This window comes from Fervidicoccus sp., from assembly GCF_049967375.1.
GTDB classification, from domain to species: Archaea; Thermoproteota; Thermoprotei_A; order Sulfolobales; family Fervidicoccaceae; genus Fervidicoccus; species Fervidicoccus fontis.
In genome coordinates this window covers 1-48,129 of record NZ_JBMFSV010000005.1, presented here as the reverse complement: position 1 = coordinate 48,129, position 48,129 = coordinate 1, and the positions used below count along the sequence as shown (strand labels likewise).

Genomic DNA, 48,129 nt, shown 5'->3' with positions numbered 1-48,129 from the left:
AAGCCCCTCTATATAGCTTCCCACGATAATATAGAGGAGAAGTGGGCCCGCTGGGAGTCGAACCCAGGACCTCCGCCGCGTCAGGGCGGCGTCCTAACCAGCTAGACGACGGGCCCCTACAAGATTTAACTAAAAATTGACCTATAAAAACATTTTCTCAAACAAAAATAAATGTGAAATGCTTATTAACTTTTAGATATATCTAGATATATCGAAATGGTGATCGCCTTTGCCTAAAAGAAGGAAAAAGGAAGATTACATCTTTGAAGATAGCAAAAGGATAATGCAGAAGGGAGGCTTCAAGATGATCCTAATGTACTTTCTTGAAGAGAAAAGCATGAGCGGGTATGAGATAATGAAGACTATAGAGTCTTACTTTAATGGAGAATATTCGCCAAGTCCAGGGATTGTATACCCCACCCTTCAGATGCTCGAAGAGGTCGAGTTTGTCAAATCTCAGGCAATAGGCAACAAGAAAATATACATGCTGACTGAGAAAGGGAAGAAGTATCTAGAGGAAAACAGAGAAGAAGTTGAGGCGATCCTAAGAAAAATCAGAGAAGTATCATCTCTCAAAGATAACACAATATTCAACTCTTTAAAAAAGCTTATTGGGACGCTTCACTTGTACTCCTCTGAAATAAATGAGGAAAAGGCAAAGGCGGTCACCGAAATTCTAGATGATGCTAGGAAAAAGATCATAAAGATATTTGAAGGTGATCAAAATGGATGACATAGTAGTTGAAAATCTGTGGAAAATTTACCCAGGAAATATAGCGGCTGTTAAGGGGATATCCTTTAAAGTCGAGCATGGAGAGGTTTTCAGTCTCCTAGGACCCAATGGGGCAGGGAAGACTACTACGATAAGCATACTCACAACTTTGATAAATCCTACAAAAGGTGTCGCCAAAGTAGGGGGCTACGATGTTGTTACTCAGGCGAACAAGGTTAGGAGCATAATAGGGCTTGTGCCGCAAGACGTTGTCACAGACGATGATCTATCTGGATGGGACAACTTAATGATTCAGGCATCTCTCTACCATCTTCCAAGGAGCGTTGCAGTGAAGAGGGCGGAGGAGCTCCTGGAGTTCATGGAGCTTAAGGAATTCGCAAATAAAAAGACTGAAACCTATTCGGGAGGAATGAGGAGAAGGCTTGAGCTTGCAGCTGCTCTCCTCCACAGACCGAAGATACTCTTCTTAGATGAGCCCACCCTTGGGTTAGATGTTCAAGTGAGGACTGCTGTGTGGAACTACATAAACAGGCTAAGAAAGGAGGAAGATATGACGATTTTCCTCACGACTCATTACATGGACGAGGCAGACAAGCTCTCAGACAAAGTTGCGATTATAGACTATGGTGAGATAAAAATCATAGGAACACCAAAAGAGCTGAAGGACTCGCTTGGAGGAGATATAATAGAAATACAGCTTATAAGCGATCAAATAAAAAGAGAAGAAGTTCAAAAGATTCTCTCAAGCAACGGTAATGGGAGCGTTAAAGAAGTATCTATTGGGGATAGCGGTTTGCTAAGGATAAAGACTGCAAACGGGGAAGAGGTGCTCCCTGAAATAATCACTAAGCTATATGAAAAGGGTTACAAAATTAAGAGCGTCGATCTTAAAAAGCCCAGCTTGGATGAGGTGTTCCTCCAGTATACTGGAAAGAGGATAAGGGATTCTGAGGTTTCAAGTGAAGAAACTAGGAGAGAAAGAGCTATAATGAGGAGAAGGAGGTGAAGAGATTTGGAGTCCAACTTTAGAAATACGATCAGAGAGATAAATGCTCTAACGTATAGAGAGCTGAAAAAATGGATAAATAAGCCCCATGTAGTAATAATGATGCTGATCCAGCCAGTACTCTGGATGGGCCTCTTTGGAAAAGCTTTTAACTTAACGGGAATATTCAAAATACCGGAAAACATATTAAACTCGCTCCCACCATATGCAACTCAAGCAGTGCAGCAGATCTTCAACAGCATACTTACAAATCTCTTCGGTCAGGCGAACATAGATTACTTCTCTTATATGGCAATAGGAATGACCGCAGTTGTAGCATTGTTCGCTGGACTTCAGACGGGTATGAGCCTTTCGTGGGATAGAAGGCTTGGGTACCTGAACAAGCTACTTGCATCTCCCATAAGCAGGGGAAGCATAATAGTAGGAAAGGTTCTGGGAGGAACTGTTAAGGCATTAGTTCAAGTGCTCGTCATAATATTAATAGCAATCCCATTAGGACTTAAGCTTCAGATAGCAAGCGCTTCAGCAGTTGTAGCGGCAGCTCTTGGAATAACGCTCTTTGCAATGGGCATAGGAATGCTGATGATATCAATAACTCTAAGGGTAAAATCCTGGGAGACGCAGATGACGGTTATGAACCTTTTGAACCTTCCCCTTATGTTTACAAGCAATGTCCTCACGCCTTTGGCAATGATGCCAAGTTGGCTTCAAACATTTGCTAAGTTCAACCCGCTTACATATGCTGCAGATATAATGAGGCAAGCACTTATAATGGGAAGCTATGCAAGCTATGCAGAAATAATGAGGGATCTCGTAATCTTAGCAGGTGTCGCTATTGCATTGATAACTATCGGTGTAGTAGCTGCAAATAGGGCGCTGAGAAAAGAATAAGCTTTTCAAAGTATCAATTTTTAACCTTTGTATTTTAACTCGTCTTTATATTTCTTAATTTACAAATAATTAGTGTCTAATGTCTGCAAAATTTAATACAGTACCAGAAAGCTTTATGCGATATTGAGAGGTGGGTGCTTTGAAGCAGCTCGTGCTTGCATCAACGAGCAAAAGAAGGATAGAGATCCTGAGGGAAATAGGAGTTGATTTCCTAGTAATTGAGCCTAAATACAGAGAAATCATAATAGAGAAGGAGCCTTTAAGAACTGTTTTAAACAACGCGAAAAATAAGGGGATGAGCGTGCTTGATGCTTCTCCAAGCAATTCTCTCATCTTAAGCGCAGACACAGTTGTAGTTGCTGAAGAGGGGGAGATCCTCGGAAAGCCGGATTCTTTAAGCACAAGCATATCAATGCTTAAAAAGCTGAACGGAAGGTATCATTATGTCTTGACAGGTATATGCGTCATAGACAAGGATTCAGGCTCATTGGAGTGCTCTCATGAGACTACAAAGGTTAAGTTCAGAAAAGTGAGCGATGAGATGATCATACAATATGCCTCGACCCTAGAAGGAATGGACAAAGCTGGAAGCTATGCAGCTCAAGGTCTTGGAGCCCTGCTCATAGAATCGATAGAGGGAGACTTCTATAATGTTATAGGTCTTCCTATAGGTTTGGTGTATGCTCTTCTTGCTAAGTACGGCTACGATTTATTTTCCAATGGTATAAAGTCTAGGATTGCGGCAATAAAAAGAGGGTAATACCATATTCAACTTTAAAAATCTTACCGAAAAGACCAAAGCAAAATTTTCAATAAATTTGCAGAAAGTGTTAGAAAAAAGGTAATACCGATTTTTCCTTAAAAATTTTAAAAAACTAGCTTAATTCCAAAGCTAATTTTCAAAGATTTAGGAAAAATCCTTTTAACATCTATACATTTTAAAAGAGAAACGCCTCAAACAAACATGAATAGCTTTATATATGCTCAAGCATATATGATATTCACGAATAAAGCCCATACGGGCAGAAAAGGTGTAAATTATGGAGTTCGAAGCATTTGATGTAAAAGCGAGAAAGAAAGTCAAACTAATCAATCCAGAAGTAGTTACTCTAAAGAACGGTAGAGTTGCAGTAAGAGGAAAGAGTCCAGAAACTGGGATTACGATATATAGGATACTTAGCAAGGCAGAAGCAGAGAAGCTTCAACAGAAGAAATAAACTACTTCCTCTAAATTTTTTATTTTTTTAAATCTCTCCTTTTTAGAATCTAAAATTTCTCTTGAGAAGATTAAACTAGCGTGGTAAGAAACATTGCTATTATAATATATGCGAAAATTGCGGAAGCGAAGTAGCTTCTCTTCATGGCTATGCTTGTAAGCAACTTGAACCCTTTCTCTCCCAAGAATTTAGCCTTAACTCTCAGCTTCAGGTACTCAACTCTCTTCTTTTCCATATCACTTTCAGCCATGCTTATAGCTTGTAGAGCCTTTTTCTCTATTACTTCAAAAGGAACTCTCTCGCCCGCAACCCTATAACCAAACCCTCTTCCAACCCCAGTCTCCCTATGGTTGTCAGTGGATATTATCTCAACTGTGTCGTAACCCTTCTCCTTGAGCTTTTCAACGAGCCTCTCCCTTATTCCTACTTTTATGTTATTACTATCGAAAATTAACAAAGCCGTTTTCTTATTGGAACAGGAAATTACCAAGGAAGATATCCCAAGCTGGCCGAACTCGCTCCTTGTTTTGTCAGCATCCCCCATGCTTACATTCCCTATTCCAATATAGTAGTCCTCGCATTTTTCCTTTTTGATGTTATCGATGAGCGAAATTAGATCTTTAAGGTCTTCCTCACTCCATTGAACATCGCCATCAAACCTGTTCTGGGCATCCACTAAGATATCGTTTTCTTTAATCATCCTTGCAAATGAAGAGGGTATATCATCCATAGAGGACTTTACCTTTGAAACTATGTGAATATTTGGACCAGGATCGAGCGGTAGCGATGTTACCATGACGTCTCCCTTAATCCCTTGTCCTGGAATGCAAGGATTCGCGCTTCTCCAGAGGCTCCCGCCATCCTCCAGCTTACTCCCTATAATCTCAGCTATTTTCTTCACATCCTCTGAAGAAGCAGGATCATTTTCATGACTACCGACTCCATGCATGAAGAGAAGCTTGTAGCCCTTTTTTCCAACCTCAGAATTGATAAAGTCTATGAGTTTAGCACCGCTCACCCCCTTAAAAGGACCTGGATGAACGTTTGAAACAACAGCGACAGCTCTGCTCTTCTCACCATGTAGTTTGAACAGATGGATGTCTACCTCCTTCTCTTCCCCAATTTTTTTTAGCTCCTCCTCAAATTGTTCTCCTTCTCCGAATACTGAGAAAAGGAAGGCACTGAAAAGATTGAATGGATCTATTCCATAGGAGATCTTGGAAAATGCGAACCTGAGGATAGGGATACCGATAGCTAGTAAAAGACTCGTGATCATCGCCTCCATGCTAATCTTGTAGTAAATAAGAGAGGAAAGAATAAAGGGTATTATCCATGACTTTGATTTCGGATCGATAATTGCTAAAATGAGGGATGTGACTACCGGTATAGCGAGGAAAAAGGTGAAGGGCGGTCTGAGCAGTACTGTTTCGAAAGCCGCTACAAATCCAACTGTTATAGATGAAATGTATATTATCTTCTTCAAGCTCAAAAATGGAGTCCTGAAAAAGTAAAGTGTCCCAGTAGCAAAAGCCAGTTCCCCAAAATATACGAGTGATCCTCTTAAATATGAGATAACAACTGTAATTACCAGGGAAGCTATTGACAGCTTTTTTGCTGAAAAGCCGAAAAGTAACTTATAAGAGCTTTCAAACACTCTTGACATATCGATGCACGATATCCTATTTTTCAATCTTTCCTTTAGAATTTTATTATTAATAGTTAATATTGTTTAAAAATTTTAAGTTTTTATTAAGCATGATGTAACAAAAAACGTTTCTTTTTTGCATAAATTTATTTTTTAAAGTAAAAATCTGAATCAAAAAATATACAAAATTTATTTATCAAAAGGTCCGATTATTATTAACAAGGTGGAAATTTTGAGTCTTAAAAATAAAATTTCAATAGTAACTGGGGGAGGCAGTGGAATTGGAAGGGCTATAGCAGAAAAGCTGTCCTCTCTAGGCTCAACAGTTATAATATTCGATGTTTCTGAAGAAGGTGGGTTATCTACAGTAAGAGAAATAAACAGCAAGGGGGGAAGCTCCTACTTTTTCAAAGTTGACGTATCAAATGAGGAAAGCGTAAAGAGAGGGATAGAAAATGCGGTAGAAAAGACGGGAGGAATTGATGTGTTAGTAAATAATGCGGGAATTGAGCCCCCAAGCAAATCTTTGCTAGAATTGAGCGTTGAAGAATATGACAGAGTACTCAACATAAACCTCAAAGGAGTCTGGCTCATGACTAAGTATGCTACACCATATATAGCAAAGAGAGGTGGGGGATCTGTTATCAATATTGCCTCCGTTGCAGGCATAATGCCCCTAGCTGGAGCAATGCCATACAGCGTCTCAAAAGCAGGAGTTATAATGCTGACTAAGGTATCTGCGGTGGAGCTTGGAAAGCTCAAAATTAGAGTGAATGCGATTGCTCCTGGATGGGTTGACACCCCTATGATTGAAAGAGCTGCTAGGAATTTGAAGCTCACCCCAGAAGAGTTCAAAAAGATCAATTCTCAGAGGATAATACTAGGAAGGTTTGCAAGTCCTGAGGAGATAGCTAATGCGGTTGCATTCCTCGCTTCTGACGAGTCCTCTTATATAACTGGAAGTTTAGTGGTTGTTGATGGAGGAATTTCCATAACCTAACTTTTTTTAATTAACTAATTTTTCTTGTACGTTCAACAATTTTTAAAATATTTTAAAAAACTGATAACTTAGTTATGATGATTATTTTATCCCGGTGGTATCTTGAGCGCTTCAAAAAGTACATCGACCCTCAACAGAAATCATCTTGAAATATTTGCAATTGTGTCGATGAGTTTCTTCTTAGATGGGGTTCTTTTCTCTTTGATACCTACAACACTCTACCTCATACCAAGCATTTTACCATATGCATCTTTAATACTGATGCTGAATTCCGCCTCATTCATGCTCGGCTCTCTCACTTTTGGAGTGGTTTCTGATAGAATTGGAAGGAGGAGAGGGTTGATAACTTCTCTCAGCATCTACACAATTTCAACGATCGCATTTATCGCATTCTCATATGCAGAAAAAATAGGATTAATTGAAGCCGCAATTCTAACATCAATAATCAACTATGGAATTGGAGCTGAGACAGGTCCCTCATATGCTGCACTTTCAGAATTTATGCCTGATGACCACAGAGGAAAGATGCTCATGCTCGCATTGAACTTCTGGAACGTAGGGGCTGCTGTTATTGCTCTCCTCTCGCTCTTTTACTCAAAGCTGACAACTGATTTAAATACAATTTTGCTTTATACGCTGTTTTCTGCGCTTTTTCTCTCTATCGTAGTGCTATTTGCAAGGCTACACATACCAGAGTCTCCTAGATGGCTTGTTCTGAAGGACAGAAAAGATGAGGCTGAAAAAATAGCGGAGAAGTTTCCCAACATTAGTATAATCACCTCGGAAGAGGGAGGAGTGGGGATTGGAGATGCTATAAGGAAGTATAGCCTGAGGTTTTTTATTTTGGCAGTCATCGTAGCTGCACAGGCCATAAACTACAACTTCCCCTCATACTATGTACCATACTCTAAGAATTTTCCATTTGGAGAGAACACCGCTCCATTGATTATAGCTATATCAAACATAGGAGCTTCTGTAGGAGCTATACCATTCATCTGGCTGATAGATAGGAGCAGAAAGCTTTCCCTTTTTGCCTCATTCATATTCGGCTCTGCTACTGCCTTGCTCATATATTTCTCCGCAATATCTCAGGAATTTTCATACTTCCTAATTGTTCTTTTCCTCAACATGATATTCTGCGAATGGGTTTATGGCTCCGAGGCAACTTTAGAAGGAGAGCTTTTCCCCACAGGGATGAGGGCATCTGCTGCTGGAGCAATAACTGCTTTCGCATGGCTCTTAAATACGATCGATGTCGGCATAATGGGATACTTGGACTCAAGCACTATGCTTGAGATCAACTTTGCAGTATGGATATTAGGGCTTTTTGCATCTTCAGTATGGTTGATAAGGGGAAAGGAGACTGCAAAAAAGCCGCTCGATGAAACTGCAAGAGCTTAATTTCCATCAATCCTTTTTGAGATCTCGCTTAAAAGCTTTGAGCTTGAGCTTAACGGGTCTTTAAGGTCTAATGCTTCATCAAGATCCGGCTCATATCTGCTGATTAAGTACATCGTTCTTGGGGATCCCTTCGGAATACCCTTCAGTTCCTTTATTTTTTTCATTTTTTCTTCATCGAAATAGGCAAATGCCCTGCCTGGAGAGACTACAATTATCATTGAAGAGTCCTTCAGAGAGGAAAAGTACGGGAAGAGAGAGTCGCTGAAAGACTCTACAATGATAGTATTGAAACCTTTCCCGATCCTCTCCAGACAAATATCAAAGTTGTCCTCAAGCTCCCTCGATCTTAGGATCTTGAGAGCTTCATCTAAGCTTATAGGCAAAGCTTCAGTTATTGAGGAAAGATGCTCTATATTCTTTCTAAAGCTAGGAGGAAAAAGATCAGTGTTGTCTCTTATAAAGTAGTGCTTTGCACTCATGGTCTTGCACTCAGTTATCCTCATTAGGCTCACCAGTTTAAAGAGGTTCTCCTGATCTTCATAATAACTTGGAAGCCTTGAGTTCTTGAGGTAAATTGAGGGATCTGTAGGACTCAGAAGGAGATCTAGGGGATTCGTCGCTTTCAGCATATCAATATCAAAGTCAAAAGCATGCTTGTATTGAAGCGCATCGCCTCCAGCTAGAAGCTTCATATTTATGCTCTCGCTGAACGAGGAGGATTGAGTAAATATGTTGTGCGATGACACCGGTTTGAATGGATGAGCTTTTATCCCCATATCTCTTAAATGTAATATAAGCGAGATTGAAAATGTCGTCTTTCCAGAATCATAAGGAAGAAGACCTGCGATCAGGATTTTCTTCACTTTTGCTCACTTCCACTTCTCTTTCCCATTTCCGTAAGATGCGTCCCATCGCAGGATCTGGCTTTGAAGTATTCAGGAGAAGTTAGCCCTTCTCTGCATGTAGCATATTCAAGGCCAAGCTTTTTTGCCTCATCGACCACAGGCTTTAAAAGCCTCTCCCTCAAGCTCTTGCTTAAGTACATATATCCTCCAATCCTTTCTCCTTCCTCAAAATAGAGCCTTTTCCACTTTTCCCTCATATCTGGAAAAACGTTAATCATGTCCTTAAAATCTACAAATCTAGCCTTATAAGTTGAAGTTATTATAAGCCTCGCTCCAGCTTCAGCCAGCGCATTAACAAGCTCCTTTAGCTCCTTCTCGTCGTCGTTTAGCCCGGGTATTATAGGATCTACTCTTGCACCTAATGGGATATCGTTCTTGTTCATTTCCTCCATTACCCTGATCCTTTCCTTCGGACTTGGTGCCATCGGCTCAAGCTTTTTTGCAAGATCCTCATTCAAAGTTGTGACGGTAGGAGTAACAGCTACTTTTCCTTTTTTCATTAGGTCTGCATCCCTCAACAATAGCTCTCCTCCCTTCGTTGTTATAAGAACTTTAAAGTTCATATTTATGAGTATGCTTAGAGAAGCTCTTGTGAGTTTAAATTTTTGTTCTATATCAGGATATGGATCGCTGCTCGTCCCAATGTTCACTGGCAACGCTCTGTTAAGCTTTCTAGCTGACCTCTCCAAAAGCTTGACGTAGTCCTTTTTTGGGGTGCTCTCTCTCTTCCCTATGTATCCCTTAGCATAGCAGTATAGGCAACCGAATGAGCAACCTGTATATGGATTCAATGAGTATTTCTTTGGGCACGTGCACAAGCTGCTCTGCCAAGGATCGAATATTGAGAAGGGATATATGCTCCTCTCCATTCCGTTTCACTTTCGAGCTCAAACATAGAAGAACAAAAATAGTGATGTAACGAACAGAACAACCCATACCCTCTTATCAGCTTTAAATATCTTTGCGCCATCAAACGGACCGAATGGTATTAAGTTGAAAAGCGCGAGCCATGTGTTGATTATTGAGAAATTTATGAAGAAAGCTGGAAGGAAGAAGTACGAGAAAGCAAGTCCAGCTATAGCCAAAATTAGATTGACTGTAATTCCGGAGGCGCTTATGTTCAGATTATCTCTTTTGCTCAGCATAATGCCGAAGCAGTAAATACCAACATATCCAGGAGCTAGGAATCCGAAAGGAAGTATTGCCGAAATTAGGGTTATTATGAGCCCAAAAGGATCTAGAACAAATCTGCTGTAGCAACCTGCCCTCCTAGCGAAATACCTATGGGAAAGCTCGTGGAGCAGAAAACCTATGAGGACGCTTATTATTCCATAATATGAGAATTTTGTGTATAGAGCTACAACAACAGATATAGCGCCAATTGCTAAAGCTACAAACTCATTGTCGTTTAGCCTTTCAAATAAGCTGCTCTGCGTTTTTCACACCTTCTTTTTTATAAGCTTTCCTAGTAAGTTAATAAATATTTAAATTTTCTAAAATTTTTAAAACAAAGCACTTGGATGAACGACCAGAGAATTTCTCATTTTAGCGAGAAAATGAATGGGCAAAGGTTTAAAATTCTTTGTTTTACAATTAAAATCTGGGGATGCCCCCTGCGAAAAGGGAAGGTGAGCCCTTAGAACCTTCAAAGAAGACTAGAAGCGTGAAGTCCTATTTGAGCGCTGGAAGCCCCACAATTAAAGACAGGGTAGCTCACAAGCGCAAGCATATACAGTATCGTCTAGATGTACAAATGGGCGCTAAATCCTATTAATTATCACTTGAGAAGCTTTCAATAAAAAGGGATGATGTAGCCGTCCCAAGAAGGGGAAGAAGGTTAAAACCGATGTTTTTCTCGCGACGAGCTGACCTTTCAAACTTAAGATTTTTAATCGAAAGAAAAGAAGAATTTTAAATATTTTATTGTATTAACTATATATTAACCGCAAAAAGAAAAGAATATGTAAAAAAAGAGGTAATGTACTATGGCATTTTCGCCCGCAATGATGGGTTATGATAGAGCACTAACTGTATTCTCACCAGATGGAAGGCTTTATCAAGTGCAATATGCATTTGAAGCAGTAAAACAAGGATGGAGCACTGTAGGAATTAAAACGCCAGGAGGAGTTGTTCTTGCCGCGGAAAAAGCTGTTACAAAGAGCTTAATGGATGTCGTAAGCATTGAAAAGGTAAGCATGATTGACACACACATAGGAGTGACCTTTGCTGGCTTCGGCGGAGATGGGAGAGTGCTGATAGAGTATGCTAGACAAATAGCGGTTTCTCACAGGCTAACTTATGGAGAACCAATTCCAATCGAGTATTTAACTAAGCAGGTAAGCGATTTAAAGCAGGCATATACGCAACATGGTGGAGTGAGGCCTTTTGGAGTCTCTCTTCTGATAGGAGGTATAGATTCTTCTGGTCCACAGCTCTTCAAGACAGATCCAGCAGGACAATACTTTGGATACTTTGCAACATCCATGGGAAGAGGAGAGGCTCAGATAGAGGAAAAGCTGGAAAAGAACTATAGGAAGGACATGAGCCTAGAGGAAGGAATATTACTTGCTCTGAAAGTGCTGAAGGAGTCAAGCGACCAAGACCTAAAGGCTCAGAACTTCGACGTCGGAATAATTTTGGCTGAAAAGAAGGAGTTCAGAAAGCTTACTCTGCCAGAAATAGAGGATTACATAAAGAAAATCTGAGTTTTTATTAAAATTGTTTTTTAAGTGAAATCAATTTGGAGAATATATAATAAATATTTTATATTTAAATTTTGCACATTAAATTCTTGGTGAAATTAAAATGAAAAAATTTGGAGAATATATTTATTCACCAGAGCAGGCATCTGGAGAGGCAATTTCAAAAGTAGAAACGCATACTCCTAAGATAGAAGCCCCCGAATCTGTTAAGGCAAATGAGGCTTTTACAGTTAAGATCTCCGTAGGTCCTCACCCTAATCAGGTATCTCATTTCATTAGGAGCTTAACTGTATACTTCGTTGAAGAAGGGAGGGCTTTCAATCCAGTCCATTTAGCAACAGTGGAATTTGAGCCGGAATATTCTGAGCCAATAATAACTTTGACCTTAAAGCTAAAGAAGAGCGGTACTATTTATGCTTTAGGATACTGCAACCTCCATGGAGTATGGGAAGGGAAGAAGGAAGTTAAGGTAGAGTGAATCAGATACCAAATTTATCGAAATAATAGTAAAGATAATAGTAAAGCGCAAGCAGAGTTTTTCCATCAGTAATTTCTCTTTTTTTGAGCATCTCTTTAACTTCTTTTATTGAGAGCTCTTTCAATCTTATCAACTCACCTTTTTCAAGAGATTGCTCGGACTTCTTCAAATCTTCAGCAATATATAGATACATGAGCTCGTCTGAATAACCAGGAGATACGAAAAAGGAAGCTACTTCTTCTATATTCCCCGCAGTATATCCAGTCTCTTCCTTTAGCTCTCTTAATGCTGCGTTTCTTGGATCCTCACCCTTCTCTACCCTTCCGGCTGGGATCTCAATTATCCACTTATTTATAGGGTACCTAAACTGCTCTATAAGGACTATCCTGTCATCATTAATAGGAAGAACTGCAGCGCTTTTCCCAAACTCTACTATTTCTTTTTCAAACTCACTATTTTCGTATATATATTTTCTTTTCTTGACATTAATTCTAATTCCAGAATAGATAAGCTCTTCTTTGCTTATTTCTAAAAAATCATTCATGTTTTTCACCTTGAAAAGTTAAATATTAAAATAATATTAAATTAATTTAATAAAAAATTATTAGGTGAAAAACGTGATAATAAAGAACTCCCTTATAGTTAATGCTAATAGGGGAAAAGTCGCGAGCATTTTAAAAGATGTGAGAAATTTTTCAGATTGCATTCCCAATGTGATCTCCTCGAGAACTGAGGGCTCGAAATTCTCAGGAAAGGTGAGGTTCAAAATAGGAAGCGTTTCAGGAACTTTTGATGTAGATGGAGAAATATTGGAAAAAGAGCCAGAAAGAGCATACGACTTTTATATAAAAAGCGGAACATCTGGAAATATTATAGAAACAAAGGGAACTATAACCTTAAGCGATGCAGACAACGGAAAAACTCTTCTGGAATATCACGCTGAAGCGAAGCTTGGCGGGATGATCGCTGCTCTTGGTAAGATAATAGAAAGCACATCCAATGACTTAATCAAGCAGATGTTCTCATGCATTGAGCAAAAAATTTCTAAATGATTTTTTATTTTAATAAATCACAAATTTAATATTGGGGCTTTTCCGAAGTCGCCTAAGTTTACCTCCTTATCTTTAAAGTCCTCATTAATATAAATCAGCCTCACTCCATATGGCCTTCTCTTTACTCTCGCAACTGCATATATATCTCTCAAAAGATCCTCAAACTGCTCCTTCTTTCCTCTTACAGGAATCATATCCATGCCAGCGACACATACATAAGATAAAAGGAGGAGATCCTTTATCGTAAGTTCCCCATTTAAAGCGAGACTCATCAAATAGCTGTCCTCTCCTAGTGGTAACATGATCTCGTTGAAACCTAATCCTTCATGTTTTGAAGCAAAATCAGAGAGTATGCTATTGACCTCATATACTGTTTTCATGCACTTCAGATCACTAAGCTTGCATCTTCCGATTTTCTCCAATGCCCTTCCTACGCTTTCTTCCATCCAGGGACTCAAAGAGTAATCAATGCCTCTCAGTTTCTTTTTCCCGATTCCTTCCCTTATGAACTTACTTAAGCTTCTATATGCTTTTTCTATTGCTAATTCAACAGCCCTTAGATCCTCTCCGCCTTCAACATCCTTTGGGTACAGAAGGGCGATCGAGAAATAATCCTCTTTTACCGAGGAATCATGAATAGAAAGAGGGAAGTAAGGCGTCGTTATCCCAAGCCCGCTCATTTCTACTGCAAATCTTGTTGAAAAAGCTGGATCCTTAAGCGATAAATTATAAATAAGATCTAATATTTTTGAAAGATCTCTTTCAGACCTGAGGAATATGCCGGCATTGTAGCCTCTGCTCACAGCCCTAAAAACTTTTTCTTCATTTAACAAATCTGAAGTAGAAGTATAAATTACGGCTTTGATTTCCTTCTCCTTTTTTAACACATCCATAGAACTATCGCTCAGCTCCCAGTTTATTGGAATTGAAACCCTCAGCGACCAAACTTCTAACCCTATTTCCTTCTCAATTTTTTCTTTCGCGCTGTATAAGTCAGATACAGCATTTTTTAATGCTTCTTCTTCCTTTCTTTCTCTGCTCAAATTCAGGTGAAGAGTTAAAGCTCTTATTCTCAAATCTATCACGTCTCTCTAGCAATTTATATTTCTTATAGAATAAAGCATTTTAATAAAGATATGATTTGATTTTATTCTGACTCTCTTATCCATAAATCGAAAATTTCTTTTAATCTCTTTGAGCTTACATCTTTCATTCATAGAGAAAGCAGGAATGTTAAGGATTCGTTTTGAGTGTTGAAGGAGGTTTACTCGTTGTAAGCATTAATGCAAATTTTTCCATAATAGAAATCTCTACCGCCTTGCAAAGCTGATCGCTAAGCTTAAATAAAAGGTAATTTCCTAAAGATACTTAAACATCTATTCACGCCTAGACAAACTGTTTTGATTTTCATATAAGTTTATAATGATCGGTATCAAACTATATCAAGCCCTATGAAGCTTGAATCCCATAAACAGTAGAGCTTTTAGTTGTAATAAAAACATGGATCGGATAAATGAGGAGATGAGTTATGAATAAGGTCAAGCTGGTCGCCTTCGATGTAGACGGCGTCTTTTTAGAAAACAGAAACAGCTGGGATACCGTGAGCTCTTTTCTAGGTACCGAAAAAAATATACAGAATTATCAGCTTTTCATCAGCGGAAAAATTAGCTACTATGAGTGGATGTACTTAGATACGCTATCTTGGATAAGGGGCTCAAAAAAAGGCTATGTTAGCAAAGAGGATCTAGAGAGAGCTTTTCAAAGCATAAAGGTTAAAGTAGAAGTTGTAGATCTTGCTAAAAGGCTCAGGCAAAGTGGAAAAAAGATCGTACTTCTCAGCGGAGGAATAGATGTATTTGTCAGAAAGGTTGCCTTAATGATAGGAGAAGATGTTACTTGGTTTGCAAACATTCTAATTTTCGATTCAAATGGAAGGTTAGTCCCTGGCGGGATCCCTTTAGTGCCTGCCGGCAAAAAAGGAGAAATTCTCAGGAGGATCAGGGAAAAGCTGAATATTATTAAGAAAGAGACAGCTTTCATAGGAGACAGCGCTTGGGATAAGGAAGGGTTTACTGAATCTGGATTGAGCATTCTATACAACGGTATAAAAGAGGAGCTTTCTGAGATGAAGGTCTGTGCAGTAGCTGAAAATGTGGAAGAAGTTGAAAAAATAATTAATTTATATGAAGCAGGGGAAATTTTGTGCGAGGATTTCTAATTGTGTACTTTTAATTAAATAAAAAATAACAAAAACTTAGATCTTGGCTTATAAAATTCTGTGAAAAATAATTAAGCCTTTAAGTATAAATTAAAAGTAGCGTTATGATGAATTAAATGTTGCTGAAAAGTGATGCAGGCCTGTGTTGCTGAGCGCTTTTTATTTCAAAGCCGGTTTTCTCTCTTTTTAAAACCAGCTCAATTTAATTAATAAGTATTCAGAAAATTTTATAAAAATGATGAGCTTGATCTAATTGGATGAGCGTAATGCGATGATGCTGTTATCCCCGTCTGATTTTAAAAAGATAGAAAGGTTTAAATCTGTGGAGAAATGATAATTTTTAACTACTCTTTTAGAAGATGATGACTGCCCTATCGAAGATGCCTAACGGCGATGATTCCTTGAATCCCGTCTGATAAAGCTTAATTTAAAGGATGAAAACATGCTCAGCTTCAGCATTAATTCAAGCGATGTTGATATGCTTGCCACCCTCATTATTTCATTTTTAGAAGGAGGTCTCTTAGGACTAGAAAGGTATAAAGTTGGAATGGAGAAGCAGGATAAAATTGAAAGTGAAGAGCTACCTGGAGTAAGGACATATGGACTAATGAGCATATTAGGAACTATACTTGCCTTGCTTAATTCTGACAAGATCTCCGTAAGCCCTTTTGCAAATGAGGTTTTAACCGTTTCTGGCGCTATTTTCGTCACGATTTTGATGGTATCTTACATATACTTCAGGCTCTACAGACTGAAAATAGCGGGATTGACTTCATATTTCGTCTTCTTCCTAACATTCATCATAGGATTTCTCACTGGCTATGGATACTATATTCTTTCTATGAGCTTAACCTTTCTCATAGCAGGAATTTTGGCGTTTAAGAGAGCAATAACCGCCTCTCTGGAAAAGCTTTCGTATGATGAACTCACTGCGGGTCTTGAGCTTGGGATGATTATCTTCATACTTGGTCCTTTCGTTTATGCGACAAACTATGAAATTTATGGTCTAAACCTTCAAGGAGTGTACATTTTCTTTACGCTTATTTTAGCAATCTCTTACATAAGCTATATGGCTTATAAGCTTAAAGGAGAGAAGAGCCTTCTTGCCGTTTCACTACTTGGTGGACTTATCAATAGTGAAGCAACGCTAATGAATATATTAAAAATTGGGGTAAAAGGAAAAAAATTGGCAAAGCTTTCGTCTATTAATAACAGCGGAATGGTGATAAGGACTGCTCTCACAGTATTAATAGGCGCGTATCCATTCCTCATTTCTGATGGATACGAAATATTTGCAAGATACATAATCTCAGGTGTATTACTCTCAATTATGATTCTATACTTAACATATACTCTTTCTGGAAGGGAAAAGAAAGCTGAGGAAAGTGGGGAAAAAGTACTGTATCTTGCAAGCCCGTTGGAAGTAAAAATTGCAACGAGAGGAGTCATTCTTTATATCTTAATTTTCGTTTTGGTTAAGGTATCAAACTACTATCTTGGAAGCTATGCCCTCTTTATAACATCATTCATAGGCGGCTTTGCAAGCTCCATCGCTACAGTTCTTTCTCTGCTTTCTCTAGGTTCTACTGTATCAATAAAAATAATATCGAGCGCGTCTCTATTATCAATGGGCGCAGCAATGCTGAATAAAATAATTTACGCAAAAATAACCACCGATGATAAAGATGCCCTTAAAGAGGTCCTGGTTTCATCTATACCGTCTGGCATAGCTCTTATAATCCTCTCACTCATATTCATCTATTTTTAATTGCTTCTATCTTTGAGCAGTGTTTTTTATATGAGGAATCCTTAAGAATTCCTTCTCCTGTTTTCTTAATAGAATCGAAAACGCTTTTTTGATAGAACCGGATAAGTCAGCATTACAGCAAGAAATAAGTTTAAAATAGGATATAATTTAACATTATTTAGAAAATTTAATGGTGCTATGTATGAGTGAACAGCTAGCAGAAACGATAATTGTAAGTAATAAGGACGTAAGTGAATATGCGCTGAGAGTAATTGTGGCTTTGAGAAACATCACTGAGAATGAAGTAGTTGTAATTAAAGGAAGAGGGGACTTTATCGAAAAAGCAATTGATGTCTATAACGAAGTTAAGGCGAGGATAGGGGATTCTATAAAGCTTGTGTCAGTAAATATTGGAACTGAAAAAGCAGGGAGAAGGTACTTCCCTACAATTGAGATAAAACTAACATATTCAGCATAACCTTCTGTACTACTAGCCTTTATATAAGAGCTTCATCCATGATCTTTACCGGTGTTTCTGCTGTTAATTCCACTTCTGAGATCAACCCAAGTCTTGTCAAAGCATCATACAATTTAGCCAGCAGTGCAAGATAGCTTTCCTTCCCCTCCTCTATAGCATCCATATCTTCTTCAAGCTTCCTTGTAGTCTCCTCGCTAACTAGCGAGCTATAATTGCTACTCAAGTACTGATATACTTTTATTCCTGTATTCGTAGGTATGACAAAGTTCCTCTTCTTTGAAATTACCACATATCCGTGCCTCCTCAGGCTATCTAGGATCTTTGCATAAGTGCTGGGTCTTCCAATCTTTTTCTCTTTCATCAACTTTACTATTTCCCCTTGAGTATACAATGGAATAAGAGAGCCTCTATAGATCTCAACTTTACTAACGTCGACAGGGATCCTTCCCTCTTTTATATAGTCAGCAATTTGAGTTTGTTCATTAATATTATAAAGCAGGCCGTAAAAGCCTGTCTCTTTCTCCCTTAATATAAGTTCTTTCTCAAAAACCTCTTTTTCTCTATTATAGCTGATTGATAGATTCAGCTTTAATTTCTCAACCACCGATGGTCTTGATTGACTCGCAATGAACCTTCTGAATATTAAGTCATAGAGCTTAATGTGTGCCTCGGTGACATTAATGTAAGTTTTTAGTGTACCATCAACTATGCTTTTCTTTAGATCGCTAGCAGACAGCGCTTTGGTTGGCCTTATAGCTTCATGCGTCCCCTCGCTTCCCCAACTCCTTGGATAGAAGATTTCAGGCTTACCGATGCCCTTTGAAAGATACTCGCTTGCAATTTGAATTCCTTTATTAGAAACATGAGTGCTGTCCGTTCTGTGGTATGTAATGAGCCCCGCCTCGAAAAGATCCTGGGAAAGTTTCATTGTAAATTGCGCTCCGTAGCCATAAACCATATTCGCATCATGTAATAATTCATCAGTAGTATAAGGCGGAGGAGGAAGGAGTTGCTGCTCGTATATTTCATATGAATCTATTTTCAAGGATCCGCTCTTAATTATCGCATTCTTGAGATCTTCAGCTTCTTTTTTATCCTTCTTAAACAGCTTCACAGCGAATAAGTTGATGAGTGGAATTCTTACCCAATAGCCTCGTGCATTCTTCCATTCTTCATGTCTGGAAATGATCCATCCCAGAGTTGGCGTCTGCACTCTTCCTGCTCCAAGCCAGGGCTTTTGGAACTCCGACCAAAGCCTGCTTGAGAGAGGGAATCCGATCCACCTATCGGTTACTCTTCTCAATATCTGGGAGGAGACCTGACTTTCATCTATCTTTCTCGGATTTCTAATTGCCTCTAATATTGCCTCCCTCGTTACCTCGTGGAACTCTGCTCTTATGATTTTGCTGTTGTATGGCTTTATAGCCATCTCAACATCCCATGCTATCTTTTCTCCCTCAACATCGGGATCAGTGGCTATGTATATTTCCTCAGATTCCATAGCAATTTTTCTGAGAACATGAACGGTCTCCATTGAAGATTTTATTTTGAAGCTTTCACCGCAGTAAGGGCATTTGTTATGCAAACTTACAAATGTCCTCCCGCAACTCAGGCATTTGCTTATGGGAGCGTATACAGGTATAAATTCTTCATTTACTTTTATTACGCCGTACGTTCCTATGTTGTTATCGCTGACCAAATCGAACAAGTGACCTTTTGTCGCAACAATCATTGCGAGGTACGTCTCAAGGGTCTCTTGGTCTACAATGGGTATTTCATACACAACTACTGATCCGAACCTTCTCTTTGCCGGCCTTCCGAAAAATCCAGCTATTGTCTTAGCTTTATGCGGAGATTCAACTACAAACATTATGGACTTTGCTGGTTTGAAGCTTTTTGATCCGTCTTTTCCCATTCTAGAAAGAATTAGCCTTTCTGATATCTCCTTGAGATTTATCGAGCTAAGCTCCTTTGGATCGAAGCTGTAAACATAGTTTCCTATTTTTTTCTTAAACACTTCCAGGTACTCCTTACTCTTTTCGAAAATTAGGCAAAAGCCAAGCGTCATTTTATCGTTCAGAAACCTGCTTGTCCTCCCGCTTGCCTGAATGTATGTTAAGGGGTCAGGATTTATATAATAGAGCGAACCATCTTCTCCTCTTTCTATTAATGAAGTGCCTAAGTTTAGAACTGCCCCCTTCTCTCTTGGAATAATGCTATCAAGCTTAATAGTAACTTCAGAAATGGTCTTAAGAATAACATCTGCAACTTCTCCGAGCCATCCACTGAGTTGCTTAGTTGTACCTTTCTGAAGCGCAATCCTCAATGCAAACTGCTCCCCTGGGTTTAGCTTATTAATCTTGCTCTGCAAATCTTCGAATCTAGCCTTGATGTTTTCGTCTTTATCAGAAATGTATATTAAAGCCTGCAAAAGCCTTCTTGGGCTGAATAGTGCTGAGTTTAACGGCATCTTATTCTTTGGAACGCCTACAAATATCGCATACTTAATGACCTCAGGTAGGTCGATCCCCCTGACTATGACGCCGTAATAGCTTGAAACGCCCACTAAGACTTGAACTTCCCCTCTAGCCAGCTTTTTAATAACGCTTTTACCAGCTGTGGCGAGCGATGTCTTTATTCCTTCATCTTCCAGCTCCTTTACCAGTTCTTTCGCCCTATTTACACCGAGGTCTTTTGAGACAAAAATTAAACCTCCGCTTCCTAAATTGTTCACTATTTCCTTAATTTTTTCAATTAGCTCTTTATCCTCCTTGTATAGGTAGAATGAGTCTATTATGTTCCTCATATAATCATGTATGCCACCTATTTCAAAGCCTAAAAGCTCCTTAAAAAGCTTTGGCTTCGATCCTGCCTGCCTTCCTGTAGCGCTTGCAACAGCAAGCTGTCCAATTTTCTTTTTCGCTTTTGCTTCTTCCAAAGACACCTCTAGCTCTTCGCACTCTTTTTTCAAATTTTCTGTTTTTTCCTTGTTATTTGTCCCAAGGTAAAAGAATAGCTCATTTCTACACTTAATTAGCCTCTCAGCTATTTTCACATCATCTTCGTCGAAGCCTATAAGGACTAAAACTTTCTCAATGTTCACGGAATTCTTTAGAAGAGAGTCTGCATCGTCTACTACTATCAAGTCGAACTTCAGTTTTTTCAATATATCATAGCGCCTTGAAAGAAAACTAGTTGTTGTTATAAGAACACCGAATTTACCTTCTGCTATCTTTTTTAATACTTCTTCCCTTTTCTTCTTACTAGCTCTACTTTGATAAACTACGATTTCCGCATCGATCCCCATCTTATAGCATATTTCCTTAAGCTTTTCTTCAGTCTGGTTAAGGAGGGATTCCGTTGGGACTAGAATGTATACTTTTTCTCCTTTCTTCAACTGATAAGCGGCATAATGGAGCAAGAGCGTGGTCTTTCCCACTCCAGTAGGAGCGGTAATTGCAAAGCTTTCCCCAAGAAGCAATCTGTGAGCCCATGTTTTCTGGAGGCTCCAGATGTTTTTCCCAGTACTCTCTCTGAACAACTTTTCGAAACTTTCAAGCTCTTCAAATGTATCGCGCATGAGGTGATATGCACTCTGAGGATTATCCGAAAGAGCTTTTGAAATAAGCCTTATCTTTTTTTCTAGAGGATATTTTGAAATATCCTCCATATTATCCAGCTTTGAAGAAGGAAGGCAAGAATTGCAAGGCACGCCCAAACTCAACCTATAAGATGAAATCGGCCCTGCGCAGCTTGGACATAGACTTTGAAATACAGCCTTTATCATTAAGCCCAGCACCACTTGCAGAAGATTTATGATCTTAGCATCTAATGATAAATGTAGATAGTTGCTTAGGTTTTTAAGGAGGAGATTAAAGTATTCAAAGAGAGATTTAAAGCTACTTACAAAAGCATAATATAAAAGCTGGCTTTATTATTAAGTGCTTTAAAAAAGAGGTAAAACTTGAAAGCTAAAATTAAATGAAAAATCCAAAATTTATAACAATTAGAAGTTTAGAGACCAGCTTTTCTGAACACATAACATTTAACCGGGTCTAAAGCTAATGTAAACACTGCAGAATAGACGAGAGCAAACAGTGAAGCTTTCAAACCAACGGGCTCTATTATTATTCCCAGCGCACCAATTATCGTGAAAATTACCAGCACTGAAGACGTGGATATCAATAGAGCTTTTCCAGGCATAGAGGACCAAAAATGCCTTCTCTCTCTTACTAAGAGGACGTTGAATTGGCTCGAGAATATCACTATCAGTAGTACAAACGACTGAATTTTGCTTAGAGAGAAGTGGAAATAATCCCTCGCTATGAATATTCCTAGCATTCCCTCTATGAATAAGAGGATACCTATAACTGAAGACGAAAGCGTTATATTCTTTACATTCCACTTATTTGGGTTTATAGTAGATATTACATTATCAGTTGCTATAGAAATCGTCGTAAAATCATTCGCAAAAAGTATCAGTGCTACTCCGAAAAGAGTAATAATGTCATATTTAAACAATATAAAGCCGACAGTCATCAACATAACGTATTGAAGGACCTTAATTGTTTTATTTATGACCCATGTTAGTGCTCTCTGGTAGCTTTGCCTGCTCACCTTTATAGCTTCTACAATTCCCTTTAAACCCGGCTCTAGAAGAACAAGGCTTGCAGCTGCCTTAGCTGCATCCGATGCGTTGCTTACAGCGATGCCCACCTCTGCCTGCTTCAGCGCAGGTGCATCATTAACACCATCTCCTGTCATTCCCACAATGTGACCGTTTTCCTGCAGTGTTTTTACTATAGTATATTTGTCCTCAGGATATACCTCTGCAAATCCATCAGCTTCTTCAATTATTTTCTTCATCTCATCTTCATTCTTCCCCTTAATTTCGCCCATGGAAAAGATCTTATCTCCTATGCCCACCTCCTTAGCAATTTGCTTTGCAATAAGCACACTGTCTCCAGTTATCATTTTTGGTCTTATTTGAAGGCTTTTAAGTTCCTCAATCAGTTTCATGGAATCCGGTCTGGGAGGATCAGCTAAAGCCATAATTCCTAAAGGCTCATATTTTCCATCGGAACTTTCATCTTTTCGTGCTACCAGAAGGGTCCTATATCCCTTTTCTGACATCTCCCTGATTTTTTCTTCTATTTCTTTGGAGCCATTTTCATAACCACACAGTTGAAGTATAACTTGTGGTGCTCCTTTTGTAAACCTGACTTCTCTCCCATCGATTTTCGCAATAGCTTCTGCCCTTTTCAAAGCAGGATCGAAAGGTATGAATTTCACAACTGTGTAATTGTTCCTGCTGATACCTTTCTTTTGAGCGTAATCAATGACAGTCTGATCGATTGCATCTCCTCCTTCTTCACTTGAAGCGATGAGAGCTGCTTCTAGAACTTCTTTCTCGCTATGACCCTTGAGTGGAACTACATCAACTACTGAGAGCTTGTTCATTGTAATTGTTCCGGTCTTGTCTAGGGCTATCACATCCACTGAAGCTGCATCTTCAACTGTATCAAGTCTAGTGACTAAAACGTTTTCTGATGCTAGCCTCATAGCTCCTACTGCCTGAATTATAGTCATGACCGCTGGCAACGCAACTGGCACGCATGCCATAAGTATTCCAACATCAAAAGTCAATATAGATATAATATCATTTTTGACATGAGCTATAATTGCGTAGGCAGTAGCTATTGCCATAGCTATAACTCCAAATATCATCATAGCTTTTGTAACAGAGAGTAAAACTTCCTGCTGGTGAGATTTGGGGTGAGCGATTTTTACAAGCTCGACAGTTTTTCCAAAATACGTATTCTTTCCAGTATTCACTACAACACATACGGCTTTTCCCCTTTTTATCAACGAACTGGAAAAAATTATTCCTCCAGCGGAAACCTCAACAGGCAACGATTCACCAGTTAAAGCTGACTGATCTACTGAGAGCTCTCCTTCAATTACTTTGCAATCAGCAGGCACAACATCCCCCAAACCCACTACTATTATATCTCCCGGGACTATTTCACTCGCATCAATTTCTTTCCAACTACCATCCCTCAGTACCTTAGACTTTATCTTTAACTTGGATTTTAAAAGTTCAACTGCCCTTCTACTATTTACCGAGTGCCTATATCCTATTACTGCATTTACAACTAGGAGAGCCGCTATTATTGCCGCTTCCAAATAGTGCTCTATTAATATTGATAGAACAATTGCTATTTCAAGAAGCCAAGGCATTGGACCATAAAACTTCTTCAAGAATTCTACTATTGGATTTTCTCTCTTTTCCTCAATCGAGTTTCTCCCGTAGATTTTCAGCCTGTTCTTAGCTTCTTCCTCGCTTAAACCATTCCTGCTTGTCTTTAATTCTTCTAGCACCTTTTCAATATCCATTTCCTTGTAAGCGATTGTTTTCAAAAAAGCACACCCCTTGTATAGCTGTTAGCAATCTTTAAATTCATTTTCTTTTAGAAATACGCCAAAATAATATTTTTATTATCTGTTTTATTATCTGTAGGTCGACCTCTTACTCGCTTTTTCAAAACGAGGCTACCAGTTTTAAAAATCTTCTGGCCTCCAAACTGAAAAATTCTATGTATTAAATTCTTCAAGAAAAGCAAATATATCCTTTAAAAGGTTTGAAGCTAAACTCAACCTTTATGTTGAGAAGAAATTCGGATAGGTTCTTTTAGATGGAGAAGCATAACAGCACCATGTAACATCACATAATACTTACAATGCTTGAAAACTTTCTTAAAAATGAGGTAAATTTCTGCGCTTGATGGAAGTCTAATGTATGTCTTCTTCAGGATTCTGTAAAGTTCAAAGCCATTTTTTCCCATGAGAATCGTTCCAGCAAAAATTGGGAATATTGACATGTAAATTTTCTCCATAAAGTTAGCAATGATCCTTTTTTCATAGGGCTTATTCAAATCTAATATAAATAATTGACCGCTTCTCTTCAGAGTTCTGCTTAGTTCGAGAGCCACAGAAAGATAATTTATTGCGTCTCTATATGCAAAAGATGAAACTTCCAAGTCAAAAGTATCTTCTCTAAAAGGAAGGTGCTCGAAAACCCCCCTTACAAAGTCTACATTATCTAAATCAATGAAGTTCTTTCTAGATGTGTTGATCATCTCCGGCAAAGGATCTAGTCCAATGCAGTAATGCTCCTTTCCGCTTTTTTTCAAGATATATACAAGAGAAGTCCCTGGTCCTGTGCCTGCATCCAATATTCTTAGCGCTTTTCCGTCTTCAATGTTTTCAAAAACGAATTGAAAAAACTTCTCTCTTACGTACTTAAGAGTGAATAGGCTCATTATGTTGTTTGCCTTCTCATATACTCCAACTATTTCACTTAGAGATAAAATTATCTCCTTCCAAAAAGCATTATCATTTTCTGAATTGATTGGCGTTTTCACTCGCACCATTCTTATTTTCTTGTAACTAAGTACTTTGTTTCGCTTCCCTTATCCATTAGCTGTATCCCGATATTCCCAAGCTCACTTCTTATTTTGTCCGCTAGCTCATAGTTGCCTTTTTCTCTGAGCGCTTTCCTTACGTCGATTAAAAGCCTTATGAGGCTTTCAGCGAGCTCAGACTCTCCTTCACTCCTAACTTTTTGAGGAAGAATGTCGAAGACTCTATCTATCTCATCGAATAGAAACTTTAAAGACTGAAGGAGGCTCAAATTTTCACTATTACTGACTTTTTTGTAGTAAATGCTTGTTGCCTCCATCCAATACTTAAATGCCAAAGTAGTGTTAAAATCCTCGCTCATAGCGCGATGGAACTCCCTGTGCAGATTTATAATTTCATTCATAGTTTCGATCTCTTCCTTGCTCAGAGAAAATCTAGGTTTAGCGCTTTTCATCTGATTTTCGATTTCGATGTAGGCAGTAGTGATCCTCTTATAGTTTGCTTCTGCCTGCCTTAATAATTCTTCGTTAAATTCTATCTGATTTCTATAGTGGGCGCTGAGAACCCATAGCCTTATAACTTCAGGTTTGTATTTAGATAGTAGATCTTTCAGGAATACAATGTTACCTAAGCTTTTGCTCATTTTTTCTCCTCTTATAGTCAGCATGCCTGTATGTAACCAGTATCTTACCCACGGTTTAATCCCGAAGAGCGCTTCAGACTGCGCCCTCTCGTTCTCGTGATGAGGAAAGATGAGGTCTCCTCCCCCTCCATGTATGTCTATAGGAACTCCTAAGTATTTAGAAGACATTACACTGCATTCTATATGCCATCCTGGTCTGCCATATCCCCAAGGGCTCTCCCAATATGGCTCTCCTTCCTTCATCTTCTTCCACAATGCAAAATCGAAGGGATTTTTCTTTTCCTTTATAACTTCCTCTTCCTGCCTCCAATTTTCTCCACCTGTCTTCTTTGAAAGCTCTCCGTAAGCATCATATTTGCTCACATCAAAATACACGCTTCCGTTTGACTCATATGCATATCCCTTTTCTATCAGCCTTTTCACAGCATCAATAATATCTTCAATATGATGCGTAACCCTTGGAAGAATGTCTGGCTCAATTCTCAGTTTCTCTATGGCATTTATATAATCTTCTGTATAGAAATCTGCGATCTCCTTCCAGCTCTTTCCCTCCTGATTCGCCCTTTTTATTATCTTATCATCAATATCTGTTATGTTTTGGACATGAATCACCTTGTAGCCTCTTAGCTGGAAGTACTTTTTAATCGCATCAAAAGAAATATAAGTTCGGGCATGACCGATATGGGAGTAATCGTATACTGTTGGACCGCACACGTACATTTTCACAATTCCTTCTTCACTCGAAACGAACTCTTCGATCTGTCTGGTCAAGGTATTATAAATCTTGATTTTCGGCATCAATTTTGAACAGTCCTCGTAAGAAATTTTTTTCCAAAGCTAAAATAATTAATCTTTATATTTTGTAGATAGAAAAGTTGTTTATAAAAAGTTTCTTCATTCATTTGATATGGAAACATTCCTAAATTTGTTTGGAAACCCGCTATTCTTTTGAATGATTCTCACTTCTTCCCTGTCCTTAAGGTTTAGGTCTTGCGCAATGATTTGTCATCTTGGGGCTATATACCTCGGAAAAGATTAATGCTATTTCTGGCTTTGCTAAACTTTCTCGATAATACAATAACCAAGATCTTCAGAAGGTTAAATTGTTCAAAATTTAAAAGAATAAGTTTAAAAAGTAGTAAAGACTTATAAATGTCAGAATTAAATAAATTCAAACAAGAGTGATGACAGAGCTAACCTTAGGGGTTAGCTCGGAACCGTCAGTAAATTGTTGGAATACAAAAATTCCTAAAACGGAAAATATTAAAAAGGTGGAAAACATGGCAACCCAAGGAACTACCCCAAGTAATGTAATATTAGTTGGTAAAAAACCAGTTATGAACTACGTAATGGCTGTATTAGCCCTCCTCAACCAAGGCGTTGACGAGGTAATAGTAAAAGCAAGAGGGAGGGCTATTAGCAAAGCTGTAGACGCTGTAGAAATAATAAGAAATAAACTACTAGCAGAAAAAGTAGAAGTAAAAGACATAAAAATAGGAAGCCAAGTAGTTCAAGGACAGGATAGAACAAGCAGAGTCAGCACAATAGAAATTACATTAAAACTAGGAAGAAAATAAGCACGAAAAATAAAGACTAAAAATACAGTTTTTTGTTTTTTATATTTTTAACAACCCAAAGTCTTAATAAATGAAAACCTCGTCTTTAAGCGGGGATGGGGTAAAGTTTTAAATATTTCTTCACAAAATGAATTTGGGATGTTCCCCGCTATGAAGGATGTTTAATATATCCCATACATTAATGAGATGCATGAGATGGGGGAGCAGTGAGCCTCCCGAACCTTCAGAGAAGGGCGGAGGCGCAAAACCCTCAGCTAAGCGCTGGAAGCTCCGCCATTTAATGGCGGGGTAGCTCACAATGCTCTGTTACTCTTAGAAATATAACATAGTCAAGAGATAATAGATTCATCTGGCTTTTAATACTAAAAAAGGACATCAATCACGTACCAAATATATCCCGCTAGTCCTATTGGAGCAGTAACTCCAAAATAGCCAAAATAAATAGCTATAGCTTCTATTGGAGAAATAATCAGCGCGATTGCCAAAGCTGATATGGATGAATAAGATAATTCATATATATTCAAAATAAGTGCTATAGCTGGATAAAAGGTTCCGAATAATGCTTTTTCGCCGATTATCACGCTAATCCCTTCGCTATCCCTTCCTTTAATTACAAAAATAAGCCCTACTATAAATTCTGGGATAATCCCAGCTAACGGTGTAATGATCACTGAAAGCGCACTCTGATCTAATCCATATTCCTGCCCCAAAGAAAAAATTCCATTTACTATGAGCTCACCACCCGCATACAAAAGCACTATTGACACAAATACCTGCAGTATGGAATTCTTCAAAGAGAGATTCCTTCTCTCGACTTCCACTTCACTCGTCTTAAGAGATTTTTTAGCATAGACGAAATAAATTAAAAGAAGAGCTACACCGTAAATTCTCCCTAACAATCCATATTTTTCAGGATGGAGAAAAATTATTGGAAGCAGAGGAAGTGTAAATATTAATAAAGGGATTGCGACGCTTCTGTCCACATGCAAGATTCTGCTACTTCTCTTTCCCAAATAGTATCCTAAAAAAGCAGCGATGACAATTACCGGATATACAATCGTGCTGGCCATAAATGGCTGGGAAACTATCGATCCCCAAAAAATTCTATACTTTCCCTCAAATAAAGCGATGAGGAGAATAGCAAGCTCAGGTGCAGAAGTAAATATGGGAGCCAATATCATTGATATTCCTATAGATGACTTCTTAAACCTCCAGCTGATCCAGTCTACAAGTTGTTCTACAAGCATGCCTGCATATATAGAAACTAGGACTCCTATGCTCGTCTCTGCAATCGTCCAAACTGAGCTTCCGTTAATCAATTTTGCTCTCTCTTTTTTATTTTTCTGAAAGAATAAAAAGTTAACGTTGAGAATGAAATTAATAATGAACAAAAATAACTTCTTTAAAAATTTTTAAAACAAAGCTATAAGATAAAAAAAGAAACAACTACAAGAAAAAATAAAACAATCATATCTAAAAAAAATATAAATTACTATGATTTTAAATAAATGGTATTATAACGTTTTTTAGTAAACAAAAATTTTTTTAACCCAAAATAAAAAAATAATACATTGCGAAAAAATTTATCGTGTTTAAAGGTGATGAATTTGTCAAATTATTTTGAATGGGAATTAGGAGTTTTAAAAGAAGCAGTAAACCTTGCTGGATTACCTAGCGAGGTTTTTGACTACCTAAGCAAGCCAGATAGAATTATTCAAGTTAAGATTCCATTAAGACTTGACAATGGCAAACTACAAGTGTTCGAAGGTTATAGAGTCCAGTACAACAATGCGCTTGGACCTTATAAAGGAGGAATAAGATATCATCCAGAAGTTACATTGGAGACCGACATGGCGCTAGCTCTTGGCATGACACTTAAGAACTCTCTTGCGGGAATTCCTTATGGAGGAGGCAAAGGCGCAGTAAAGGTTGATCCTTCTAAGCTCAGCATGAGGGAGCTTGAAGCTTTAAGCAGAACGTATGTTAGAGGGATTTACAAATTAATCGGTCCAGAAGAGGATATACCAGCACCTGACGTTAATACTAATCCACAGACAATGGCTTGGATGGTAGACGAATATAGCAAATTAGCTGGAAGGAACGTGCCAGCTGTATTTACTGCAAAACCGCCAGAGCTTTGGGGCAACCCCGTGAGAATTTATTCTACTGGATATGGAGTTGCTGTTATGGCAAAAGAAGCGGCAGACCTATGGATGGGAGGATTAAAAGGCAAGAAAGTTGCAGTGCATGGCTTCGGAAATGTTGGTAGCTATGCAGCCTACTGGATTTCAAAGTTCGGAGCAAAAGTTATAGCTATTAGTAATGCATATGGAAGCGTATATGACCCAGAGGGAATTGATGTGGAACTCGCTTTAAAATCTCCAGAGATCTTAAAAGATGTAAGAAACTATCCAAGAGGTCAAAAATCCAACGATCCTGATACAATACTATATACAGATGTTGACATATTGCTTCCATGTAGCTTAGAAAATGTTATAACGGCCGAAAAAGCTAAGAACATAAAAGCTAAACTTATCGTCGAAGGTGCAAACGGTCCAACAACTCCTGATGCAGAAAAGATTCTCTATTCAAGAAAGGATTTCGTTGCAGTAATTCCAGACATTCTTGCAAATGCAGGAGGAGTAATAATGTCTTACCTCGAGTGGGTGGAGAACTTGCAGTGGTACTTCTGGGATGAGGAAGAAACTAGGCAGAAACTTAGCTCAATAATGAGCAACAACTTCAATAGGACTAACACATACTGGAATAAACTAAGAGAGAGATATCCAGAGAGATTAGTTACTATGAGAGATGCAGCATTCGCTCTTGCGGTAGAAAGAGTTTACACTGCAATGAAGCTCAGAGGATGGATCTAATTTTTCAATCTTTTTTAAATTTTTATTAACTTTTTTCTTTTTAAAAAGGATTGTCTTTCGGCTAAAAAAGAGTACAAATGAGGTTATTGTTTTTGGAAAAAAAGGAATTATTAGTTGCCATAGCATTGCTCTCCTTGATTTTTCTGACAGCTACAGCAAGCATAATGCATGCTGAACAGACTTCCTCTTATGTTAAATTTTTCGTTTATGGAGAAACGGGATGTCCTTATTGCATGCATCAGATTTCTTTCTTTAATACTACTTTTTCTCAGAACTACTATTTCTGCGATATATCATCAAACACCACCACATGTCTGACAAATTTTGCAAATTGGATTAGATTCTCTGGCATGCCTTTATCCGTTCCTCAAACTTTTGTGATATATAATAATACCAATTTGCTTGCAATCGTTATTGGAGATGTTGAAAATACCACATTTTGGAATTTGTTCCTTTCCTCACCCCCAAATCAAACAGGCTTTCCCGTTTATGTAGCAACTGATACAGGTGAAGTTTTAGCAGGGTATGTAAATGCAAATACACAACAACAAGAGTATATCATCTATAGATTCATCCTAGGACAAAACGTCACATTTACTACAACATCGACTCTAACGAATACGACAACTGCGCCCGCTAACACTACAACTTCGATTACAAATACTACAATTCCTAATTCATACCAATATTCGGGTAATTCTTTCATTGCAACTCTAGTCTCTTTGGCTGCTAGTGATGCCGTTAACATTTGTATAATATCTGTATATAGCTTGCTAATAGTTACAATAGCAGTAAATAAATCGAGAAAGCGAGCAGCAATTTCAGGCCTTGGATTTGCATTAGGAATATTCACAGGCTATTTAGCTCTTGGGCTAGGACTTCTGAAGGTAATATCATCTTTAGGGACTTTACCCTCAACAATTGCTAGATACATTTTAGCATTTTACGGAATTATATTGATAATATATTCCGCATATTCTTATTTAACTCAGGAAAGGAACTGTATAATATGTAAAGAAAATGAGGGTAAAAATAATAAGTCCTTCTTAAACATAAAGAGCTGGATGAATAAAAGTCCTGCGTTGCACTACATTCTCGGTCTAATTTTATCAATTTCACTCATACCATGCTCTGCAGGACCATATATAGTTTTTATTTTGCTACTATCTACTGTAAGCGGAATGCTGACAAAAATATTATATCTACTTATATATGATATAATATTTGTTGCCCCTCTCCTAATACTCCTTGAAATTATAGTGCTTACATTGAAAAAGGTTAATGAAAGAAAAGTTGCTATTGTGAGAGAGTTGGTCTTTATAATAGCTGGACTCTTATTGATAGTTTTAGCAATAAGACCTATCTAGCTAATCAACGCTTTTTTAATTTAATAAAATTGCAGAAAAAGATTATGTGATGATCATTGAAAAGGGTAAGACTTTTTCTATCTGATGTTAGAAGAAAGCTTCTCTATATTTACCTCTCTCTGATTTACAGAATATATCCTGCTAGCCCAAAATTTGAAGAATACAGAATAGCAAAAAATGAAGCAGAGCTGAACAATTGTCGTAAGATTCTCGATATCGGTTGCGGTAAAGGAAATTTTGGTAAAATACTAGACAACTTTGAAATGTATATTGGAGTTGATGTTTTGAACATTTTTGATAAAGATGATAAAAGAGAATATATAAGATCCTCCATGGATAGCCTACCATTTCGCGAGGGATTCTTTTTTGACTGCTCTTTTTTCATAAACTCTATTTTCTACTCAAATTCTTGGAAAAACTCACTTACTGAAGCAAAAAAATACAGCAAAAAAATTGTGCTGATTGACATAGACAAGACATATCCACACATATTCTTTCTTGACCTGTTAGAGGGAAGAATAAGGAAAAGACCTAGCGATATAGTAAAAGAGCTTCCACAAGGGGTTAAAGTCGTAATGCAAAAAAGTGGAGAAACATTTATGATCCTTATAGAAAACTTAAACACTGATTATCGTGACAATTAGAAATGAATGTATAGATATTTCAAAAAAGCCTAGACAAAGTGTTTTGAGTTTCATAAAGGTTTATAGGGACTGATATTGATTATCTGATTTGAGATAGAGAATATATTCCTCGAATACTGTGCGCGTGAAAGCTCCAAAGCCACATGCAGAACCAAGAAGGGATGCAGGGGAATAGAAATGATGGGATGATATTGATCTATGAACTTATATGAGACCTGAACCCCTTGTTATTTTATCTCATAGACAATTCTTTGAAAACATTACATTAATTAAAAAGAAAACTTTTCTGGATAGAATCAAAGTTACATTCTTATGCCCATTGATCCTTAAAAATATTATTTTTTTTAAAAAAATAATGATAGAGAGATGTAGAGATGGAAGAAAAAAGAAAGCTTGTTGTTTACGGTTTAAAAGGCTGCAGTCCTTGTGAAAGAGCTTTTTTATTTCTCAAAAAAGCAGGAATAGAGTTTGAGTATGTAGAAATTAGCAATTGTGATGATGCTAATATTGAGGAGGTTCTCTTTTATGAGGACGGAGAGGCTCTTCTTCCATTAATATTAGATAAAAAAACCGAATCGATCTTGATCGGATGCCCTAAAAGCTATGAAAGATTTATTGAAGAGCTTAGAAAGAGTATAAAAATATATGCTATTAATGATAAACAAAAAACATAGGTATTGGAAAATGGCAGAAAAGGGCAAAGAAAAAGAAGTTTGGATCGAGGAAAAAATAAAGATTCTAGATGAAAAGTACAAAAATGCAAGTGAAGAAATAGATGACCTCTTCCAAAGTACACTAAACGAGTTTGAACATCTGCTGAAAAGTAAAGGAAAAGAGTATAGTGAAAAGCTTAAAGAGAGGAAGTGAAAAATTACATATCATCTTAAAAAGACTTTTACAAGTGGTTCTAGATGTCAGATGACTTTGCATTTTTGGAAAAAATGGATTACATAAAAGTGGATGGGGCAATCAGTTCTTGCATAAAAAATTATTTAGAAAGAAGCAATGCTTCTGGATATGTAATCGGATTGAGCGGCGGACTAGATTCAACTGTCACATTATATATGCTTGTAAGATCTGTAGGGAGAGAAAAGGTTTTTGGTCTAATAATGCCAGAAATTGAAAGCAATTTGGAAGATATCAATGATGCTATTTACATTGCTGAAAAATTAGGAATAAAATATAGCGTTTTAGATATAACCAATGTGGTAAGATCTGCTCTTGATCTCTTTGGAGAAAGTTACGAAACGGCTGATAAGAAAGCTAAAGGTAATTTAAAGGCAAGAGCCAGAATGATGATCCTCTATTATTTTGCAAACAAAAACAATTACTTAGTTGCTGCAACTAGCGATAAAAGCGAATATCTTCTCGGGTATTTTACGAAGTGGGGTGACGGAGCTGGAGACATTTATCCCATCGCAAATCTTTATAAAACACAAGTTAGGCAACTTGCTCTTTACCTCGGGGTGCCGGAAAAAATCTCTTATAAGCCGAGTAGCCCTGGACTATGGCCTGGGCAGAAAGCTACTGATGAGTTAAAATATGACTATTCAATTCTGGACAAAATAATTTTTCTATTGGTAGAGAAGCAGGAGACTGTAGAAAACGTAAGCAAAATGCTGAACATTGAAAAATCTGATGTAGAAAATATTTGGAATACAATTTTAAAGAACTCTCATAAGAGAATACCACTTAATTCTTGCACCGTATCAGGTGTTAGAGAATGAATGAGGAAAAACTCATTTTTTCAGATTCTCATGCTCACAACAATCCTATAAAGGGAATAGGAGCGAAGAAGATCGCGGAAAAGTTCAGGGAAAATAACGGATGGTTTATAGCATTTTTAAATAATCCGGCTTGGGATTACTCTGATTCTTATATTTTTGATGTTGACGAGTATCTTAAGCTGGTCAACCTTCATATGAGAGATTGCAAATCCGCAACTGAAACTGGTTTGAAGGTAAAATGTTTCGCCGGGATCCACCCAGCAGAAATTGACAAGCTTGCAGAGTATGGGCTCCCTACATTAAAGGTGAGAGATTTCGCATTAAAAACAATCGAGAAAATTTTCGATATGTGCAAAGAAGGGTTATTGGATGGAATCGGGGAAATTGGAAGGCAACACTACAAGATCAGGATGGACGTTGCTGTTATAACTCAGGAAATTTTGGAGAGCTCCTTTACGTTCGCAAAAGACTATGGATGCAAGATTCAACTGCATTTGGAAAACATAAAGGGATTTACCGTAGAAAATATCGCTTCTTTAGCATACAAAACCGGTTTAAAAAGTGACCAGTTCTTGATACATCATGCTACCTCAAGCATTGTTGAAGAAGCAAAAAACAGGAGGGTATGGACGACTTATCCGGGAATCATAGAGGGCTTGAAATCCCTTTTTACTACAATAAGAAACCCTGAATATGTACTTATTGAAAGTGACTACGTAGACTCTAAGAAAGAGGGAGGGAGGATCACATATCCTTGGAATCTTCCAGACATCCAGCTATCTCTCCTGGAAAAAGGAGACGTAAGCAAATATTTCTTAGAAAAAATTAATATTGATAATGTTGAAAGTTTTTTTGATGTAAAATATTAGATTTTCAGATTAGCCTTCCCTATAATTTTTGAATACTTATACAATGCTGCCATCGAGCTTATTGCCTTTTCTGGTATTGGATATACTGGAACGCCGTTTTCCTCAAGGATCTCTGTTCCCATCTTTGTCTTTTCTCCCCCTAGCATCACAACGTTTACAGGCTTCCTGCTCTTATTGTATTCCTTCAATGTCTTCGCTATGCCGTTTGCCAATTCAACTGGATCGAGAAATGCAACTTCGCCGTACATGACTGTAATTCCTGAAACTAATTCGCTTTCTAGAGCGACCTTTATAGCCTCTATGTAGTTCTGGACATTTGACTGTCCAGTTAAATCTATCGGATTGTTAGGAGATCCGAACCATGGCATGGTCTTTCTAAATTCTTTCTTCAGCTCTTCAGGAACTTCCAAGAGCGGTAGACCATTAAACTCTGAAGCATCGGTAGCCATTACTCCCATCCCTCCTCCATTGGTAATAATGACAAAACCCTTTCCGTTAATTTCAAAGCTCTCCGAAAATGCCATCATCTTTGCCCAATTGAAAAGCTGCTCTACATCGCTTGCTCTAAGCACACCCGCTTGCTTTAATGCTGAATCATAAACAGCATCGCTTCCTGCTAAACTTCCTGTATGGCTCGCAACTGCTCTCGTTCCCCTCTCCGATCTTCCTGCCTTCAGCGCAATAACAGGCTTTTTCTTTGTAATCTCGCTGAATACTTCTATAAACTCATGTCCCTTCCCAGTTCCCAATCCTTCAAGGTAAAGACCTATAACCTTTGTGTTCTCGTCTTTCTCAAAGAACTTCGCCAGATCAATTGCATCTATATCTGCCATGTTCCCCATACTCACTATAGAAGATAGGCCGATCTTTTCCATTGAAGTCCAATGCATTAAAGCTATTCCTAAAGCTCCACTCTGCGTCAAAAACGCAATTTTTCCCTTATGAATATGCTCGGCACCGAATGTTGCATTAAGGTTCATAGGAGTATAAACTACACCGAAAACGTTAGGACCTAAAATTCTTATTCCGTACTTTTTCGCAATATTAACGACTTTTTCTTCTAAGTCAGCCCTTCCTACTTCCTTAAATCCAGATGCTATAATTGTTGCTACCTTTACTCCTTTTTTCCCAGCTTCTTCTATAATCTCTGGCACTTTCTCTGCAGGTATGGCGACAACTATATGTTCTACCTCATCAGGTATATCCAAGAGAGATGGGTAAGATGGAACTCCCAATATTTCCTTAGCTGAAGGGTTGACAGCATATATTTTTCCATTGAATTTATTTTTCACTAAATTTGACAGAATAACTCCTCCTATTTTCTCCAAATTCCTACTAGCTCCGACTACTGCTATAGATTTTGGCTTAAACAGTTTTTCGATTATCAAGTTATCGTTATTATTATTTGACATTGATATCTCCTCATTGGTATTTTACATTTTAAAATAAAAATTAAAAGGGATTAAATAACTAACTAGTATCAATAGTATTTTTAAATTATTAAATTTTCAGTTCAAGTAGTTTATCAAAGACAAGTCATCATTAAAAAAAGGTTATATTGAAAAAATATTAAAAATTATTTGTTATCTTTTACTGCATCATGAGGTGAGAAAAATAAGCAGTTCTATTTATGAGAGAGACATATTTCTTAAAAAACTGAAAAAGATCGAAGAAATAGCCCAGGAGAAAGGGATTAGTAAGATAGTTTTAATGAACGACACAAATATCCGTTACTTAACAGGCTTAGAATTAAGCGGAGCTGCAATTTTAGACTTCGTCAATAAGGAGCATACGATTATCATTCCATTTATGGAAAATTGGAAGATCAAGAAACTTTTTGGAGGATATTTCAGGGTTATAGGGGTAACTAGATATGATTTCGGACTAGAAGAAGGGGTAGAAAAATTCATAGGAAGCATAAATGAAGCGGTAGCCAAGTTTTTAATAGAAAGCGACAAAATAGGTATCGATTTAGATTTAAATAAGAGCAGTGATAGCAATATAAAATCTAAAGTTAAATCTGTCGTTCAAATAAACGACGAAATGATCAGAGTTAGGAGGACTAAGCTTCCTGAAGAGATAGACCTAATTAAAAAAGCAGTCGAGATCACAGAGAAAGCTCTTTCACAAACGATTGAAAATCTAAGGAATGGAATGAGGGAAAAAGAAATTTATAGTGAGCATATATGCCAACTTTATAAATCTGGTGCTGAATATTTAGCTTTCGACCCAATTGTAGCTATAACAGAAAACGCTTCAAACCCCCATGCCATTAGCGGAAATAGAGAATTGAAGGCGGATGATATCCTTCTTATAGACACCGGCGCTAAATTTGGAGGCTATGCTTCAGATATGACGAGAACTATTATACCTGAAAAGGGGGAATTCAAAAAATATATAGAATTGCTTGAAGAAGCATACTTCTCTTCCCTCGATGCCTTAAAAACTGGTGCAGGTGCTAAAGAAATAGACGGTATTGCAAGAAATATTCTAAAAAAATATGGATTGGAAAAGTATTTTATTCATTCATTAGGACATGGAGTTGGTATTGATGTGCATGAGGCTCCCAACATAGGACCGACTAGTAACGAGGTATTTATGGAAAATGAAGTAGTGGCAATAGAGCCAGGAATTTATTTCCCCGAAAAAATTGGCTTTAGGTTAGAGAATACAGTTATTGTTGGAAAGAATGGGGCTATTCCATTGAACTCATTAGAATTCGTTATACAGCGTTAAAAATATATTTAGTTTTTCTCTCCATTGATACTTTTCTTTTTCATCGCATCATAAATGTAATTTCTAGCTCTAGTTGAAGAGATCCTTCTCTTGTTTTCCAGCTCCTCAATTATTTCTGGCGTCAGCGTCTCAGGATCTGCATAGGTTGTCCTATTCAATTGCACAAGTCTTTCTTCGCTTACTAACTGCCTAAGTGCCCTTCTAAGTCTGTCCTCACCTATTATAGCACTAAAATGCTCTCTCAGTTGTTGCCATGTAAGTGGTCTCTGTTTCTTCTTGAAGAGATCCATTATGAGCTCTGGAATCTCGTCGTCGTGAGGGCCAACCTCAACTACGACTTCCTCATCTTCATATATTTCTTTTAGCTTCATTTTTCTCACCCTCCTTTTAATTAAATTTATATATACTCTCTTATATATGTTTTTTTCATATTTTTTATATACTGTGTATATTTTTGCGCAAAACTTTACTTCATATTTGACAGCAATTAATTATAATGAAATCTTTTTATTTATAAAGGTTATCATTTTTTTAAAAAGTTTTTAACAAGTTTTTAAATTATAAATAAATACAAATCTCTAAAACTTCTATTTAAACCTTATCTGCAGGAACATATATGGGAGCTCTACGATTCTGGACTATTGTCTTAAGAGTGCCTTTTTCGGCGAGCATTTTCAGTATCTTCTTAGATGTGCTTATTGAAACGCTGAGTTTCTGAGATAGCATAAATGGAGTTATATATTCGACTTGCTTCAATTCCCTCTCCGCTCTCTTTAATAGCTCATCTGGAACGGAAACATTCATTTCAGCTTGCTCTGTCATAGTTCTTGCTTTAGGCTTTTCCTCTCCTCCCTCTCTCTTTTTTGGCATAGCATTGATCACCTTTTTATCTTATAATAAAACAATGTGGGTTTATTAGTTTTTAAGAAATAAAAAATTCAAATAAGAATTTAGCTTTATTAATGAGTGTGAAATGGATGAAATTGCTTCAGATAGGCGACATACACTGTTCTTTAAAGAATTTAAAAAGACTTTTAGAATTGAGAGATGAATTAGAATATGAAATTGCAATTGTACATGGAGATTTAGAATGCGACGGAGAGATAGTTGATCTGTTAGAGAAGCTATCTGATAAAATACTTTTCGTTCCCGGAAACATGGATGATGTCGGGTTAATAAAGATATTTACAGAGAAAAGCTATAACATTGACTCTAAGCTCGTAAAGCTGGGAGAATATTACTTTTTAGGCATTGGTGGGCAGAACTTTTACTCTTCGTATACCTATGCTCTGAAAAAACTCGAAGAAATGAAAGAGAAGAGGAACCTTGTGATCGTTTCCCACCACCCTCCAATTACACAAAATACGGATGTATCATTTGGAGGGATACATATAGGTTTGCCAGAGCTAACAGAAATAGACGAAAAATACTCCCCACTGGCTCACCTTCACGGACATGTTCATGAGTCGCCTGGAATAGATTACATAGGAGATACTTTGGTGGTAAATGCAGGTTCTCTAATGCATGGAAATTTTGCTATTGTAGATATAAAAAACAGAAAGGCTGAAATCAAAAAAATCGTTTAGAAACACGAAGAGTGGTGGGCTATTTGAATCCAACTAATATAAAAGATCATCTAAAGGGAAAAGTTTTGAGCGTAGTATCATCGATATATATGCCAAATAGTTGTATAGATTTTGTGTTGAATCCTTCGGAACAAAATTCTGCAATTTGCTTCAATGACCTTTTTGAGTATTATGATAAGGAGAAAGTAGGTCTCTTATCCGAGCTCGTTCAAAATTATAAGGTAAATAGAATAGTAGAGCTTACTCCAGCAGGATGGATATGGCCTGAAAACATTGCTATTTACATTCATGGAAGGTTCTATGAGTTGAAATGTGAAAGCGATAAAGAGATGATAGAGATTACTAAGGATAATTTAAATAAAATTGAAAAATGCAGAGGTAAAAGGATAATACCTGTTTTTTCAAGAGGTGATGAGGAAAAAATCATTTATAGCTCTATAAGGTCAATAATGTCCTCTGAGCTATTATTAGTATTAGGAAAAGTGGATATAATTTCTCCTGGGTCTTATTTACCTTGGATCGCGAAAAATTTTGGAGGCATTTACATAGTTGAGATAAACCAGGAAAATAGCGAAGTTGATAAGTTCGCAGATTTAAAACTTAACTTGAGCCCAATCGACTTCTTAAAAAGTATCTTGTAATCCGAACCAACCGAAACTGATTTTTAGTAAAAACTATTGAAGATATTTCTACTTTTTGCTTTTATTTATTTCCTTTTTAACTTCAAAAATACTAGTTATGACGCTCTGACCACTGTTTTCACATTCTCCTAAAATTTTCCCTACATAATCTCCTTTCTGGAAAGCCCTTTCGGTTGTTTGCCCTGTGCTAGTGCATGTTATTACGGTTTTTACTTCGACCTCTTCCTGAGTTTTTTTAGGTGACATCTGAATCATCGCATAGTAAAATAAAGCGAGAGTCGCCGCGAGGAGCACAAGTGTAAGTATACCTTGTACTTCTGGAGAAAAAATTGATGTCCCGCTAGAAAATTGCATCGCGAATACCATCTGTATTCAACCTCATTATCTTATTCCACAGCTGTTTCCTATACCTGCAATTATTATTATGCTGTCTTCCGGTATATTTTTAACTAGCTCCTTAATTCTCTCTGTAACTTTATCTATAGCATCGACTATTTCCTTCTTCATAGTTAAAATTGCTTCTTCCATGCTCATTTTAACTATTATTGCATGGAGCGGAATGCCATAATTAGCAGCTGCCCTTTCTATCCTGATCTTTTCAGGACCTACGTCTCCTATAGCCGCTCCTGCTCCCTCCGTTACCTCTCCAGTAGGCTCTCCCTCAAGCTTTAGAGCTGCATCTACAGTTATTATCATACCGACTTTTTTGTCCTCCTCATTAACCAGCTTATTCAATAAGGACTCAACAGCGAAGCCAGGATGCCCAACGTTGCTTTCGGGACCACTTGCCTTTATTAGATAAGCTTTCCTATTCTCAATGATTGTCTCAAAGTAAACGGTATCTTTCACGATTTCAACAGGCTGTGCATTCGGTCCTGCTAGTTTAAATACCGTTAATGGACCTGCGCCATCTCCTACAGGCTTTCCTTCTAAAAATACATCTAACGCCTTACTATATGCTTCAGCCTGCTTAATGAGCATTGGCAAGATCATTTCCAGTTGCATAATAAGTATCCAATTGTTTGTCTTCTGTCCAGTTATTAAATAATGTCTTACATATTTAAACACAAGCGTTAAGGCAGATGCGATTTCCAGAGCTGTAACTGCAATGCTCTTTTCAACTTTGCTTGCCTTTGGGACTACTTGTTCGAGCAATCCTTCTATTCTATCCTCTCTCGTCTTAAATAAAATATCCATTCTCTTAATTATGTCCGTAGGTTCTACGTTTACTGGATCGATTACAAAGTAGTTGATACCCCTCTCAACGACAGGCTCAGGCTTCTCCAACCCTAAACCTTTAAGGAAGTTTATAGTTTTATTCTGTGAATCAAGCGCCATTTTTTCCAATATATTAAGTTTAAGCTTAATATTTCTCGAGGAAATATATATCTGGAACCTTTGGTTAAATCCCAAAAATAGAAGTAAGAATACTATTAAAAACGCAAGCTGGGATATTGCATTGATCCAGTCAGTAATTGTTGAGGACAAATCTATTACACTCTCTACTCTTTTACTAAAAACTTTCTTCAATACGTTAATAAAACTAATCATTATGTTTTTCAAGTATAGCTATAACCAAATGAACTAAATTACAGTGCTTTCTGGAGGGCCTTAATAGGAAAAAATAAAATACTTTCTGCTAATATGAAATATTTAGAAGGCGGGGGTGCCCGAGCGGACCAAGGGGGCGGACTCAAGATCCGTTGGCGCAGGCCAGCGTGGGTTCAAATCCCACCCCCCGCATCTTTCTTTTGCTATGGAGTTAACTACATGAGTTGCTTCTTAGAATTTTAAATTTAAATTAAATTTGTAATATAATTAAGAATAAAACTGACGATTTTCCTGATCAAGTCTATTATATGAATAATGATTTATCGGATAATGGTTAAAATCTAAAATTTAAATCCGTATTACCGCTCTTAGTTCCCTGTTTGAGGGTTTTCGGTCTCTGTATATAGTTCTAGATTTTTTAATGCCTCCATAACAGAATCCATTATTTGGTCTAGTTCTCTTGGATCCCTACCTTTCTGCTTGTAGCTCCTTTTGATTATATTTTCCACTATTTTATAGCTTTTGTACTTTTCATTGAGCGTTTTCCATTGAATCCCCTTCAGTAGTTCAGCGACATCTTCTTTATATGGCACAATACCCTTTAGCATCAAAAATGAAACTATCGGATAACCCATATATCCTTTATAGAAAGTTCCATTATCATTTGAATTTGCTATCTTCTTTTCCAAGTCGAGGTATACCTTATATTCTCTAGTGCCATCAGAAGATTTTACAATTGCATTCTTATCGTCTATTATATTTATCCTTTTATCTCCAATAGTAGATAGGGCTTCAAGAACTTTAATTCTTGGAGGAAGTAAAAGCCTCTTCAAACCACAGACATCTCCTTATAATATTAATTTATCTTCTCAAGTAAATAAAAAACTTTTAATTGAAAAAGCACCTTCAATCCGCCTTGAAAGCAAGAGTTCTCTCGACTGGGATCTGAAGACCTACAGTATCTCCAATTTCTAATTTATAATCAGAAGGAATCAATGTATATAAGAATACATTTTCACCGATTTCTATTTTTAACTCCTGCATCGTTCCTGTAAACATCTTAAATACCACTTTTCCCTTAACAATGTTGAATTCGGAAATTTTTTCCTTCCTCTCATATGGAATGATATGTTCAGGCCTTATTAGTATCCTTATCCTTTCTCCTTTAACAAATGTCACGCCCTCCTCAGCTTTAGAGATCTTAATTTTTGTTCCTTTATCTAAAGATGCAATATCATCGCCTTCATATATTGCTTCAATGATATTAGGCTTTCCAAAGAAAGAGGCGACAAATATATTCTTTGGACTAAAGTATACTTCTTCTGGAGTCCCTACCTGCAGTACCTTTCCGGCATTCATTACAGCTAGCCTATCGGAAATGCTCATTGCCTCTTCTTGATCGTGAGTGACATATATCGTCGTTATTTTTAGCTCTCTCTGTATTCTCTTTATTTCCTCTCTCATTTCAACCCTCAACTTAGCATCCAAATTACTTAATGGCTCATCAAGAAGCAAAAGCCTAGGCTTAATTACTAAAGCTCTAGCGAGTGCAACTCTTTGTTGCTGACCTCCAGAAAGCTGATTCGGGTACCTCTTTTCCATTCCCTTAAGCTTCACCAGCTCCAAAACTTCTGTAACCCTCTTATTTATCTCTTCTTTAGAAACTTTTCTGACCTTCAGCCCATAAGCCACATTTTCGAATACGGTCATATGGGGCCAAAGAGCGTAGTTTTGAAATACCATTGCAGTACCTCTTTCATAAGGCTTTTTATATGTTACATCTTCATCTCCAAAAAATATCTTTCCTTCGTCAGGAATTTCAAAGCCAGCAATCAGCCTCAAGGTCGTAGTCTTTCCGCAACCGCTAGGTCCAAGGAGAGTGAAGAATTCCCCCTCGTTAATAGTTAAGTTTAAGTTATCTACTGCTATGACCTTCGACTTTTCGTAAGTTTTCTTCAGCTCTTTCAGTTCTACTTTGACCACTCACTTACACCCCAATGAAAGCATAGCTCTGCTTGAAAACTAGTGTAATAATTATGATAACAATTATTTGAAGAAGCATTAAAAGAACTCCTAATGCGGCGGCTAAATTAGTTCCATCTATCCTTCCGCTTACAATCAGATCAAGCATCACCATAGTTATAGGACCCTTATGATTGGGGCTCGAAACATCTCCCCCTAGGCCACCTATAGTAATGCTCACGCTTGTTTCACCCATACAATAAACGAAAGTTATCATAGCACCACTTGTAATATTTAAAATTATAAGTGGGATTACTATTGAAGCTAAAGTTCTAGCTCTGCTGGCCCCAAGGTTAATGCTTGCTTCTTCCAATGACAAATGCGTTTGTTGTAGTCCTGCATAAATGCTCCTAGAAGTAAATGGTAATCTTCTTACTGAATAAGCAAGGATAAGCGGTATTGCAGGATTATATATGGGATCCAAGAGGGTGTTTGGGAACACGTCATGGAAAAAGAAGAAATAACCAAACGCTACAACTAAGCCAGGTATTGCTAAAGCGATTGTTGAAAGGTAGTCTAACAGAGATATACCTGGGAGCTTAACTCGCGCAACCACATAGCTTATACTGAGCCCTAACAAAATTATAATTGCGACCGCAGCAGTGGAGTATACTAAGCTATTTATTATACCTCGATAAACTCCCGGTATAGAAAAAAGCTGGAAGAAGTAGTTTAGTGTGAAGCCTTGAGGAAGAGGTGACTGGGACCATTGCTTGCTAAAAGCGAGCATCGCAACACCTATTTGAGGTGAAATTGTAACCAAAACAAGGGGAAAAACAAACAAATATACTAAAATCTTTCCTTTCAATCTCAATTTTCTTTCCCTCGGTGCTGCCCTTCCTCCTTTACTAACCATTGCATACTGTCTTAAACTTACCTGCCTTCTGATGCTTATAAAAAGGACTAAAGATATAAGCAACATGGTCAATGCCAATGCTCCAGCTACCGGATTTCCAATGCCGACGCTCATGCCTTGAAAGTACGAATATATTTGATATGAAAGGACGTCTCTGAAGCCAAATATTAAGGGGGCACCGACATCTTCTATACTGAATATAAAAACCAGAACCGCACCTGCAGCCAATCCAGGAAAGCTCAACGGAAATGTCACGCTCCTAAATAGCTTAAAACCCTTTGCTCCCAGATTTTCGGCCTGCTCTTCTAGCGAAGGATCTATGTTCATCATTGAAGAGTATACGTTGAGGTAAACTATTGGGTAAAAAGTTATCGCTTGTGCTATAATTATACCTGCGATATCGCTAAAAGAGAGCCTTACATCTTGATTTAAAATATGAGAAAGAATCCAGCTCAAAGTATTTACTCCAAAGCTGGGACCTATAAACTTCTTCATTACATACGTATTAATGAAGGGAGTCATCAGAAGAGGGACAATTGCTAGTATTCTGAGCAAAGTTTTAAGAGGAAAAGAATATCTTGCAAGTACAAATGCCACAAGTAACCCTATAAATATGGAAATCACAGTCACAAAGATCGCAATAATTATAGAATTCAGTATAATTCCATATGAAACACCACTTATCTTTATGAAAGTTGTTGAACCGAATTTATTTACAGATATTGCAGTGCCTATAGGATGCAAATTTATATATTGAGGCTGGAGAAAGAGGCTAAAGTTGAAATTTCTCACAGAAGCAAAAATTGAAACTATTGGTAGAATCATGAACAAAATAAGATAAGAATATGAAAAAAATATTTGTGAAATCAGGAGCCTGTCTAGCTCAAACTTCAGGCTCCTGAAGCCTTTAAAGTCAATATTCAACTTTATCCTCCTAGTTGTCTCACTTCTTGCAAGACATTTGTATACTTCTGCGTCGCTAAATTCGTCCAGGTGTTCATCAAAGAGTTAATGTCAACTTTGCCTGACTGGACCGCACTGTTAAGCTGTATTGCTTCATTCATTGTAAATGTGGTTTGATTGCCGGTAATGGGATCTGTGAATACTATTGGCGATGTAAGCTGATTCTCTAGGTTCATAAATGTTGTTATATTAATTCTTCCATTGATATATGCGTTGACAAGTGCAAGCCATGCCTGCTGCAATGCTTGATTGGGGTTGACTAAAACGGCCTTAAAGTAGCTCAATGTCACATTTTCATAGCTTAAAACAAGAGAGTCATTGAAATTAATTGATTGTGTATGGAGTATTGACTGATAAACCTTATATAGATCCTGTCTTGCTTGCCCAGCTGATGTGTTAAAGACTGCTGGATTTGCAGGCAATCTATTAACATTTGGATTCAACCATATCTGCTGTCCATCGGTGAGCACCCAGGCAATAAAGGCCTGTGCCTCTGTTGGATGCTTTGAAGTGGCGAATAGAGCTATCGGATCTCCGTTGATAATAGTCTCATTAGCAGGAGCGATGTAGACACAGGAAGGATTCTGATACTGAGCAATATATCCGTAAAAGTCGATCGTTATTCCGACAACCCTTTCTCCTCTAATTACTGAATCTCTTACATCGGAGCTCGCAGATCCGGAGGATGAGATATATGCATTTGCAGCCATTAAGGTAAGGAGCTTCCATCCTTGATCCCAGCCGTATTTTGTCAAAATTATCTCATAAATTCTCGCGTTGCTTGTGCTTACGGTTGGATCTGCCATTGCAAGAGGAGCATTTCCTGTTTCGGCATAAACTCTAGCGAAGTTTAATGAAGCTAGATCCTGCCAGCTTTGAGGTATAGGTAGACCATACTGCTTTGCGAGTTGAGTATTAACAGTAAATCCAAAAGATGAAATAGCAGCGGCTACCCAGTATATGTTTCCATTGCTGTCTACCCTCTTCATCGGCACTCCTGCAATAGAATTTGGAATTTGGCTTGCCGCATTAAGGGCAATAGTTGTGTTTAAAGGCGCCAACAGATTGTATGAATACATCGAATCAAAAAGCGTAGGTCCCCCTCCCCACCCAACATCAACGTTCTTAGCAGTAGCCGTAGATGCCCATAAGTTTTCTGGGACTGATAAAAATTGGAGGTCTACGATGTTGTATTGCTTAGCTATAGAAGAGTTCAAGAAGGTGCTTCTCGCTAAATCGGTGATAACACTCGGATGCCTTGTAAGAATAGTAAGAGTCACTCCGCTTGCAGAAGTATTAGTCTGAGTAATTGCAGTTGTAGTTGTTGTAGTGCTCGTACCTTTACTTGACTCATATGCGTAATATGCTGCAACTCCTATAACAATTAGTATTATTATTATGCCCACAACTGCTAGAGTAGAAATTGCTTTCTTGTTCATATTTAACCACTAAATTAAAAATAAGTAAAAATTTCCTTTTAAATCTTTTTAACTCAAAGCTAAAAGCTGTTTTCTTTCCCCCACCTTTCATAGAGGTCGTTCTCGATTCCCAACGCATCTAGGATCTTTCCTACTATAAAATTCACGATATCGTCTATGCCCTTAGGCTTATGATAGAAAGCAGGCATTGCAGGAAGTATAATAGCACCAGCCTTTGCCAGCTCGACCATCGCATTAAGTTCTATCAAGCCCAAAGGAGTTTCTCTCGGCACAACAACCAATTTCTTTTTCATCCTGAGAAAAGCTAATGCTGCTCTAACTACAAGATTATCAGAAATCCCATATGAAATTTGGGATAGAGTTTTCACGCTACATGGAACTATAACCATAGCGTCTCCTATATTGCTAGAACTAGCTAAAGGGCTCATGAAGTCTTTTTCCTTATAGATTTTTATTTTATCACTATGTTTTTTTGAAATACCTACAAGAAATTCCTCTAGAGAAACCCCCTCTTCCAGCTTAGAAACGAGATTTGCATGTTCTGTATAAATAATTTCCATATTGTAACTTTTTTCAACTAATACTTCTATCAGTTTTTTTCCATATATAATTCCGCTTGCTCCGGTAAGCGCAACTACTATTCTCTTCATATTTCTTCCTCACAAATTAACATTAATTAAGCAAGTAATTAAATTCAATTGTTTTCCAAAATAAAAACTCTATTCATTTATTGTCTCGGCCTAAAAGCGTAATACTGAAAAGAAACTATTTTTGGAAAAAACTGCTTGGAAAATAACAAGTATAAATGAAACATTTATAATGTTAAAAAATAAAAATAATACATAAATAGGTATAAAACTATGACATGCCAGACACATGTAAAATTTTTGTTTTTGCCCCTGATACTAGCCTCATTAATTTTAGCTTCAATTATATATGCATCTCAAGCAACCGGCAATCTATCAACAATTGTCCAAAATACAACCTTCAATTCAGAAAATTTGTTTGTATTATGCTATAGCGTGAACAGCGATTCTATAGCTATTCAAATAAAAAATGAAGATAATAAAGAATCTGTAGAAACGTTCGATGTAATTTTCATAAACACTCGCAATGAAACCATCGCTACATTAAACGGAATAAATTTAACTCTCTCACCTGGAGAAACAAAGGTTATACAAATCTCAAATGTGCCATTTAGCTTAAATCAAAATGTCGTTTTTCCAAAAGTTGTTGAAATTAGCAGTAATGAATACGAAATTCAAGTACCAGTAAACAGTTGAATCGAATTTGTTGAATATCTTCTAGTTTTTAATGGTGCAACTTTGATTTTGTCCATTAAAGCGAAAATCCTTGATATTTGTAACAGGTATCATAATGCTTATCTTTTTAAATTTAATATCTTGTTGGTAATTAATTTAGACATATACTATAAACGATTAAATACATAATAATTACCTATGATAAAAGTTAATTTTTATACCCAGCAAATGAATGATTTAAGATTTAATAGATGCTGGAACAATATCCTAAATTTAGATGTGTCTCTTTAGAATATGACATAAGTATGATGAGAAATGCACGTACAGAGCTAAGCAATGAAGAGCCTAGACAAGCTGTTTTGTTTTTTTATATTATGTTTATATTTTGATGTTAATGTTTTTTTTGCTATTTATAAATCTCTCCGCATTTGAATTCTAGAGTTGAGCTGCTCTGTGAAGGGAAAAGAGCTCTTCC

General features: G+C 37.4%; 47 protein-coding genes and 2 tRNA genes. 27 read left to right on the top strand and 22 right to left on the bottom strand.

What is annotated here, in order from left to right:
* Window positions 1-42 precede the first annotated feature (42 nt).
* A tRNA-Val gene (locus ACP5SL_RS01875) sits at window positions 43-116 on the bottom strand.
* Window positions 117-229: 113 nt separating this feature from the next.
* Here ACP5SL_RS01875 and ACP5SL_RS01870 point away from each other — a divergent pair.
* The 5 genes from ACP5SL_RS01870 to ACP5SL_RS01850 all read left to right on the top strand — a co-directional run bounded on the left by ACP5SL_RS01870 (window position 230) and on the right by ACP5SL_RS01850 (window position 3,847).
* Window positions 230-733 carry a PadR family transcriptional regulator gene (locus tag ACP5SL_RS01870; RefSeq protein ID WP_014557838.1) on the top strand — a complete coding sequence of 168 codons (504 nt, stop codon included), beginning with the start codon at window positions 230-232 and terminating at the stop codon, window positions 731-733.
* On the top strand, window positions 726-1,739 hold the full coding sequence (locus tag ACP5SL_RS01865; protein WP_428228104.1) for an ATP-binding cassette domain-containing protein: 1,014 nt from the start codon (window positions 726-728) through the stop codon (window positions 1,737-1,739). Before ACP5SL_RS01870 ends, ACP5SL_RS01865 begins: the two co-directional genes overlap by 8 nt.
* A 6-nt stretch (window positions 1,740-1,745) precedes the next feature.
* Window positions 1,746-2,630 carry an ABC transporter permease gene (locus ACP5SL_RS01860; protein WP_428228103.1) on the top strand — a complete coding sequence of 295 codons (885 nt, stop codon included), beginning with the start codon at window positions 1,746-1,748 and terminating at the stop codon, window positions 2,628-2,630.
* 139 nt (window positions 2,631-2,769) lie between these two features.
* Window positions 2,770-3,390 (top strand): Maf family protein, encoded by a 621-nt coding sequence (locus ACP5SL_RS01855; RefSeq protein ID WP_158308303.1) that lies wholly within the window; start codon window positions 2,770-2,772, stop codon window positions 3,388-3,390.
* A 280-nt stretch (window positions 3,391-3,670) separates the two neighbouring features.
* On the top strand, window positions 3,671-3,847 hold the full coding sequence (locus tag ACP5SL_RS01850; RefSeq protein ID WP_014557842.1) for a hypothetical protein: 177 nt from the start codon (window positions 3,671-3,673) through the stop codon (window positions 3,845-3,847).
* A 70-nt stretch (window positions 3,848-3,917) separates the two neighbouring features.
* On the opposite strand, the gene ACP5SL_RS01845 is transcribed toward ACP5SL_RS01850, so the two are convergent.
* Window positions 3,918-5,510, bottom strand: a complete 1,593-nt coding sequence (locus ACP5SL_RS01845) for a DUF2070 family protein (RefSeq protein ID WP_428228102.1) — start codon at window positions 5,508-5,510, stop codon at window positions 3,918-3,920.
* Window positions 5,511-5,724: 214 nt separating this feature from the next.
* Here ACP5SL_RS01845 and ACP5SL_RS01840 point away from each other — a divergent pair, with 214 nt between their 5' ends.
* Together ACP5SL_RS01840 and ACP5SL_RS01835 are read left to right on the top strand one after the other, a co-directional pair.
* Window positions 5,725-6,492 (top strand): SDR family NAD(P)-dependent oxidoreductase, encoded by a 768-nt coding sequence (locus tag ACP5SL_RS01840; protein ID WP_158308304.1) that lies wholly within the window; start codon window positions 5,725-5,727, stop codon window positions 6,490-6,492.
* Between the two features lie 102 nt (window positions 6,493-6,594).
* Complete coding sequence (locus tag ACP5SL_RS01835; RefSeq protein ID WP_148683604.1) at window positions 6,595-7,893, top strand: MFS transporter; 1,299 nt, start codon at window positions 6,595-6,597, stop codon at window positions 7,891-7,893.
* Here ACP5SL_RS01835 and ACP5SL_RS01830 read toward each other — a convergent pair.
* The 3 genes from ACP5SL_RS01830 to ACP5SL_RS01820 are packed head-to-tail and all read right to left on the bottom strand — an operon-like array spanning window position 7,890 to window position 9,943.
* Window positions 7,890-8,756, bottom strand: a complete 867-nt coding sequence (locus ACP5SL_RS01830) for a hypothetical protein (RefSeq protein ID WP_272984989.1) — start codon at window positions 8,754-8,756, stop codon at window positions 7,890-7,892. The genes ACP5SL_RS01835 and ACP5SL_RS01830 overlap by 4 nt on opposite strands.
* Window positions 8,753-9,667 (bottom strand): SPL family radical SAM protein, encoded by a 915-nt coding sequence (locus ACP5SL_RS01825; protein WP_193803694.1) that lies wholly within the window; start codon window positions 9,665-9,667, stop codon window positions 8,753-8,755. Before ACP5SL_RS01825 ends, ACP5SL_RS01830 begins: the two co-directional genes overlap by 4 nt.
* Window positions 9,668-9,685: 18 nt before the next feature.
* On the bottom strand, window positions 9,686-9,943 hold the full coding sequence (locus tag ACP5SL_RS01820; protein WP_014557848.1) for a hypothetical protein: 258 nt from the start codon (window positions 9,941-9,943) through the stop codon (window positions 9,686-9,688).
* Window positions 9,944-10,404: 461 nt separating this feature from the next.
* On the opposite strand from ACP5SL_RS01820, the gene ACP5SL_RS01815 reads away from it, so the two are divergent.
* The 3 genes from ACP5SL_RS01815 to ACP5SL_RS01805 all read left to right on the top strand — a co-directional run bounded on the left by ACP5SL_RS01815 (window position 10,405) and on the right by ACP5SL_RS01805 (window position 11,978).
* Window positions 10,405-10,572 carry a hypothetical protein gene (locus ACP5SL_RS01815; RefSeq protein WP_158308305.1) on the top strand — a complete coding sequence of 56 codons (168 nt, stop codon included), beginning with the start codon at window positions 10,405-10,407 and terminating at the stop codon, window positions 10,570-10,572.
* A 211-nt stretch (window positions 10,573-10,783) separates the two neighbouring features.
* Window positions 10,784-11,503, top strand: a complete 720-nt coding sequence (gene psmA / locus ACP5SL_RS01810) for an archaeal proteasome endopeptidase complex subunit alpha (RefSeq protein ID WP_428228101.1) — start codon at window positions 10,784-10,786, stop codon at window positions 11,501-11,503.
* 100 nt (window positions 11,504-11,603) lie between these two features.
* Window positions 11,604-11,978: a class II SORL domain-containing protein gene (locus ACP5SL_RS01805; RefSeq protein ID WP_014557850.1), complete on the top strand. Its 375-nt coding sequence runs from the start codon at window positions 11,604-11,606 to the stop codon at window positions 11,976-11,978.
* Between the two features lies 1 nt (window position 11,979).
* Here the strand turns inward: ACP5SL_RS01805 and ACP5SL_RS01800 are convergent, their stop codons facing one another.
* Window positions 11,980-12,522, bottom strand: a complete 543-nt coding sequence (locus ACP5SL_RS01800; protein ID WP_193803695.1) for an NUDIX hydrolase — start codon at window positions 12,520-12,522, stop codon at window positions 11,980-11,982.
* Window positions 12,523-12,595: 73 nt separating this feature from the next.
* On the opposite strand from ACP5SL_RS01800, the gene ACP5SL_RS01795 reads away from it, so the two are divergent.
* A complete protein-coding gene (locus ACP5SL_RS01795) occupies window positions 12,596-13,030 on the top strand; it encodes a CoxG family protein (protein ID WP_428228100.1) in 435 nt (144 codons plus the stop codon).
* 17 nt (window positions 13,031-13,047) lie between these two features.
* On the opposite strand, the gene ACP5SL_RS01790 is transcribed toward ACP5SL_RS01795, so the two are convergent.
* Complete coding sequence (locus ACP5SL_RS01790; protein WP_014557853.1) at window positions 13,048-14,115, bottom strand: DUF711 family protein; 1,068 nt, start codon at window positions 14,113-14,115, stop codon at window positions 13,048-13,050.
* A 443-nt stretch (window positions 14,116-14,558) separates the two neighbouring features.
* Between ACP5SL_RS01790 and ACP5SL_RS01785 the strand changes: the two genes are divergently transcribed.
* From ACP5SL_RS01785 to ACP5SL_RS01775, 3 genes are all read left to right on the top strand, one after another.
* Window positions 14,559-15,248 carry an HAD-IB family phosphatase gene (locus ACP5SL_RS01785; RefSeq protein ID WP_014557854.1) on the top strand — a complete coding sequence of 230 codons (690 nt, stop codon included), beginning with the start codon at window positions 14,559-14,561 and terminating at the stop codon, window positions 15,246-15,248.
* 442 nt (window positions 15,249-15,690) lie between these two features.
* A complete protein-coding gene (locus ACP5SL_RS01780) occupies window positions 15,691-17,016 on the top strand; it encodes an MgtC/SapB family protein (protein WP_428228099.1) in 1,326 nt (441 codons plus the stop codon).
* 181 nt (window positions 17,017-17,197) lie between these two features.
* The gene (locus tag ACP5SL_RS01775; protein WP_428228098.1) at window positions 17,198-17,473 is read left to right on the top strand and encodes a DNA-binding protein; all 276 of its coding nucleotides are present in this window, start codon (window positions 17,198-17,200) and stop codon (window positions 17,471-17,473) included.
* 19 nt (window positions 17,474-17,492) lie between these two features.
* Here the strand turns inward: ACP5SL_RS01775 and rgy are convergent, their stop codons facing one another.
* From rgy to cysS, 4 genes are all read right to left on the bottom strand, one after another.
* Complete coding sequence (gene rgy / locus ACP5SL_RS01770) at window positions 17,493-21,260, bottom strand: reverse gyrase (RefSeq protein WP_428228097.1); 3,768 nt, start codon at window positions 21,258-21,260, stop codon at window positions 17,493-17,495.
* A gap of 227 nt (window positions 21,261-21,487) precedes the next feature.
* The gene (locus tag ACP5SL_RS01765; RefSeq protein ID WP_428228096.1) at window positions 21,488-23,893 is read right to left on the bottom strand and encodes a plasma-membrane proton-efflux P-type ATPase; all 2,406 of its coding nucleotides are present in this window, start codon (window positions 23,891-23,893) and stop codon (window positions 21,488-21,490) included.
* A 233-nt stretch (window positions 23,894-24,126) separates the two neighbouring features.
* A complete protein-coding gene (locus ACP5SL_RS01760; RefSeq protein WP_428228095.1) occupies window positions 24,127-24,897 on the bottom strand; it encodes a class I SAM-dependent methyltransferase in 771 nt (256 codons plus the stop codon).
* 11 nt (window positions 24,898-24,908) lie between these two features.
* Window positions 24,909-26,336 (bottom strand): cysteine--tRNA ligase, encoded by a 1,428-nt coding sequence (cysS, locus tag ACP5SL_RS01755; RefSeq protein WP_428228094.1) that lies wholly within the window; start codon window positions 26,334-26,336, stop codon window positions 24,909-24,911.
* A gap of 482 nt (window positions 26,337-26,818) precedes the next feature.
* Between cysS and albA the strand changes: the two genes are divergently transcribed.
* A complete protein-coding gene (gene albA / locus ACP5SL_RS01750; protein ID WP_148683609.1) occupies window positions 26,819-27,115 on the top strand; it encodes a DNA-binding protein Alba in 297 nt (98 codons plus the stop codon).
* A 362-nt stretch (window positions 27,116-27,477) separates the two neighbouring features.
* Here the strand turns inward: albA and ACP5SL_RS01745 are convergent, their stop codons facing one another.
* A complete protein-coding gene (locus ACP5SL_RS01745) occupies window positions 27,478-28,434 on the bottom strand; it encodes a sodium:calcium antiporter (protein ID WP_428228093.1) in 957 nt (318 codons plus the stop codon).
* Window positions 28,435-28,716: 282 nt separating this feature from the next.
* Between ACP5SL_RS01745 and ACP5SL_RS01740 the strand changes: the two genes are divergently transcribed.
* The 7 genes from ACP5SL_RS01740 (at window position 28,717) to ACP5SL_RS01710 (ending at window position 34,598) form a co-directional block, all read left to right on the top strand.
* On the top strand, window positions 28,717-29,991 hold the full coding sequence (locus ACP5SL_RS01740; protein WP_428228092.1) for a Glu/Leu/Phe/Val family dehydrogenase: 1,275 nt from the start codon (window positions 28,717-28,719) through the stop codon (window positions 29,989-29,991).
* Window positions 29,992-30,083: 92 nt separating this feature from the next.
* A complete protein-coding gene (locus ACP5SL_RS01735; protein WP_428228091.1) occupies window positions 30,084-31,358 on the top strand; it encodes a hypothetical protein in 1,275 nt (424 codons plus the stop codon).
* Window positions 31,359-31,414: 56 nt separating this feature from the next.
* Window positions 31,415-32,002: a methyltransferase domain-containing protein gene (locus ACP5SL_RS01730; RefSeq protein ID WP_014557866.1), complete on the top strand. Its 588-nt coding sequence runs from the start codon at window positions 31,415-31,417 to the stop codon at window positions 32,000-32,002.
* A gap of 374 nt (window positions 32,003-32,376) precedes the next feature.
* Window positions 32,377-32,676, top strand: a complete 300-nt coding sequence (locus ACP5SL_RS01725; RefSeq protein ID WP_014557867.1) for a glutaredoxin family protein — start codon at window positions 32,377-32,379, stop codon at window positions 32,674-32,676.
* Window positions 32,677-32,686: 10 nt separating this feature from the next.
* The gene (locus tag ACP5SL_RS01720; protein ID WP_014557868.1) at window positions 32,687-32,869 is read left to right on the top strand and encodes a hypothetical protein; all 183 of its coding nucleotides are present in this window, start codon (window positions 32,687-32,689) and stop codon (window positions 32,867-32,869) included.
* 44 nt (window positions 32,870-32,913) lie between these two features.
* Window positions 32,914-33,729 (top strand): NAD+ synthase, encoded by an 816-nt coding sequence (locus ACP5SL_RS01715; RefSeq protein ID WP_014557869.1) that lies wholly within the window; start codon window positions 32,914-32,916, stop codon window positions 33,727-33,729.
* Window positions 33,726-34,598, top strand: coding sequence for a TatD family hydrolase (locus ACP5SL_RS01710; RefSeq protein ID WP_014557870.1), 873 nt, complete (start codon window positions 33,726-33,728; stop codon window positions 34,596-34,598). Before ACP5SL_RS01715 ends, ACP5SL_RS01710 begins: the two co-directional genes overlap by 4 nt.
* On the opposite strand, the gene ACP5SL_RS01705 is transcribed toward ACP5SL_RS01710, so the two are convergent.
* Window positions 34,595-36,010, bottom strand: a complete 1,416-nt coding sequence (locus ACP5SL_RS01705) for an acetate--CoA ligase family protein (protein ID WP_428228090.1) — start codon at window positions 36,008-36,010, stop codon at window positions 34,595-34,597. The two genes, ACP5SL_RS01710 and ACP5SL_RS01705, sit on opposite strands and share 4 nt — an antisense overlap.
* A gap of 193 nt (window positions 36,011-36,203) precedes the next feature.
* Between ACP5SL_RS01705 and ACP5SL_RS01700 the strand changes: the two genes are divergently transcribed.
* Window positions 36,204-37,334 carry a M24 family metallopeptidase gene (locus tag ACP5SL_RS01700; protein WP_014557872.1) on the top strand — a complete coding sequence of 377 codons (1,131 nt, stop codon included), beginning with the start codon at window positions 36,204-36,206 and terminating at the stop codon, window positions 37,332-37,334.
* A gap of 8 nt (window positions 37,335-37,342) precedes the next feature.
* Here ACP5SL_RS01700 and ACP5SL_RS01695 read toward each other — a convergent pair whose 3' ends face one another.
* Both ACP5SL_RS01695 and ACP5SL_RS01690 read right to left on the bottom strand, forming a co-directional pair.
* Window positions 37,343-37,705: a hypothetical protein gene (locus ACP5SL_RS01695; RefSeq protein WP_148683611.1), complete on the bottom strand. Its 363-nt coding sequence runs from the start codon at window positions 37,703-37,705 to the stop codon at window positions 37,343-37,345.
* Window positions 37,706-37,925: 220 nt separating this feature from the next.
* On the bottom strand, window positions 37,926-38,204 hold the full coding sequence (locus ACP5SL_RS01690; protein ID WP_148683612.1) for a 30S ribosomal protein S25e: 279 nt from the start codon (window positions 38,202-38,204) through the stop codon (window positions 37,926-37,928).
* Between the two features lie 107 nt (window positions 38,205-38,311).
* On the opposite strand from ACP5SL_RS01690, the gene ACP5SL_RS01685 reads away from it, so the two are divergent.
* Window positions 38,312-38,920, top strand: a complete 609-nt coding sequence (locus ACP5SL_RS01685) for a metallophosphoesterase family protein (protein WP_158308307.1) — start codon at window positions 38,312-38,314, stop codon at window positions 38,918-38,920.
* Between the two features lie 23 nt (window positions 38,921-38,943).
* Window positions 38,944-39,561 (top strand): hypothetical protein, encoded by a 618-nt coding sequence (locus tag ACP5SL_RS01680; protein WP_148683613.1) that lies wholly within the window; start codon window positions 38,944-38,946, stop codon window positions 39,559-39,561.
* A gap of 48 nt (window positions 39,562-39,609) precedes the next feature.
* Here ACP5SL_RS01680 and ACP5SL_RS01675 read toward each other — a convergent pair whose 3' ends face one another.
* Both ACP5SL_RS01675 and ACP5SL_RS01670 read right to left on the bottom strand, forming a co-directional pair.
* Complete coding sequence (locus tag ACP5SL_RS01675; RefSeq protein ID WP_148683614.1) at window positions 39,610-39,915, bottom strand: hypothetical protein; 306 nt, start codon at window positions 39,913-39,915, stop codon at window positions 39,610-39,612.
* Window positions 39,916-39,942: 27 nt separating this feature from the next.
* Window positions 39,943-41,049, bottom strand: a complete 1,107-nt coding sequence (locus ACP5SL_RS01670; RefSeq protein WP_428228089.1) for a DUF1512 domain-containing protein — start codon at window positions 41,047-41,049, stop codon at window positions 39,943-39,945.
* 172 nt (window positions 41,050-41,221) lie between these two features.
* On the opposite strand from ACP5SL_RS01670, the gene ACP5SL_RS01665 reads away from it, so the two are divergent.
* Window positions 41,222-41,304, top strand: a tRNA-Leu gene (locus tag ACP5SL_RS01665).
* A gap of 176 nt (window positions 41,305-41,480) precedes the next feature.
* On the opposite strand, the gene ACP5SL_RS01660 is transcribed toward ACP5SL_RS01665, so the two are convergent.
* The 5 genes from ACP5SL_RS01660 to ACP5SL_RS01640 form a co-directional block, all read right to left on the bottom strand.
* Window positions 41,481-41,945 carry a hypothetical protein gene (locus ACP5SL_RS01660; protein ID WP_272985686.1) on the bottom strand — a complete coding sequence of 155 codons (465 nt, stop codon included), beginning with the start codon at window positions 41,943-41,945 and terminating at the stop codon, window positions 41,481-41,483.
* A 73-nt stretch (window positions 41,946-42,018) separates the two neighbouring features.
* Window positions 42,019-43,095 (bottom strand): ABC transporter ATP-binding protein, encoded by a 1,077-nt coding sequence (locus tag ACP5SL_RS01655; RefSeq protein WP_428228088.1) that lies wholly within the window; start codon window positions 43,093-43,095, stop codon window positions 42,019-42,021.
* Between the two features lie 4 nt (window positions 43,096-43,099).
* Window positions 43,100-44,914 (bottom strand): ABC transporter permease, encoded by a 1,815-nt coding sequence (locus ACP5SL_RS01650; RefSeq protein ID WP_014557881.1) that lies wholly within the window; start codon window positions 44,912-44,914, stop codon window positions 43,100-43,102.
* Between the two features lie 2 nt (window positions 44,915-44,916).
* Window positions 44,917-46,392, bottom strand: coding sequence for an ABC transporter substrate-binding protein (locus tag ACP5SL_RS01645; RefSeq protein ID WP_014557882.1), 1,476 nt, complete (start codon window positions 46,390-46,392; stop codon window positions 44,917-44,919).
* Window positions 46,393-46,451: 59 nt separating this feature from the next.
* Window positions 46,452-47,042, bottom strand: a complete 591-nt coding sequence (locus ACP5SL_RS01640) for a UbiX family flavin prenyltransferase (RefSeq protein ID WP_014557883.1) — start codon at window positions 47,040-47,042, stop codon at window positions 46,452-46,454.
* A 210-nt stretch (window positions 47,043-47,252) separates the two neighbouring features.
* Here ACP5SL_RS01640 and ACP5SL_RS01635 point away from each other — a divergent pair, with 210 nt between their 5' ends.
* Complete coding sequence (locus ACP5SL_RS01635; protein ID WP_193803719.1) at window positions 47,253-47,675, top strand: hypothetical protein; 423 nt, start codon at window positions 47,253-47,255, stop codon at window positions 47,673-47,675.
* Window positions 47,676-48,129 lie beyond the last annotated feature (454 nt).

What these genes read in the sequence shown, in the direction of transcription:
- ACP5SL_RS01865 (WP_428228104.1), top strand. Translation starts at nt 726, where the DNA reads ATGGATGACATAGTAGTTGAAAATCTGTGGAAAATTTACCCAGGAAAT.
- ACP5SL_RS01850 (WP_014557842.1), top strand. Translation starts at nt 3,671, where the DNA reads ATGGAGTTCGAAGCATTTGATGTAAAAGCGAGAAAGAAAGTCAAACTA.
- ACP5SL_RS01845 (WP_428228102.1), bottom strand. Translation starts at nt 5,510, where the DNA reads ATGTCAAGAGTGTTTGAAAGCTCTTATAAGTTACTTTTCGGCTTTTCA.
- ACP5SL_RS01825 (WP_193803694.1), bottom strand. Translation starts at nt 9,667, where the DNA reads ATGGAGAGGAGCATATATCCCTTCTCAATATTCGATCCTTGGCAGAGC.
- ACP5SL_RS01820 (WP_014557848.1), bottom strand. Translation starts at nt 9,943, where the DNA reads ATGCTGAGCAAAAGAGATAATCTGAACATAAGCGCCTCCGGAATTACA.
- ACP5SL_RS01815 (WP_158308305.1), top strand. Translation starts at nt 10,405, where the DNA reads ATGCCCCCTGCGAAAAGGGAAGGTGAGCCCTTAGAACCTTCAAAGAAG.
- psmA (WP_428228101.1), top strand. Translation starts at nt 10,784, where the DNA reads ATGGCATTTTCGCCCGCAATGATGGGTTATGATAGAGCACTAACTGTA.
- ACP5SL_RS01805 (WP_014557850.1), top strand. Translation starts at nt 11,604, where the DNA reads ATGAAAAAATTTGGAGAATATATTTATTCACCAGAGCAGGCATCTGGA.
- ACP5SL_RS01800 (WP_193803695.1), bottom strand. Translation starts at nt 12,522, where the DNA reads ATGAATGATTTTTTAGAAATAAGCAAAGAAGAGCTTATCTATTCTGGA.
- ACP5SL_RS01785 (WP_014557854.1), top strand. Translation starts at nt 14,559, where the DNA reads ATGAATAAGGTCAAGCTGGTCGCCTTCGATGTAGACGGCGTCTTTTTA.
- ACP5SL_RS01780 (WP_428228099.1), top strand. Translation starts at nt 15,691, where the DNA reads ATGCTCAGCTTCAGCATTAATTCAAGCGATGTTGATATGCTTGCCACC.
- ACP5SL_RS01775 (WP_428228098.1), top strand. Translation starts at nt 17,198, where the DNA reads ATGAGTGAACAGCTAGCAGAAACGATAATTGTAAGTAATAAGGACGTA.
- rgy (WP_428228097.1), bottom strand. Translation starts at nt 21,260, where the DNA reads ATGATAAAGGCTGTATTTCAAAGTCTATGTCCAAGCTGCGCAGGGCCG.
- cysS (WP_428228094.1), bottom strand. Translation starts at nt 26,336, where the DNA reads ATGCCGAAAATCAAGATTTATAATACCTTGACCAGACAGATCGAAGAG.
- albA (WP_148683609.1), top strand. Translation starts at nt 26,819, where the DNA reads ATGGCAACCCAAGGAACTACCCCAAGTAATGTAATATTAGTTGGTAAA.
- ACP5SL_RS01740 (WP_428228092.1), top strand. Translation starts at nt 28,717, where the DNA reads ATGAATTTGTCAAATTATTTTGAATGGGAATTAGGAGTTTTAAAAGAA.
- ACP5SL_RS01725 (WP_014557867.1), top strand. Translation starts at nt 32,377, where the DNA reads ATGGAAGAAAAAAGAAAGCTTGTTGTTTACGGTTTAAAAGGCTGCAGT.
- ACP5SL_RS01720 (WP_014557868.1), top strand. Translation starts at nt 32,687, where the DNA reads ATGGCAGAAAAGGGCAAAGAAAAAGAAGTTTGGATCGAGGAAAAAATA.
- ACP5SL_RS01715 (WP_014557869.1), top strand. Translation starts at nt 32,914, where the DNA reads ATGTCAGATGACTTTGCATTTTTGGAAAAAATGGATTACATAAAAGTG.
- ACP5SL_RS01710 (WP_014557870.1), top strand. Translation starts at nt 33,726, where the DNA reads ATGAATGAGGAAAAACTCATTTTTTCAGATTCTCATGCTCACAACAAT.
- ACP5SL_RS01705 (WP_428228090.1), bottom strand. Translation starts at nt 36,010, where the DNA reads ATGTCAAATAATAATAACGATAACTTGATAATCGAAAAACTGTTTAAG.
- ACP5SL_RS01695 (WP_148683611.1), bottom strand. Translation starts at nt 37,705, where the DNA reads ATGAAGCTAAAAGAAATATATGAAGATGAGGAAGTCGTAGTTGAGGTT.
- ACP5SL_RS01690 (WP_148683612.1), bottom strand. Translation starts at nt 38,204, where the DNA reads ATGCCAAAAAAGAGAGAGGGAGGAGAGGAAAAGCCTAAAGCAAGAACT.
- ACP5SL_RS01685 (WP_158308307.1), top strand. Translation starts at nt 38,312, where the DNA reads ATGAAATTGCTTCAGATAGGCGACATACACTGTTCTTTAAAGAATTTA.
- ACP5SL_RS01675 (WP_148683614.1), bottom strand. Translation starts at nt 39,915, where the DNA reads ATGCAATTTTCTAGCGGGACATCAATTTTTTCTCCAGAAGTACAAGGT.
- ACP5SL_RS01645 (WP_014557882.1), bottom strand. Translation starts at nt 46,392, where the DNA reads ATGAACAAGAAAGCAATTTCTACTCTAGCAGTTGTGGGCATAATAATA.
- ACP5SL_RS01640 (WP_014557883.1), bottom strand. Translation starts at nt 47,042, where the DNA reads ATGAAGAGAATAGTAGTTGCGCTTACCGGAGCAAGCGGAATTATATAT.
- ACP5SL_RS01635 (WP_193803719.1), top strand. Translation starts at nt 47,253, where the DNA reads ATGACATGCCAGACACATGTAAAATTTTTGTTTTTGCCCCTGATACTA.